Origin of the sequence: Bombella favorum, assembly GCF_014048475.1 — a bacterium.
GTDB classification, from domain to species: domain Bacteria; phylum Pseudomonadota; class Alphaproteobacteria; order Acetobacterales; family Acetobacteraceae; genus Bombella; species Bombella favorum.
In genome coordinates, this window is record NZ_NWUS01000003.1 from 1 (window position 1) to 57174 (window position 57174).

A 57174-nucleotide genomic window follows, 5' to 3' on the forward strand; every position below is an offset into this window, starting at 1 on the left:
ATCAGCCTTCGCTAACGAAAACGCCGCCAACATATCCCTTCCAGTCTTTACTTTATAACCCATATTCTCTTTTCAATGACCACCCCGTCAGCCCCGAAACTTCCGCTCCAGCGCCGCCGGTGAATGGCCTTATACGCACCCACCCACACACGGTCAACACGTTTCCAGAAACTTTCTCAAACTTTCTTCACAAACCATCCAAAAACCACAGAAAACAGCCAGTTACTAAAAACCAAACACACCACACGAATCACATAAAGCGATTCCCAAAAATAAGAATCGGCATGATTCCAGACATAAAAAAAACCGGCCCCCTTCTCAGAGGGCCGGCTCCTTACCGATTCACTCAGTTCTCAACAGTAGACTGCCCATTTATGAGCAGCCCCTGATCGTTAGCAGAGACCGTGATCTCGTCCCCATCATGGATGGTACCCTCCAACAAGAGACCAGCCAGCGGGTTCTGTAGTGCACGCTGAATCACCCTCTTGAGAGGGCGAGCACCATAAACCGGATCATATCCGGCCTCGGCCATCCATTCCCGTGCCTTCTCATCCAGAGACAAGGTGATCTTACGATCCGCCAACAGATGCCGCAGACGACCCAGCTGGATCTCCACAATCTGCCCCATATCTGCCCGCTGGAGACGGGAGAAGAGAATAATCTCATCCAAGCGGTTCAGGAACTCCGGCCGGAAATGCGCCCGGACAATCTCCATCACGTCATCCCGCACGGCCTCGGTTGAGTCGCCATCCTTCTGATGAGCCAAAATCTCAGAACCAAGATTGCTGGTCAGTACAATGATCGTATTGCGGAAATCCACCACACGACCCTGCCCATCGGTCAGGCGGCCATCATCCAGCACCTGAAGCAGAATGTTAAAGACATCCTCATGTGCCTTCTCCACCTCATCAAAGAGGATGACCTGATAAGGGCGACGCCGCACCGCCTCGGTCAGCACACCGCCTTCGTCATAACCGACATACCCCGGAGGCGCACCGATCAGACGAGAAACAGAATGTTTCTCCATGAATTCGCTCATGTCGATCCGCAACAAGGCGCGTTCATCATCAAAGAGGAACTGCGCCAGCGTCTTGGCAAGCTCCGTCTTACCCACACCGGTCGGACCAAGGAACAGGAAAGAACCAATCGGGCGATTGGGGTCCTGCAACCCAGCACGAGCACGGCGCACAGCATTGGAGACAGCCACCAGAGCCGCTTCCTGCCCCACGACACGCTCCCGCAGGACAGACTCCATCCGCATCAGCTTGGAACGTTCACCCTCCAACATCCGGTCCACCGGCACGCCGGTCCAACGGGACACAACGGCGGCGATTCCCTGATCCGTCACCGTATCAGCGAACAGCGTATTGCCGTCAGACTGAGCCTCTTCCTGCTGGGCCTGCTCAATCTGGCGTTCCAGCTCCGGAATACGGCTATACATCAGCTCGGATGCCCGCTGCAGATTCCCCTGGCGCTGTGCCACCTCAACCTCAGACCGAGCCTGGTCCAGCTCCTCCTTGTATTTCTGCACGGCATTCATGCGGTCTTTCTCCGCATGCCACGCCGCACTCATAGCGTCAGACTTCTCCTGAAGATCGGCCAATTCAGCCTCCAGAGCTTCCAGACGCTCACGGGAAGCCGTGTCATCTTCTTTGCGGATGGCCTCACGCTCGATCTTCAGCTGAATGATGCGGCGATCCAGCTCGTCCAGAGCCTCCGGCTTGCTGTCGATCTGCATCCGCAGGCGGCTGGCTGCCTCATCAATCAGGTCGATGGCCTTATCCGGCAGGAAACGGTCCGTAATGTACCGGTTAGACAACGTCGCCGCAGAAACCAGCGCATTATCGGTGATCCGCACCCCATGATGCAGCTCATACTTCTCCTTGATCCCACGCAGGATAGAAATCGTATCCGCAACAGAAGGCTCACCCACAAAGACCGGCTGGAAACGACGGGCCAGAGCGGCATCTTTCTCGATATATTTGCGATACTCATCCAGGGTCGTGGCACCAAGGCAGTGCAGCACGCCACGGGCCAATTCCGGCTTGATGAGGTTAGACGCATCCATCGCCCCACTAGAACGACCTGCCCCAACGAGCGTGTGCATCTCATCAATAAAGAGAATGATCTGCCCTTCGGCACTCTCAATCTCCTTAAGAACGGCCTTCAGACGTTCCTCAAACTCACCCTGATATTTTGCACCGGCGATCAGTGCGCCCATGTCGAGAGAAAGCAGCTTCTTGTTACGCAGAGCCTCCGGCACATCGCCATTGACGATGCGCAGAGCCAGCCCCTCCACAATAGCGGTCTTACCGACACCGGGCTCACCGATCAGAACCGGATTGTTCTTACTGCGGCGTGCCAGAACCTGAATAGCCCGGCGGATTTCTTCATCACGCCCAATGACCGGGTCCAGCTTACCTTCCTGCGCCTGAGCCGTCACGTCACGGGCATATTTCTTCAGCGCATCGAAATTGTTCTCTGCCGAGGCCGAATCTACGGTCCGCCCCTTGCGGACGGTCGCAATCGCCTTCTCAAGAGCCTGAGCAGAAGCCCCACCTTGGCGCAAAGCCTCACCGGCCGGAGTTTTGCTAGCGGCGATTCCTGCCAGCAGACGGTCCTGCGCGACAAAACTGTCACCGGCAGCTTTGGCAGCGGCCTCCGCACCATCCAGCACCCGTACGAAATCCGGCGTTGGCTGCGGCTGGGAAGCCCCGCTCCCCTGCACGGCTGGCAGTTTGGCCAAGGCCGCATCATTAGCTTGCCGGACATTTTTCGGGTCGCCCCCTGCCGCACGGATCAACCCCGTGGCCGCTCCCTGCTCATCATCCAACAGGGCCTTGAGCAGATGCTCCGGCGTCAACTGCTGATGATAGTCACGTAGTGCGATGGTCTGGGCAGCCTGAATAAAGCCCTGACTACGCTCTGTGAATTTCTGAATATCCATGATGTTCGTCTCTCCTTCTCGCCCCAACTCTGGCAGCGATGAATATTCAGCCTGCCCCGATATGGCGACAGACCGTGCCTAAAATTTAGGCACGATCGCGCTGGTTTCAAGAGGGTGTTTCTGAAACATGCGCAAAAACACCAGTCTGCAAGGAGATTTCAGAACCCTTCAGACAAATGAAGTCTGAGACGAAACAAGAAGACAGGCAATAGAAGAGCAGCCCCGCAAAAAGATTATGCCTCCCCTACTGCGGCTGTAAGAGAAGAGGGCTCTAGCCCTACACTCTCCAAAGCACGCTGCCATTTTGTGGAAGGGTCTCCACCGAAGACAATACCCTCATCTGCCGGAACGACATACCACGCATTACCATGCAGTATTTCTTCTTCGAGCTGCCCTGCAGCCCATGAGGCATGACCAAGCAGCAACATGGCCTGCCGTGGCCCCCGCCCTGCGGCCAGCTCCTTGATCATATCAATATTGGCACTAACCTCCGCCACGGGCGGCTCCCCAGGCAGGACAGTCAGGCGGTTACCAACCCGACCACGCCCGAGGCCTCCCTCCTCTGGCGAGTGGAGAACAAACCCCCGGCCCGGCTCCACTGGCCCACCAACACCCACACCAAAAAGACGCTTCGGCGGATTAGGGGATACATCTAGATGACGCAGAAGCTCGCTGACATCTGGGTGCGTCAGCCGACGATTAACAATCACCCCCATCGCTCCATCCTCTGCGGAGTAAGCGCAGAGATAGATAACCGTCTGGGCAAATTCCGTCCCCGTGAGGACGGGGGTTGCAACCAGCAGACGGCCCGTCAATGTCTCGATTGGCTCAAGAATCGGCATGAACACCTCTTACAAACAGGACTCAGGTTCAGCATAACAGAAAGACGGTTCTGTTTTTCATTCCTCATACACGGAGTTGCCACAATGACGCAGCCGCAAACCATCCTTGTTACAGGGGCTACATCCGGCTTTGGTAGAAACATTGCCGTCCGGCTGGTCCGAGAAGGGCACCGTGTCATCGCCACGGGCCGCCGGAGTGAGCGGCTGGCCAGCCTGCATAAGGAGCTTGGCGACAGCCTCCTCCCCCTTACGTTGGACATGAGCGATCGTGCCGCCTTGCGAGCCTTACCCCAAAGCCTACCGACCGACTGGCGTCATATTGATGTGCTCATCAACAATGCTGGGTTAGCATTAGGGGTCACCCCTGCTCAGGATTCCAGTGTGGATGACTGGGAAACTATGATCAACACCAACATTTCCGGCCTTGTGGAAATCACCCATGCCCTACTCCCTGGCATGATCGAACGGAACCGTGGTTATATCCTCTCCATCGGCAGTACGGCAGGGCATTACGCTTATCGGGGCGGGAACGTCTATGGGGCTACAAAAGCCTTTGTCGCCCAATTTATGAAAAATCTTCGGACGGACCTACTCGGCACGCCCCTACGTGTCACGACCATTGAACCCGGCCTCGTAGGCGGCAGTGAATTCAGCAACGTACGGTTACGTGATGATGCCAAGGCACAGGCTGTCTATGAAAACACCACACCGCTCATGCCTGCCGATATTGCAGAAACGGTCTCATGGTTGATCGGCCTACCTGCCCATATGAATGTGAATCATCTGGAGATCATGCCTGTCTGTCAGGCATCAGGCGGGCTGGCTGTTACAAAAAAGGAGGGGTGAGGCCCCTCCTTCTCTGCTTCAACGGCGGCGGGTTGATTTCTCGCCGCTACGAGCCGGACCGGAACGACGCTTAAAGGATGATGGGCCACGCCCACCCTCTCGGCCATCACGACCCTCCCGGCGTCCACCGCCACCGGGGCCACCAAAACGCCCTTTCGGCGCACCGAAGCGTCGTCCGCCCGGCGGGCCACCACGGCCACGACGAGGGCCACCACCACCAGCGGGTGCCTCGGCTGGCTCAATAGTGACTTCATCCTGCTCTGCCCCAGCGCGGCAGGAATTGAAACGAGCCAGCTTTTCGTCAGAAATCTGGAAGAGCGTGTCATCCTGCTGGATGCAGATATTACCAATGTCACGCTTCTGCACACCACCAAGGCGGCAGATGAGCGGAATCAGCCATTTAGGATCAGCCTTCTCGCTACGTCCCACACCAAGACGGAACCACGAGCCGGACATCTCATACCCGCGCCCACCTTCACGAGCGGCACCACGAGCAGGTGGCTCAACAGATACAGGGCGGATATCTTCCACACGAGGCAAATGCGCTTTATGGAACCCGACCAGTGCACGAGCCAGCTGCGTGGCATCAAAACGCTCTATCAGTTTGGTCACAATCTCTTCCGGCACAGCAATGGAGGCTTCACCGGTCAGAATCGGGTCTTCTAAAAGACGCTGTGCATCCTGCTCCGCAATAGCTTCAGCGGTCGGCACTGGCTCCCACTCGGCCTTCACACGGGCCTGTGCCAGAACACGTTCCGCCTTGCGCCGCTGGTTAAACGGCACCATCAGCACACTCACCCCCTTGCGCCCTGCACGACCCGTACGGCCAGAACGATGCAAGAACGTATCGGAAGAAGACGGCACACTAGCATGAACGACCAGGCCAAGAGCCGGAACATCAATACCACGAGCGGCCACATCTGTTGCCACGCAAACACGGGCCGCACCGGAGCGCAGGCTCTCGATAGCACGGGAGCGCTCATTCTGCCCCATCTCGCCAGAAATAGCGACAGAGGCGAAGCCCCGCTCCAGCAAAGCGGCCTGAACCTGATTCACCAACAAGCGGGTGTTGCAGAACACCATCGCCGTCTGGCTCTCATAATAACGCAGCACATTGACGAGGGACCGTTCCACTTCCTGTGGGGCTGTCACCACGCAGCGATGGGTAATATCGGCATGCTGCTTCTGGCCGGAAACCGTATCAATCCGCTTGGCATCTTTCTGATAACGCCGTGCCAGAGACGCAATTTCCCGAGCGATAGTAGCGGAAAACAGCAGGGTGCGGCGTTCCTTCGGGGAGGCGTCCAGCAGCTGTTCCAGCTCCTCACGGAAGCCCATATCCAGCATCTCATCGGCTTCATCCAGCACGACGGCACGCAGGCCCGTTAGGTCCAGCTTACCACGGGAGAGATGGTCACACAGGCGGCCCGGCGTACCCACGACAATATGGGCACCACGCTCCAGAGAGCGGGCCTCACGGCGGGCATCGGTCCCACCAATACAGCTGGCAATACGGGCACCAGTCTCGGCATAGAGCCACGAAAGCTCTGTCTGAACCTGCATGGCAAGTTCACGGGTCGGGGCAATCACCAAGGCCAGCGGAGAGCGGGTAGGGGCCATCTTGTCCCCTTCGCCCAAAAGGTCCGACGCAAAAGCGAGACCAAAAGCAACAGTCTTACCGGAGCCCGTCTGTGCGGAGACGAGCAGATCACGTCCTTCCAGCCCCGGCTCCAACACCGCCTCCTGCACGGGAGTCGGCTGTTCATAGCCACGTGCTGCCAGAGCACGAGTCAGGGCGGGATGGGTATCGGGAAAAGGCATCGTCAACGAACACTCGGTCATACACATGCTGCCACGAACCAGATTGTGGCAGCCAGAAAAGCGGTGAATACCCCTTTATGCCCTCCAAGGCCAGAGACGATCCACCACCAGATTAAAAAGCTGGGTTGTCTTTCAGACTGCCACAGGACGGCGACCAATGACAGCCCGAACCGTATCCTGCCATGCGGTAAGATCCTCCGGCGGGACAACCTCACCAGTATCCAGCTCCGTAAAACCGGCCCGTTGCATGAGCGCACTGGTAAAACGGACCCGGTCTTCCGGCTCTAGAGCCTGCCAGATGGCCACGGCCTTGGCCGGTACGAATCTGTCGGAAAAACTAATGATCAACGGTGCACCAGGCCGCAGAACACGGAACAATTCCTCAATAACCTGCTGCGGCTTTGTCAGATAGGCCAGCCCATCGCACAGAAGAGCCCCATCGAAACTTGCCTCATCAAACGGCAGGAGGGGCGTACTATTGAGGTCCTGCTCCACGGCACGACTCAGAGCCTGATTAGCCTTAAGGGCCGCCTTATTGATATCCAGCCCGATAAATTCCTGAAAGGTAGCATCCTCTGGCAGATGGCTCATCGCCCCGCACATCAGGTCTAACGTACACCCCCCTACAGGTAGAGCAGTACGATAAAGGGCAGTAATGGCCGTACGCCCCCCCATATCCATCAGGGAATCCAGCTCCTGCTGGGCCCAGAAAGCCTCATCCGGCTCTAAAGATGCCTGTGTGAATGCTTTTTCATGTAGGCCCTGCACGCCTTCCCCTTTCCGGCTTATTCCTTACTATCATCCCTTAATATAGGGCAGCGAGAGTCCTGAACAATGCCTGACCTACAGGGAAAAACATCCCGGCGACGGGAAGGCTTCATTTTACCCCGGCAACGCAACATTATAGAAGGAGGCGATTTCATCACGTCTTAGAGGGGCATCATGGGCGTTTCCTTTACAAAAATGCATGGTCTGGGGAATGATTTCATCATTCTGGATGGCAGGACAACACCGCTCTCCCTCTCCTCTACCACGCTGATCAGCCGCCTCTGCGACCGCCGTACAGGCATTGGCTGCGACCAGCTCGTGACACTTTCCACACCAACACGAGATGGTGCTGACGTACTAGTCCGCTTCTTCAACCCAGACGGGTCGGAAGCTGGGGCTTGTGGCAATGCCTCTCGCTGCGTTGCGGCCCTTCTAGGTGGCAGCCCAACCCTCCAGACGCAGAATGGCCTACTCCCTACCTCTCAAGAAAACGGGCTGGTCTCCGTACTTATGGGAAAACCCCATTTGGATTGGCAGGCCATCCCTCTCGCCCATGACTGCGATACAGCCCACCTCCCCCTGCACGATGGAGCCGCCTGCTCCATGGGTAATCCACATCTAACGCTGTTCCGCTCCATCGAGGATGCCGCCTTGCTAGGGCCTGACCTGGAAACCGATCCCCTCTTCCCAGAACGGGCCAATATCGGCTTTGCAGAGATTCTATCCCCCACCCACATCCGCCTGCGGGTCTGGGAACGGGGAGCAGGGCTGACACTCGCCTGCGGGTCCGGTGCCTGTGCGGCGGTCGTCAATGCGGCACGGCGGGGCCTCGTAGAACGCACATGCCGTGTCACAATGGAATGTGGCTCCCTAACCATCACATGGCAGGGTGACGGCTCCGTCTTGATGACTGGCCCGGCCCAAACCGTCTTTACCGGCACGCTGGATGAGAGCTGGCTAGCACAGGGGCAAACTGCCACACCATGAGCGTCACCCTCCTCACCTTCGGCTGCCGCCTGAATGCTCATGAGAGCGATGCGATGGAGCATCTGGCCCGCCAGGGCCAAGCGCAGGACGGAGACACTATCATCGTCAATACCTGCACCGTCACGGCAGAAGCCGAGCGGCAGGCACGTCAGACAATCCGCCGTGCACACAGGGAAAACCCAACAGCCCGCATCATCGTGACGGGCTGCGCCTCCGAACGAGCAGCGGAGGCATGGGCAGCCCTGCCGGGTGTCAGCCGGGTGATCCCCAATACGGAGAAGACACATCCTTCCACATGGGGGCTGCCCGAGGAGGCTGGCCGTACACCACCCCCCTCCCGCTATATTCGGGCTCTGCTTCAGGTTCAGCAGGGTTGTGACAATGACTGCACCTTCTGCGTCATTCCAGCAGGGCGGGGGCAGTCCACCTCCATGTCTCCAGAGGAAATTATTCCAAAAGCCCGCGCCCTAACGGAAGCAGGCCATTGCGAGATCGTACTAACAGGCGTTGATATTGCCTCATGGCAGCAGGAGGGTATGGGACTGGGGCAGCTCTGCCGCCATCTGTTAGATGCAGTGCCAGAGATTGCCCGCCTGCGCCTCTCCTCCATCGACCCCATGATCCTAACACCTCATACAGGTGACAAAGCCCTATGGGACCTGATTGCTAATGAACCCCGCTTCATGCCGCATCTACATCTATCCCTTCAGGCAGGGTCGGACCTGATCCTCAAACGCATGAAACGCCGCCACAGCACGACAGACGTGGCCGGGCTGATTACACAAGTCCGCCACCTGCGACCTGATACCGGCTTCGGTGCCGATGTGATTGCCGGTTTCCCCACCGAGACGGATGCGCTCTTTCAGGAAACGCATGATTTTCTGGCAGAACAGGCCATCCCGTTCCTCCATGTCTTCCCCTACAGCGAACGGCCCAGAACACCAGCGGCCCGGATGCCCGCTATGCCAAAAGCCATAAGGCAGGAGCGTGCTGCCAGATTGCGAGCACTCGGCCAGACCGTGCGGGACCACTTTCTGAGCCGCTTTATCGGGCAGGAAAAGACCGTCCTCATGGAAAGCCCAACGACCGGCCACACCCCGGAGTTTGCTGCCTTTACCCTTCAGCAAGCCCAACCATCCCACCGGGGACGGCTAGAGCGCATCCGCATCACCGGGCTAAAAGACGGCATGCTTATGGCAGAAATCCCCTGAACAGGGCTTGACGGCTCCCCCCTTCTCGCACCAATTCGACAGTCATGGCTGGATTTTTTTCTCGACTCAAACAGGGTCTGTCCCGTTCAAGCGCACGCCTTAATGCGGTGTTTGTCAAACGGCAACTTGATGATGAAACGCTGGAAGAACTCGAAGACGAGCTGATCGCTGCTGATCTCGGCCCCGCTGTGGCCGGACGGATTATCGAACAGTTCCGAGAGAAAAGCTTCGGGGAGAACATCACTCCAGAGGAAATCCGCCAGACACTGGCCGCAGAAATCTCCCGTGTTCTGGAGCCTGTGGCCCAGCCTTTCGAGCTGGATAGCAGCAAAAAACCTCATGTCGTGCTTGTGGTGGGTGTCAATGGTGTGGGCAAGACCACAACCATCGGTAAGATCGCCCATCAATACCACCAGCAGGGCAAGTCCGTCATGATGGTGGCAGGGGATACCTTTCGTGCGGCGGCGGTCGAACAGCTCCAAATATGGGGCGAGCGCACCGGCTCCCCCGTCATTGCGGGCAAGCCGGGCGGAGATGCTGCCGGACTGGCCTATGATGGGCTGAAACGAGCTACAGAAGAAAAAGCCGATCTTCTCCTCGTAGATACGGCAGGCCGCCTGCATAACCGGCAAGCTCTGATGGACGAGCTGGCCAAAATCATCCGTGTGATGCAGAAATTTGACCCTTCGGCCCCGCATAGCGTCTTACTGGTGCTGGATGCCACAACCGGGCAAAATGCCATCGAGCAAGTACGGGTCTTCCGTGACCTCGTGAATGTCAGCGGGCTAGTCGTAACCAAGCTGGATGGCTCTGCCCGTGGCGGAATCGTGGTAGCTCTGGCCGAGCAGTTCAAGCTCCCTGTCCATCTTGTCGGCGTTGGCGAACAGGCCGAAGATTTACGACCTTTCTCTGCCGAAGATTATGCTCGTGGGCTGGTCGGCGATACCAAAGCGGAGTAGCCTCTGCCCGCCCACGGGAATCGAGTGGACACCCGCCTAGAAGGAGGCTTTCTTCATGTTCAGAGTGCTTTTGAGATTTGCTGTCGAGACCGTTATGACAGTCGTCGTCGGAAAGGTTTTGAAGAAACTGCTGGACAGGCTGTTCCCTGACAACAGGGCCTGAACGGCAAGTCAGGCTGTCCTCAATAGGACATCAGACGAAAAAGGGAGTGTCCAGTTTCTGGACACTCCCTTTTTTACATGAGCTGCAAACTGATAACTCTCAGTTCGAGACCCCACTATGTGCGGACATATCAGAAGCCGTGAAGGAATGGTGCCACACACGCCCATGATCATCATAGATTATGAGCAATGTTTTTGCCTGACCATGTGTCCCACTGGAAAATGCGGAATAGTAGGGGATGAAGTTTGTGCCATTGGCACGAGACTTCGAGAAAAGATATTTCCAGACCTCATGGCCACTATCCGTGAAATTGATTGATAACGGATCGCCATACATCGTTCTGACCTGATCCTTGGTCGTAATTCCATCCTGAATCTTCTGGTCAACCGTGGTTGATGTCTCATTCTTGATGGACGTATTCCCCGAAGAGGTGCAGCCAGCCAGTGCGAAAACAGAAGCCACAGCTCCTGCAAACAGTATTTTCCTCACAGAAATGACCCTTTTCCTTTAAAAAATGAACTGAAAGAAAACCATTACTCAAATCGGGAGAATATTTAAATGGTCAACACCAAAAAAAAGCCAGCCTATACGGCTGGCTTTTAAGTAATTATTAATAAATACCTATCAACCCTCGAAAGGATCCGTCACGAGGATAGTATCCTCACGCTCCGGGCTGGTGGACAACAGGGTAACCGGCGTGCCGATCAGCTCCTCAATCCGGCGAACATATTTAATGGCCTGAGCCGGCAGCTCTGCCCAAGAACGGGCACCACCGGTGGTCTCATTCCAACCCGGCATGGTCTCCAGAATCGGCTTCACGCGGGCCTGTGCCCCCGGTGCGGACGGGAAGTTATCAATCCGCTTGCCATCCAGCTCATAACCAACACATATGGACACTTCCTGCATGCCATCTAGAATATCCAGCTTCGTCAGAGCCACACCACTGACACCACCGACCCGCACAGCCCGGCGAACCATGGCAGCATCGAACCAACCGCAGCGACGGGGACGACCCGTGACAGTACCAAACTCACGACCACGCTCGGCCATGCCCTTCCCGACGTCATCAAACAATTCGGAGGGGAACGGACCTTCGCCAACACGAGTCGTATAAGCCTTAGCAATACCCAGAACGAAACCGACCGATTTCGGGCTCATGCCACTACCGGACGCCGCAATAGCCGCTACCGTGTTGGAGCTAGTCACAAACGGATAGGTCCCGTGGTCTACATCCAGCATGACAGCCTGTGCGCCCTCAAACAGGATGCGCTTGCCAGCCCGGTCAGCCTCGGCCAGACGGTCCCATGCACAGCAAGCGTAGGGCAGAAGGCGGGGAGTAATTTCCTTCAGGAAGGCCAGAATCTCTTCCTTGGTGAAGGTCTCTGCCCCCAGACCGGCCAGAAGCGTGTTGTGATGAAGCAGCAGCTCATCAATCTTCCAGTCCAGCGTTTCAGGCTCGGAAAGATCGCAGATGCGGATAGCACGGCGGGCCACCTTATCCTCATAAGCCGGACCAATGCCACGGCCTGTTGTGCCGATCTTATGGTTGCCACGGGCAAGCTCCCGGGCACGGTCCAGCGCGCCATGCACCGGCAGGATAAGCGGGGCTGTCTCGGCGATCCAGAGCGTTTCCGGTGTGACGACAAGCCCCTGCTCGGTCACACGATCAATCTCGCTCATCAGGGCCTTGGGGTCTACGACCACACCATTGCCGATGACACCAATTTTCCCACCGACCAGACCGGAGGGAAGCAGAGAAAGTTTATAGACCTGGTCATTCACGACCAGCGTATGGCCGGCATTATGCCCCCCTTGAAAGCGGACAACGATATCGGCCCGGCTGGCGAGCCAGTCCACAATCTTGCCTTTACCCTCATCGCCCCACTGGGTTCCGATTACGGTAACATTGGCCATAAGAATGTCTTCCCCTAACGTCTCACAATGGCGGGCCCTGCCAGCACCTCAACGTGCCAGCGCAACGGGCTTTCCATCTTTCCAGATATGGCTACACCGTAAATGATGCGCCTCCTGCTCCATTTCGCCTGATACCCCAAGCGATGCGATCGTGGCATAGCCTGCCTCATGCAGGCTGGACAAGTCTTTCTGCACCATCACAGATGGAACGAGGCACCGTTTCCGCCGTTTCGGCTTCGCAGCGACCCGCAGAAACGCCTGCGGATTGAGCGTCAGCCCGCAGGCAGGCTCGTCACCTGCTAAATAGCGGCCACCTCTCCCCAGCTCCTCCCGGGAGTGCATGGCAAAGACTGTCACGCATACGCCTGTATGATACCGCCACCCCCGGAAATCCACCGGGTCCACCGTCAGGCGAGCACCTGGAAGGCGGGCCAAAATAGCGGCTACATCAGCCCTCAAACGGGCCACATGTGGCTTGAGCATGGCAGGAAAATCCAGCTTCTCCAGTTTCTCCAACGCACTGGCAGCCGGGCCAACCGCTTCCATCATACCCAGCAGCAGCTCCGCCCATGCGCCACCATATTCCCGCACGGCGGCGGCATCACGCCGGTCTAGCGCATGAATGATGCTCTCCCGCTCAATACCGGAGAAGCTACCGTCAATCAGGCTCCAAACCATCACCGGCATGGAGAGGTCAAAAGACACATTGGCAATACCCAAGCGGGCAAGAGCCTCAGCCCCCAGAGCAATCACCTCTGCATCTGCCTCGGCCTTATCCGGGCCGATGAGCTCGATACCAGCCTGCGCTATCTGCCTTTGCCCCTCCCGACCGGGCGTACCAATCACTACGCAATCCCCCGCATAGGAGAGACGCAACGGGCGGGGGCAGTCCTGCATCCGCACGGCAGCGATACGGGCAATCTGGGTCGTCATATCCGGCCGCAGAGCCATCATACGGTGAGACGCAGGGTCCAAAAGACGGAAACTCTGTTCTGCCAGAGCCTCACCGGCCCCACTCAGCAGAGAGCCTTCAAACTCCAGCAGAGGAGGACGAACACGCTCATACCCGTGACATGAAAAGACCTCCATCACCTCGGCAAGGCCTCGGGCCTCGGCCTCGGCCTCGGCCGGGAGCAAGTCTACAAACCCCATGGGCAGCAGGGCAGGGCTGGATGTCTCGGGGCCGTTGATCATGGCGTCGCAAACTTTTCTTCAATACGGACGAAGGCCCAATCCAGCCAAGGCAGTAGGGCCTCGATATCTTCGGCCTCCACCGTGGCACCACCCCAAATACGCAAACCTGCCGGAGCATCACGATACCCCGCAAGGTCATATCCAGCCTTTTCTTCCTCCAGCAGGCCCGTCATGGCCTTGATGACCTTGGACCGTGCAGCATCATCCAATGCCTCGAACCACGGTGCTGTAATTTTCAGGCAAATGGATGTGCAGGACCGTGTCTCTTTCGCCGCACTGAGAAAGGCCACCCAGTCACGTTTAGCGACCCAATTTTCTACGATGGATAGATTCCGGCGGGAGCGTGCCTTGAGCGCTTCCAGACCGCCAACAGACTCGGCCCACCGCAGACTATCCAGCGCATCCTCTACACACAGCATAGAGGGTGTGTTGATAGTATCGCCCCGGAAGATGGCTTCGTTCAGGCCCTGCTTGTTCGTCAGCCGGAAAATCTTCGGGAGAGGACGCTGGCTTCCCTCCTCCAAGCGTCTAACCGCTTTCGGGCTGAGGGCCACCATGCCATGCGCTGCCTCCCCACCCAGAGCCTTCTGCCATGACCATGTGACAACATCCAGCCGGTCCCAAGGCAGGTCCATTGCAAAAGCAGCAGATGTGGCATCGCAGATCACGAGACCATCATGCTGCGCTGGCACACTCTCCACAGAGGGGACGCAAACACCCGAGGTTGTGCCATTCCATGTCAGCACCACATCACGGGACCAGTCAATCTGCGCCATATCGGGCAGCTCACCGTAGGGAGCCTCCAGTACCCGCAAATCTTCCAGCTTCAGGATATCTTTCAGGTCCTGCGCCCATGTGCCGGAAAAACTCTCAAAAGAGAGGACATCCATACCCCGTTGGCCTGCCAATGCCCAGAGAATCATCTCCACAGCCCCTGTATCGGAGGCAGGAACGATACCGACTTGCCAATCTTCTGGCACACCTAGCAGAGCAATGGACCGGGTAATGACTTCATTAAGCCGTGCCCGCCCTTCTGCAGCACGATGGGACCGCCCTAGGAAGGCCCCTTTCAGCACCTCCGGTGTCCAGCCCGGGCGTTTGACACAAGGGCCGGATGAAAAATAGGGTCGCTGAGGACGATGCGAAGGCTTGGCTGCGGTCATGATTGGCAGGTCATCCATAATTCAAAAACCGCAGACGCCACATGATCACGACCCGACCATACAAAGGGTAGCCGGTGCATGGAAAACCCACGCAGTGCCTTACGGTAAAACACTTAACTTTTTTCTTAGGTGTCACAGGCATCAGGAGGGGTCAAGCCAGCCATCGGCCGAACCACTACCCCGGATATCCACAATGCCCGCTGAAAAGAAAATGGTGCGAAAGAGGGGACTCGAACCCCTATGCCTTGCGGCGGTCGATTTTGAGCCGACTGCGTCTACCAGTTCCGCCACTCTCGCCCATTGTGTCTGCATCTTAAAATGCAGAATACGCCCTGCTTATAAAATATCTGGAAACAAAGAGCCAGAGAGAGGCCAGAAAAAAATTAGCCTCTCCCGCATATCATTCAATATCCTGCCCGCTCATCAACAGAATATTACGCATGGCCGCACCAGATGCCCCCTTGCCGAGGTTATCCAGACAAGCTGTCAAAAGGGCCTGCCCGCTATGGCCACTGACACGCAGCTCCATATCATCACGGCCAGCCATAGTCTCAGCGACCAGTTTCGGCTCAGACTCCATGACACGAATGGTCTTAGCATCCTTGTAAAAGGCTTTGAGTACCGCCGTAACATCCTCAATCATCGGCACACCGGGCAATGAAACCAGATGCAGCGGAATGGACACAATCATGCCCTGCGGGAAATGACCGACAGACGGCACAAACAGCGGATTGCGTGTTAGACCGCTATATTGCGTCATCTCCGGCAGATGCTTGTGCTGAAGGTTCAGCCCATAGAGGAAAAAGGCAGGGCCTTCTGCTTGTTCCTGCTGCTCGATCATTGTACGGCCACCGCCGCTATAACCAGACACGGCATTGATGGACACATGCGCATCCACCGGCAACAACCCCGCCTGAACTAGAGGACGCAACAAGGCGATCGCACCCGTTGCATAACAGCCGGGATTACTGACGAACCGGGCCTTCCTGATCCGTTCCGGCTGGGTAGCGTCCAATTCTGGCAGGCCATAGACCCAGTCCGGATTAACCCGATGGGCTGTGCTGGCATCAAGAAACCGTGTTCCCGTATCCTGACCAAGAGCTACCGCCTCACGCGCGGCATCATCTGGCAGGCACAGCACGGTGATATCCGCCTGCGCCATAAGATTTCGGCGAACCTGCGGGTCTTTCCGCTGGCTCGGATCGATGCTCAACAAGCGGAGATCATGACGGTCTGCCACAGCCTCGATACGGCGGCGAATCCCCAGCCCCGTTGTTCCTGCTTCACCATCAATGAATATATGCGTTGCCATCGTCCCGGCTTCCCTGTTGCCTGCCCCCTTGAGTGGGGCGGTGCCATTCACCATTGGAACAGCGCCCGTCTCTTTTCATACAAGAGCATGATGTGCCCGTCCCGTTCGAACTGGTCAAGCAGGCTCATGCCGATACTACCCAGCACAATACGAGAGGGGCGATTATCCTGACGGGCCACAGCCACGACACGCTCCACCCCGGCATCTAACACAAAATTGAGGGCCGTCCCGGCGGCCTCACGGGCAATGCCTCGCCCCGCCGCCCACGGAAACAGGGCAAAGCGCAGGCCAATGCCTCGGCCATCAGGGCGATCATGCACGCCGGTCATGCCGACAAAACGCCCTTGCTCGAGAATGGAAAAAATACCGATGCCACGCTCGGCCCAAAAAGCCACATCTTCGGCCATCTCGGCCTCGGCCTTTGCACGGGTGCGCACACCACCCAGCATGACCCCGAACGCTCCAACATCCGCTTTCAGCCTTGCCATATCCTCCATATCCGGCCAGTTGACCGGACGGAGGACAAGGCGGGCTGTCCGCAGCTCATTGCCTAGCACAACATGCCGCCCGAAAGGCGATTAGCGAGCGATGGGACGATAACGGATGCGGCTTGGCTCCGTAGAGTCAGGCCCCAGACGGCGGCGTTTATCTTCCTCATACTGCTGGAAGTTACCCTCGAACCATTCTACATGGCTGTCCCCCTCAAAGGCGAGGATATGCGTGGCCAGACGATCGAGGAACCAACGGTCATGGCTGATGACCACGGCGCAGCCTGCGAAAGATTCCAGAGCATCCTCCAACGCACGAAGCGTATCGACATCCAGATCGTTTGTCGGTTCGTCGAGCAGCAGGACGTTATTGTCTTCCTTAAGCATCTTGGCCAGATGCACGCGGTTACGTTCACCACCGGAGAGAACGCCCAGACGCTTCTGCTGGTCCGGCCCCTTGAAGTTGAAGGCCCCGACATAAGCACGGGACGGCACAGACCGCTTACCCAGATGGATGACGTCCGTTCCACCGGAGATTTCCTCCCAAACGGTCTTGCTATCATCCAGATCGTTACGGGACTGATCAACATAGCCCAGCTTAACCGTATCACCAATCTTCAGAGAGCCGGAATCAGGCTGCTCCTGCCCAGTGATCATTTTGAAGAGCGTGGACTTCCCGGCACCATTCGGCCCGATAACCCCCACGATGCCGCCCGGCGGCAGCTTGAAGTTGAGACCGTCGATCAACTGGCGGTCACCAAAACCCTTGCAGAGATTCTCGGCCTCGATGACTGTCTGGCCCAGACGGGGGCCGGGTGTGATAACGATTTCTGCCGTGCCTCCGGCAGCTTCCTGCCCGGCGGCCAGCATTTCCTCATAGCGCGTGATACGGGCCTTGCTCTTGGCCTGACGAGCCTTGGGAGAGCTGGCAATCCACTGCTGTTCAGCAGCCAGGGCACGCTGGCGGGAGCTTTCTTCTTTCTCCTCCTGTTCCAGACGCTTGCGCTTCTGTTCCAGCCAGGAAGAGTAGTTACCCTCGAACGGATAGCCACGACCACGCTCGATCTCAAGAATCCAGTTCGTGACGTTATCAAGGAAGTAACGGTCATGGGTGATGACCATCACGGTACCCTTGTACTCACGCAGGGTCTTCTCAAGCCATGCCACGCTCTCGGCATCCAGATGGTTGGTCGGCTCATCGAGCAGCAGAATGTCAGGTTTTTCCAGAAGCAGGCGGCACAGGGCCACACGGCGCTTCTCACCACCGGAGAGCTTGTCTACCGGGCTGTCTGCTGGCGGGCAGCGCAGTGCGTCCAGAGCGATTTCCAGATGACGGTCCAGCTCCCAGCCATCTTCCGCATCAATCTTTTCCTGAAGTTCGGCCTGCTCAGCAAGAAGATCGTTCATCTCCTCATCGGACATGGGTTCTGCGAACTTCATGGAGATTTCATTAAAACGCTCTACGGCCTTCTTCAGCGCACCAAAACCTAGGGCAGCGTTTTCACCAACAGTCAGGTTCGGGTCCAGCTGCGGCTCCTGCTCCAGATAACCGATGCGGATGCCTTCGGCAGCCCAAGCCTCACCACCGAATTCCTTCTCGATCCCGGCCATGATCTTCAGCAGGGTGGATTTACCCGCACCGTTCACACCGAGGATACCGATCTTCACCCCCGGCAGGAAGGAGAGCGTGATCCCCTTGAATACCTCACGGCCGCCCGGATAGGACTTTGTGACGTCCTTCATGACATAGACATACTGATAGGCGGCCATGGAACGGTCTCCCTCTAAAACACACGAACGAAAAGGCAGGAAGCAGGGCTATGCCCCCTCTCGCCCGGGGCGTTTCCCAACAAAACAGGCTGCTCCACATTGTGGAGGTGTCACCTGCGCCCGGCAGGACTCGAACCCGCAACCTAGCCGTTATGAGCGGCCAGCTCTAACCAATTGAGCTACAGGCGCACAGACATTCCGCCACATTGCTCATACGCAACTTTTTTTCAAGCCCTCTAGAGCAAAAACTACGGTATCTCGGGCAAATATTATCTCTTTCTTTATGGCACCCCCAGCTAATGGCCCGCCCAGCGGGGCTGGCAGTAAAGCGATACACATATACAAAACAGGGTCTATCCATTATGAATACGCCCATCACATCATCATAGACACGGATGGAACAGACGATGGATGTTACCAAGATTTCTTCCGGCAAGGACGTGCCGAATGACATCAATGTCGTAATTGAGATTCCGCAGGGTTCTCAGGTCAAGTACGAAGTGGACAAAGACAGCGGTGCCGTTTTTGTGGACCGTTTCCTCTTCACACCTATGGCCTATCCGGCTGCTTATGGCTTCATCCCCAACACGCTGGCCGCCGATGGTGACCCGGTGGATGCTCTGGTACTGACACCGGCTGATGTCCTCCCCGGCAGTGTCATCCGTTCCCGCCCGATTGGCGTGCTGAAGATGGAAGATGAGAGCGGACAGGATGAAAAGCTGATCTGCGTACCGCACGACAAGATTCATCCACAGTTCAGCAAGATCGACTCTCTTGATCAGCTGCCGGAAATCACGCTGAAGGCCATTGCTCACTTCTTTGAGCGTTACAAAGACCTCGAACCCAACAAGTGGGTGAAGGTCTCCGGCTGGGGCGACAAGGCCGAGGCTGGCAAGGTTATCGAAGCCGCTATTGCCGCAGCAAAGAAGTAAGTCTTTACGACTGGAAAGCGGGCAGTTCCTTACAGGGGGACTGTCCGCTTTTTTTATGTCCGTTCAACAAAATGGAAAACAGCAGATACAAAAAAACCACTCCGTCTTAACTGACAAAGTGGCTCTTCCGTCAATCTGGAGCGGGCGAAGGGATTCGAACCCTCGACCCCAACCTTGGCAAGGTTGTGCTCTACCCCTGAGCTACGCCCGCATCACATTTTCACCAGCAGCTCTCCAGAGTTTGAAATCTGGAGCGGGCGAAGGGATTCGAACCCTCGACCCCAACCTTGGCAAGGTTGTGCTCTACCCCTGAGCTACGCCCGCATGCTGTCGGTGGGAGGCTTATGCCCCAAAGCGGACCTTGATGCAATCCCCCTTCTGCATTTTATTTTCCTTTTTTGAAGGTTCTACAGCTCTTTCCATCCGCCCCCTTGCTACTGCTGGATAACGAAACAATCTTGACTAAAGAGCGGTAATACAACACCGCACAGCCCTCTCACTCTCCAGCCGCTAGAGGTTCTCCCACCATGACAGACACTCTTTTCTCCCCCGACAGGACATCACCAGCGCAGGAGGTGGATCAGTCCAGCTTCATGAAGCTCGTTGTCGAGGCCAGCAAGACAGTGCCAGTACTGGTAGAGTTCTGGTCTCCCTCTTCAGCTACATGCCAGCAGCTAACCCCCGTTCTGGAAAAAACCGTCCGCGCCACAGAGGGGCGGGTAAAGCTGACACGGCTGGATGTAACGGCCAACCGGACACTGATAGCGCAGCTTCTTCAGATGGGATTACCTCTGCAAGCTACCCCCACGGTGGTCGCCTTCTGGCAAGGGCAGGTGCGTGATCTCTTCCAAGGTGTGCAGCCAGAAAATAAGATCAAAACCTTTATTGAGCAGCTTCTAAAAGACAGTGGGCAGGCCATGCCCGTTGCAGAGCAGATCAAGAATGCCGATTCTGCATTGCAAGCTGGAGAACTGGCCGAGGCGATCAACCTCTATGCTGGGGTGCTGGAGAGCGAGCCGGAAAATGCTGCCGGTTGGGCCGGGCTGATCCGCTGCATGATCGCCATGGATGACATAGAGGGCGCAGAAGAGGCTGCGTCTCAGATTCCGGAAGGCATCAATAACGACCCTCTCATTATCAGTGCCCTAAGCAGCCTGAAGCTCTATCAGGAAGGGCAAGAGCGTGCGGGAAAGATTGATGAGATTCGCCAGAAACTGGATCAATCCCCCCATGATGCAGAGTTGAAAACAGAACTCGCCAAGGCCCTAAACAGCACAGGCCAGCGGGAAGATGCCGCCGAGCTGCTACTGGGCATCATCGCCGGGGATAAGGACGGGACCACCGGACAAGCCGCCAAAACCGAGCTTCTAAAATTCTTTGAAGCTTGGGGCATGACAGACCCCGCCACATTGGCGGCCCGACGCAAACTGTCCTCCTTACTTTTTTCATAACCAATCAGCCGTAAAAAACGACCATATGCAGGGAAATGGTTCATCCATAATGCGGTCCCTGCCCGCCCTACTGTGGAGGACATATCCCATGCCTAATACACACAATGCCACCCGTGGTGCGCCCTCTGACACTAGACGTCGCATTCCGGCCCTAACAGATATGACACTGGCGGACCTTCCGCCCCGTATTGGGCTGCTACCACTGGCAGGGACGATCCTTCTACCACAGGGGCAACTACCCCTGACCATCTTCGAGCCCCGCTATCTAACCCTCCTGGAAGACTGCCTCACCCAGCATCGCCTCATCGGCATCATCCAGCCCTCCGAGGCTGCCAGCTACGGCGACATGAATCCCCCACTGGAATCAGTCGGCACCCTTGGGCGGGTTACCTCCTTCATGGAACAAGAAAGCGGGCAGTTTTTCATCACCCTTACAGGGGTCTGCCGGTTCCGCTTGCTACAAGACCAACTGACAGATCGAGGATGGCGAGAAGGACGCATCAACACGATGCCATTTTCTCACGATCTTCTGGAAAGCCCGTCCCTTAATCTCGACCGCAAGGACTTTGCTACGGTCCTCCAATATTACAACGAACGCCACGCTATTCCTATCAACTGGGATAACCTGAAAAAGCTGGATGATGACACATTGCTTTCAATGCTGACCATGCTCCTGCCATTCCCAGCCGATGTAAAACAGAGACTTCTAGAATGCCCAGACCTTACGGAACGAGCGAGCCTGCTCTTGGATGAACTATCCCGCTAAGCCAGCTGATGAGCCTCATAGAGGGTGAGGGGCCATCACATAGGGCTGGTCCCTCACCCTCGAGCGTTTTATGCTCGCCTCCACCATAGCCGCCCACATGAAAAGGCCATCATGACCAACACAGCCCCTTCCCCCGAACTTCTGGCCCGCCTTGTCTGCCCTATCACAAAAGGGCCTGTCCGCTACGACCCGGACAGCAACAGCATCATCAGCCCTCAAGCCGGACTAGCCTTCCCTGTGCATGATGGTATTCCCGTCATGCTGCCAGAACAGGCCACAACGCTGGAAGGCTGAAAACCTTCTCCCGTCCCGTTGCGCACCTCCTACCAGATAGCTCTCCCCCTTATTTCTGCTGGGCCGGGGGAGCACCGTAGGAGGCTTCGGTGTGTGTCTGTGCTGGGAAATGAGGCAGATCATCCCCACCACCATTGCTTCCCTCCCGCGTATGGACGGTACGACCTGAAATTTCATCCGGTGTTGGCTGAATGGACTGCACCATCGGTACCATTCCTCCTGAATAAGGTGGCATGGGGTGATGCAGCTCCCGGAACGGTTTTTTCGGGTAAGCCTCCCTCATGTCCGCTTTGGGCAAATGATGCACGGGGGCATCCTCGTCCTCTTCCGCTGCACAACCTGCCAGAAGAACACAGCCCAACACACAGGCTGACATGGCCCGGAAGACCGGACGGACGAACAGGACAGGGGGAAAAGACAGCCTCATGACCTTCACCCTATAGCACTTCTGTACGATTGACGAAGACCCGTAGCCGTGAAAAGAACGGGCATGTTCAAAGGCACCCTTTCCTCCCCCATACAGCGGCTTCGTGCGTGGTATGATGGCCTATTTGTCGATCATGCCATCTTCCGGCTGGTCTGGACGAATCTAGCCCCTGTCGTGCCAGAACGTGTCTGGCGCAGCAATCACCCCACACCGGGCCGCCTGCGCCGCTGGCGCCGGACTCTGGGGCTGGTCATGGTCATCAATCTCCGTGGGCACCGGCAATGTGGGGCCGATGCTCTAGGGCGTGAAGCCTGCCAGAAGCTAGGTCTCCCCTATCTCGACATGGCTTTCGAAAGCCGCAATGCCCCCCATAAAGACCGTATTCTCCGCTTTCATCAGCTGTATACCGAGGCCCGCTTTCCCCTGCTGTTACATTGCAAATCCGGGGCGGATAGGGCCGGTCTAGCCAGCGGACTCGTCGTTCTATTTGAAGGCGGCACAGCTGAAGAAGCCCTCAAACACCTACACTGGCGCTTCCTGCACTTCCGCCGGTCTCGCACCGGGATTCTGGACGCTTTTTTCCAGCTTTACCAAAAAACGGCAGAGGGACGTCTCCCCTTCCTCGACTGGGTAAAACAGGAATATGATGAAGAGGCACTCCGCAATACTTACAGAGCCGGACGCTTCAGCTCGTTTCTAAATGATGCAGTCTTACGGCGGGAGTAAACATCTCCCCAACACTCTGGGTCAGGAAGAGCGTTCTGCTACATCCCGAATAAAATTCATCAGCTGCTGACGAATCTTCTCATCACTGATGCTGTAATAGGCACGTGCCAACTCCAGAGTTTCCGGCAGCATCAAGAGTTCGATCCCGCCATCTTTCTTATCTGGCGTTTCGCTAGACGTCTTTTCACTACTGCCCTTACTCTTCTGGAAAGGGGCCTGCTTTTCATGCAGTCTTCCCATCCTGACATCTGAACTGCCAAAGCCTTCCAGCTCATCAAAAAAGAAACCGACAGGTACTTCCAAAATCTGAGCCAACTCGTACAGACGCCCCGCGCCAACACGATTTGCCCCACGCTCATACTTCTGCACTTGCTGGAAAGTGATCCCAAGTGCCTTAGCCAATTTCTCCTGTGAATATTTCCGTAACCCCCGAAGGAGTCGAATCCGTCTGCCTACATGCGCATCGACAAACGACGCCAGCTCTGTCATCAATCCCACACCTTCAAATAGAAACGAGTCGAAAAGTTCTACTATTCATCCATAGTGGTTAACAATAAATTATCTTTTCCATGACATAAGATTGTCCTTATGTATCTGCCCTGGCCCGCCGCCATCTCGTGAGGGCTACCCCCACCAACAAAACGGACATCAGGCACGGTATCCAACGCCCTATCATGGCGAATGGAGTCACTGCCTCCGGCCCGGGCAGCGGGCGAATGAGTACTTGCGCCCTGCCCCATTCTGTCCGCCCCATTTCCCTGCCCCGGGCATCATAAATAGCAGACACACCACGGTTATTAGCAAAGACAACGGGCAACCCTTCTTCCACAGCTCGCAAACGTCCCGTAGCCAAATGCTGCCGTGGCCCAGCACTATTGCCATACCAAGCATCATTAGAGATCGTCAGCAGCCAATCGGGCCGTGCCCCCGGAGCAACAACACTGCCAGAAAAGACGATCTCATAACAAACCATAGGGCCGACACGGCCAATCTGTGGCAAGTTCCACGTCTGAAGACCCGGCCCCGGTACCACCTCGGCTGGAAGCAGATGAAATGGTATGATCCACGGGTCATATTCTCCGAATGGAACCAGACGGCTTTTATCATAAATAGCCTCTATATGGCCGTCCGAGGCGAGTGCCATCAGGCTATTATACCAACGACCTACCCCACCTGCCCGCCTATCCGACCCAAGCAGCACCGGGGCACCAGCCGCTGCATCGGCAATCATCTGACGCGCCCCTTCCTCTTCATCCAGAAGGCCGGGGAAAGCCGATTCCGGCCAGATGACAACAACAGGGCGGCCCGGCAACAGATGTTGCGCCTGCCTCACGCCTTGCGATGTTAGCTCAAGGTAAGACCGAAACTGGGACACGGCACTATCCCGCTCCAGCACTTCATTCTCTGTAACATTTCCTTGAACAATCACAGCAACCGGATTGATATGCCCCGGCAGGACGGCCTTATGCTCGGCACGCCACGCTCCCCATCCGCACCAAAGAGCCGCACAAACGCCAACAGCCAACACAGCCCGACGCCCCTGCCAAAGAGCCAGCGAAGCCAGAACCAGCATCAATGTCAGACCATCCACACCGATCAAGGACGCCGGCTGGATGAGCCAATCCCCCAACCAACCCGGCACCTCCAGCGCACTACCCAGAGGATTCCACGGGAAACCGGAAAAATAAAAAACCCGGGCCATATCAGCCAGAGTCCAGCTTCCAGCGAACATCAACACCCGTGGCCAACCTGCAGGAACAAGACGACACAGCACAGCAGGAACCATTATGAGTGGGGCAATCAACAGGGCAACACCGGGGGAGGCAAAAGGCACCACCCACCAGAATTCATGCACACGGGTTAGGATCGCATTTGTCAGCCAATACAGGCCCGCCGTGTAATACCCCATCCCGAAAAGAAAGCCCCACAAGGCGGCTGAGCGGTGATTAGGGGCTGCGCAAACAGCCTGATAAAAAATACCCAACACCAAAGGCAGGACTGGAACAAGGCAAAGAGGCGGTAGAGCCAGCGCAGCCAGCCCACCTAGCACCAGCATGAAGATGGCACTGCGCCATCCTCCTCGCCGCAGAAGGAAGCACAACGCCTTCATCTCCATGACCAGACCTTCTAATCTAGCGCATCCTTCAGGCGGCGCTCATAGTGACGATAGTATTTATCCGCCAGAAGCTCGCTTTTAACGAGTACGGCCACATCGGTAGTGTTGAACTGCTCATCCACCACAGCGCCATCCCCTACATAACCACCAAGGCGCAGATACCCCTTGATAAGCGGTGGCAATTTGTTGATGCAGGTGCGACGATCCAGCGTGGCGGGATCAACCCGGCACATATCAACATAACGCTCTGGCAATGCACGAACACGCAAAGCAGGCGGTGCCAGATGGTTATGATAGAGCCATGTCAGCTCATCACTCATGGTATCCGGAGATGTGCCATGCAAGCTGGCACAACCAAAGAGCACGTCGATCCTATGTAGGAAGATATAGGACGCAATCCCCCGCCAGAGGAGCTGCATAGCGGCACGACCACGATAATCCCGAGCCACGCAGGAGCGCCCAACTTCAAGAAGACGCCCTGAGAAATCAGTCAGGCAGGAAATGTCATATTCATCTGCCGTATAAAAACGGCCACCTTCGCCAAGCGAATCGGAACGTAATAGACGATACGTCCCCACCACACTGGCACCACCACTGCCAAGAGCGTGGTCTACGACCAGAAGATGATCTGCGATCTCATCGAACTTGTCTGAGTCCAGACGGGTTCGCAACGCCTCCTCGCTAGGATGAGCACCCATCTCATCAAAGAACACACGATAACGCAGAGCCTGCGCCGCACGGATCTCTTCCTCCGTCGTGGCAAGGCGCACGCCCAAACTACCACCACGCAACTCCTGAAAACCGCCTTCACGATTCAGGGCAAGGGTCGCCAAGGTGTCCATTTGCCGCTGCGTTTTCTCGCTGCTGACAAAATGCCCCTTCTCCACCTCTTCTACGTTACAGGAGGCGATGCATGCATCCCCAGTGATATCTGACGGCCTCTTCCCGGTCATACGAAATCAATTACTCCCTATGCCCGGCCTGATGGGTTGGACTGGCTCCCATCATCAGCCTTTCCTGATGTGGTGTCTTTCTTCCTGTCCGATGCCGTGCGGCGCCCAAAAAGCTCTGCACGGTGGGACATGAGGTCAAACCCCAGCTCGGCTGCAATCTTTGCCAGCAGGCCGACCAGCTCATCATTCTCAAATTCAATAACATTACCGCTATCAATATCAATCAAATGATAATGATGTCCATTCTCGCTGGCTTCATAGCGGGCACGGCCCCCGCCAAAATCCCGCCTCTCTAGAATCCCTTTTTCTTCCAGCAGGCGGACCGTCCGGTAAACGGTAGCAACGGAAATGCGGCTATCTAGTTCCGAGGCCCTGCGATACAGCTCCTCCACGTCCGGGTGATCTTCCGCTTCGGAAAGAACACGGGCAATAACCCGCCGCTGCCCGGTCATTTTCAGACCATGCTTAACGCAGAGACGCGCGATAGGAGAATCACCTACCGCCTCCCCAGACGCAGCACCATCGCGCCCCATTTTTTTTGTGCTCATCACCATATTGATGATCTATCCGATTATGATGTGGTTTGTCCAATCCACATCATAATACGAAACGCACCCCCCTATTTACAAATGCAGTCATCCCTGCCCCTAGGGGCAGTATCTGACAATTTTAGGATGGTTCGCTAGTCTCACGGCGGCGGCCCAGCCCGATACGCCGTGCAAGAGAAGACCGATGATTAGCATAATTAGGTGCAACCATTGGATATTCCGGCGGCAGGCCCCAACGCTCACGATATTCCTGCGGGGTCATGTTATAAGCTGTTTTAAGATGACGGCGCAGAAGCTTCAGTTTTTTACCATCTTCCAAGCAGATGATGTAGTCGGGGAAGACCGACTTGCGGGGGGGCACTGCCGGTACCGGCTTCTCTGGCTCAGCCTCAGCGGGTACACCAGCATCAGCAAGAGCCCCATGCACTGAGCGGACCAAATCGGGCAGAGCTTCTGCAGCGACATCGTGACTGCTCACATACGCTGTGACGATCTGTGCTGTCAGCTGGCGCAGAGCCTGTGTTTCTGTCTCAGACGACATAAAAAACCTATCTCCCAAGAAATTTAGTTCGACCTATAACGGATTGTAGAGAAAGACAACAAGAAAAACAGTTTCTGTAATAGTAAACACTTATTGATAAGATAAGAAATTCCCTCACATGAACAGAAATCTTTCCAGCATAATGATACTATATGGAGGAATTGCCTCTATTATCAATGGGTTAAATAACAACATATTCCATTTAAAAATGAATTTCCACCTCATATATCATGCTGTTTTATATGAAATATTCTCTATATAACAATTTTCTACCATACAAGATATCATTACATGACAATTTAAATATAAGATGTTACAGAAACATGAAAATATATGATATTTTATATGATACCACACAGCATTACAGTCTAGCTATGCAGAAAGACCATACACTTACCGAGAAGCCATTCCAGAATTACACAACATATTCCCAACACCACAAGATACGGGAGCGATAACCTCCCTCAGCCGGGAGACCATCGCAGAAGCCGGGCATCCTCACCATCCTCGTAATAACGGCGACGGACTGCTACTTGCTGGAAGCCAAGTTGGCCATATAGACCGAAGGCCGCTTCATTACTGAAGCGCACTTCTAGAAATAAAGTAGCCCTATCCTGCCGGGCTCTCTTTACAACATGGGCCAGAAGACTGCGTGCAACCCCTCGCCGCTGCCAGTCTGGATGAACCCCCAAAGACAATATCTCGCCTTCATCCATGACATAACGGCTGATGATGAACCCTACGGGCACCATGCCTTGCCCGCGTGAACTACCATCCACACAAGCCACCCAAGCTTCCACACCCTGTAGTGCCAGAATTTGTCCGATAGCGGTCTTATCCCAGGGCTCCCGCCCTAAAAAAGCAGCATGATGCAGCACCGACAGAATACGAGCCGCCTCCAGCCCTACGGCGGATAGCTCAATAGCTGGCATTTCCGACCGTATAGGCCTTGCACTCTGCACCATGTGAGCCGTCTTACGCTGACAGTCCATACCGAGCCTCAGCGTGGTGTCGGTCTCAGACCACCTGCCGGAGGTTTTGCCTCTGGTGGGTCCACATAGAGGGGTTCAAGCGCATAAGCCCGAACAGGACCATCCTCACGGCTCTGCCAAGCAGCCCGAAAAATACCCTCAGCCGTTGGGGCGGCATAGGGCAGACGCACCACATCCCGCCCCAGCACATCACACCCTGCCTGCTCACCCAGCTCTGGCAGAGCATCATCGCCATAAACAGCATCGCCCGCTACGGCTGCCCAACTTCCCGGCTGAATTTGCTTCACAGGTAGGGCATAAGCATCATGGCCTGGCGGATCCACAAAGACACGCCCCCGACGGGCAAGGCATAGAATGGTCGCTTCTTCCTGCTGCATGGTGGCCCGCAAGGCATCTCCAAGTCGGACCCCAACACCTCGGCAACCCCATCCCCGGACAAGCCCAGCAGCGAGAGAAAGAGACGCCCGTAACCCCGTGAACGACCCTGGCCCTACCACGGCAGCAACCAGCTCTGGCGGGGCATCCCAACCTGCCCGTGTCAGCATCGCTTGCACGGTAGGCGCAAAACGCTCCGAAGCGCCCCGACCAGAAAGAACCTGCTCATCTACAACGAGACCACGCTCCAGCAGGGCAATCAGATTACTCTGCCCCCGCCCTGCTCCAGCCCCGTTCATGACAAGGCACCGCTCCGGCTTTACAGCCACAGGCAGGCCTCCTCATGCGGTAGGCGAGGCGCACGAGGTGAGGACACGTCCCCCTCCGGATACCCCAACGCCACGAGGAAATTCGCCCGCCAGCCTTGCTTGCGGAGATATTCTTCTTCCACCATCACAGCATCAAAACCAGACATGGGCCGCACAGCCAGCCCCAACGCCCGAGCCGCCATAATGAGATAAGCCCCCTGCAATGTTCCGTTACGGAAGGCTGTCTCGTCACTCAGCCCTACATCAGCGGCAAACCAATCCCGCAGACCGGGCATGGAATTGAGTGTTTCGAACTTTTCGAAAAATAGCGGGTCGTAACAGACAATCACCAGCACTGGCGCAGACATGGCCAGCTCTACATTCCCCAAAGACAAGGCCGGACGGATTTTCTGCCGGGCCCCTTCTGTCTTTAGGAAAGCAAAACGAGCGGGGGAACAGTTGCCCGATGTCGGCCCCATCCTGAGCATGTCATACAGACGGTACAGCACATCCTCACCCACAGGACGGTCGGAAAATCTTTCCGCCGTACGGCAGCGCGTAAAAAGCTCCTCGGCCAAAACAGGGCTAGTGGCGTTTTCCTCCACCTGCGTGTCGACCTGCTGCCCTTCCGGGGCTGGTGATGCTGTCATCGGCTCTTACTCCTCTACAGGTTCAACTGCCGTCACCTCCGGGATGTAGTGACGGAGCATGTTCTCCACACCGTGACGCAATGTCGCTCTGGAAGAAGGACAGCCGGAACAGGCCCCCTGCATGCTAAGGTAGACGACACCTTCCCGATAACCACGGAAAACAATATCCCCACCATCACTAGCCACAGCTGGGCGCACCCGTGTATCCAGCAGTTCCTTCACCCGGGCTACGACTTCGCTATCCTCGGGGAAAATATCAGCCTCTGGTGCGGCGATATTCTCTGCCAGAACAGGCTTTCCACTTTTAAAGAAATCCGTCAGGGCTACCAGTATCTGAGGGCGCAGAGCATCCCAGTCGGCTCCATCATCCTTTGTGACAGAGACGAAATCACTCCCCAGAAAAACGCGTTTTACATCAGCCATGCTGAAAAGGGCATCTGCCAGAGCAGAGCGCCCCGCCACAACACCGGCCTCCGCAAAGTCGACGGGCGGGCGTCCCCCCGTCACATCACGGCCCGGCAAAAATTTCAGTGTTGCCGGATTGGGAGTATCTTCAGTTTCTATCATCATGAGATCACTCTGTGTCATAAACGCCTCTCTTATCAGATACCCAATAAAATGAGCACCCTTTAACGCAACTCACTTACTTTTGGACCTTTATAGTCCTATTTTCAGACGATATGTATATCAGACTAGCAGAACAGGCTATCTCTGCTACGATCAGTCCCCTTTCCCTGTTACCATACCCCACATCCTGAGAAGCTCCATGATGTCCTCTACACCCGCCCCCTCTGTCGTCCGTGCGCCAGCCATTCCGCCGGGTGTTGTTAGTGGAGATACCTACCGGGCCATGCTTCAGGCCTGCCGTAAAGGGGGCTATGCCCTGCCGGCTGTCAATGTCAGCTCCTCCTCCACCGCCAATGCGGCCCTCGCAGCGGCACGAGAGAACAAGGCTGATATTGTCATCCAGATTTCCGCTGGAGGAGCCCGCTTCTATGCAGGGCAGGCCCTGCCTGACGAACAGCAAGCCCGAATTCTAGGGGCCACGGCTCTAGCGCAGCATATCCATCTTCTAGCCCGCCATTATGGGGTGGCGGTTATTCTACATACAGACCATGCCAATCGCCCTTTGCTGGGCTGGATTGACGGACTGGTGGAGGAAAGTCGCCGCCACTATGCACAAACAGGCCGCCCTCTATTTTCCTCCCACATGCTCGACCTATCGACCGAGCCACTCGCCGACAACATTGCCGCAGCTTCTACCCTGATGCGCAAACTATCCCCTCTGGGAATTGGCCTTGAAATCGAACTAGGAATGACAGGCGGGGAAGAAGATGGAATCGGGCAGGAGCTGCATGACGGAAGCCCAAGCTGCAACCCTTCCCTCTACACCAACCCAGAAGATGTCCTGACCGCTTGGAAAACCCTGTCCCCTCTGGGAATGCTCTCTATCGCCGCCTCCTTCGGGAATATTCATGGGGTCTATGCGCCCGGTAATGTCTGCCTCCGCCCGGAAATCCTACGTGCGTCTCAGGCACTCGTGGCAGAACGACTCCATACAGGCCCCAACCCTATCCCGTTGGTTTTTCATGGAGGGTCAGGGTCGGAGGAAACGGCCATCAAACAGGCTATCAACTTTGGTGTCTTCAAGTTCAACATTGATACGGATACGCAGTTTGCCTACGCACAGGGCATTGCCCACTATATCCGGAACCATGAAGAAGCCTTCACCCATCAGGTATCCCCACTTACGGGGCGGCCGCTCAAAAAATCTTACGATATCCGCTGCTGGATGAAGGCCGGAGAGGATCGTTTCACCCAACGCCTGACAGACTGCTTCCACATTCTGGGGGCCCGAGGGCGCAGCATCGCTCGGCCCGCGTGAGGCAGGAGCCAGCCCTGCCCCCTCTCCACTATCGTACGGGTGTTGTATTCTGTTCCGGCGCGTTCTGGCAGGAAACTGTCCCGGCTGACACCTGCCTACAGGCAGGCAACGGGCCATGACGCCCCGGTAGAGGCCAGAAAAGCTCTATCCCTAGAGACACAAGCATAAGCAGAACTGCCAACAGAACCCACGGCAGGAAACGGGGTTTATGCCCCAAAAGAGACGGAATACCTGTCTCCATCTGGAAACGCCGCCCCTCTTCCAACAATGCCGCTGAATCCCGGACAGGACCAGCGGGCCGGTCCTCCTCTTCCAGAAAATGATTGGAGCCAGACACGATTCAGCCTTCCAGAACGGCCTGCAACTCTGTCCATTCCCGCTTTGTCAGGCCGGATGTCTCCTGCGTGACACTCTCTCCAGCAAGGCGGCGGCGAAGCACCTTCAGCATCCCGGCGGAGAAACTGTAAGCACCGAGGCGATATTCCTCAAAAGCCTGTGCTGTATGCGGTACCCATGCCTTGAGAATCTCAAGCATCTTCTGCGCATAAACACGAATTTCATACTGAGCATGTGAGTCCGACCGCAGTGCCAGGAAGTGCATCAAATTGTGCAGATCGATCTTCCAATATAGCTGCGTATAGGCATTGAGTGTCAGATTGATGCGGGCCAATTCACGAGCCACACCCAGACCTTCTGGGTCGAGCATCTGTTCGTAATCGCCATAACATTGCAGAGCATCACGCTGAAGGATAGACAAGACCTCCGCCGCTGTTTCGGGGCTCAATGCCTCACCCCGCCCCTGATTGTTGACTTTGCTCTGTGCGGCAATCTGCGTAACATCCGGCAGATAGAATTCCTTATCCAGAACAGAATAACGGGCGGAATATTCATTCACGCTTGCCATGCGATGGCGAATCCACTGCCGAGCAACAAAAAGTGGCAGTTTCACGTGAAACTTGATCTCGCACATCTCGAATGGTGTGGAATGACGATGCCGCATCAAATAGCGGATCAACCCAGCATCCTCTGATGTCTTCTTGGTACCCTTACCGTACGAGACACGGGCAGCCTGCACAACAGCCGAATCGCCCCCCATATAATCCACAACACGGATGAAACCATGATCCAACAGGGGGAATGGCTCGAAGAGAAGTGCCTCCATAGCCGGAACCGTTGGCCGCACTGTCTGATGAGGAGCGGCACGCACGGCCTCTATCTCGGAACGCTGCTCGTCTGTCAGGGCCATGACTGTCTCTCCCGCTCGTTTGGCTATGCCGGACTATTCCATAAGAAGCGGGCCTGTGTGACTATCCGCTTCCCCTCGCTACTGATGTAGCCATATCGGTGACAGATGTAACCGCCCCAATGACAGAAGGGAAGGCTGTTTCCCTTGCCATATCAAGCAAAGCTGCCTATATCTCTCGGTGCCGGAGGTTTCGACCTTGGCTATGGCGATAAACGGTAGATGAAATAAGTGTTGTGGACCCGGGGGCAGTGCCCGGCGTCTCCACCATCAGCCTTATAGGCTGACGCTATGGGGACGAAACAGGCTCGACACGCATGGTAAAGATCTACTTTTTGCCCGGTATTGTTCCGCCGTCATCGGGCTGACTTTACAAGTGCCAACGATAACTCTGAGGTGCTCGCTGTTGCTGCATAAGCGATAAGCGCGGTTCGGGGGGTGCACCGGGCAACAGAAGCCCCCCCACCTGTTTCTTTTCTGAAACACTTTTCCCTAATAGAATACCAACCCGGAAAATATGCTCTCGGCCCCTTGCGATTTCACGCAGCCTGTCGCACACCTGAAGGGGTTTTCCAGATGTAACAGGTGATGGTGCTGCTCCATGAGTGACGATACCAACGGCTCCGACGGTTTTGATCCTTCCATGCCAACCAGTCTCCTCCCTTACGATCGCTGGATGGAAGAGGCCCAGCGTGCCGTCATGCTTAAGGCACTGGACCATGTCAGCGAACATGGCCTCCCCGGGGATCACCACTTCTACATGACATTTCGCACCAACGTTCCTGGGGTGGATATCCCCTCCCGCCTGAAGGAACGCTACCCGGAAGAAATGACCATCGTTCTGCAACATCAGTTCCAGAATCTCACGATAGACCATACCGCCCGTACCTTCTCCGTCGGGCTGTCTTTTGGGGGGATTCCCAGTACGCTACATATCCCCTTCGGAGCCATCACGGCTTTTGCAGACCCGCATGTCCATCTTGTCATGCATTTTACCACCCGCCCCGATGCAGCGAACAACAGCGCATACGAAGAAGAGAACGATGCCAATGTGGCAGAGGTCCACACACTTCGCCCGCTGACAGATGAGCCCAAAACAGACGCTACAACGCAGGGACCTGAGGGGACGACAAACCACGGCCAGAGCCACGAAGGGGCAGAGGTTGTCAGTCTGGCGGCTTTCCGCAAAAAACCTTCAGACAATGAGCCCTCTGGAGCCCCTGATGATAGGAACAGCTAAGCAGGGACGGGGCGTGTGACCCTCTCGTCGCTTTCTTGGCAGTCCTATGGGGGGCGATGGTTAGGGCTGCTCTTTTTCTCTGCTCTGATTTCAGGCCTCTTCCTAATGCTGCACTTAACGGCAGGCATGATGTTGGGGCCGATGGCAGCGGGCATTATCATGTCTGTCAAAAATCGGGGCGTCACCATAAAGCCCGTTTTCTTCACCCTGGCGCAGGCCATTCTGGCCTGTGTGGTCGTCAATAGCCTGACATTTTCTGTTCTCCATCACATTATGTCTCACTGGATACTGGTTCTTTTCAGTGTCCTGTCCGTCATTTTTGTTAGTTTCACCACAGGGGCCTGCCTTGCCTGGTTTGGGGTCATACCCGGAACGACAGCCCTTTGGGGGACGTCACCGGGGGCAGCCTCCACCATGGTTATGCTTTGCGGGGCCTTTGGAGCCGATACAAGGCTGACAGCTTTCATGCTCTATTTCAGGGTCATCATGGTCGCTGTTGCCACGTCCTTGATCTCCTGGATTGTCATACGCACAAGCCACCCCTCCCATATGCCCATGCCGGTCCGGGGGGACCTTCTACCTACACTGATTCTAATCGCTGTTAGCACGTTGATCGGATTAAAGCTGCGCTCACCTGCTGCTACGCTGTTACTCACCATACTCACTGGTGCCGTTGCCCAATTAAGCGGCCTATTCCAGATCAGCGCACCATTCTGGATCCGCATCCCTGCCTATTTGACCATAGGCTGGTCCATTGGTCTGCGCTTTACAGCACCCATCCTACGTTATGCGCTACGATCCATCCCAGCCGTTGCCCTATCCTCGGCAACACTCATTGCCAGCTGTGCCCTACTGGCCCTCCCCGTAGCCCATTTCGCCCATATTGATCTCCTTAGTGCCTACCTGGCCACAAGCCCAGGCGGGCTGGATACCATCATTGTCATCAGTGCCAATATTCCTATTGCACTGCCCTTTATTATCGCCATGCAAACAGCCCGCATGTTGGCCGTCATCACACTAGGCCCGGCTATAGCCCGTCCTCTTGGCCGCTGGCTGGAACGCCATGTCCGCACACCAGCTTCGACTGAACATACCGAAAAGCTGGCGCAGTCATCTTCAACAGGCGACTAATAAGCCCAACTGGCCCCTTATAAAAAAACCCTCCACAAGGGAGGGCTTTTTCTACATCTCACACCACGTTAGAAGAGATCATTCCTCAATACGCAATGCATCAAACTCGCTAACCACGCCAGGCTGATAGGACTGACGGGCTTTCTCGAGATATTTTTCCCACTGCGGAACATAGTAGCCATAGCCAGCCGGGTTCTGGAAGAACCAATGACGCCATGCATGGAAGACATGGTCATGCTCACGGTAAGCAGGGTCATCTAGCAGATGCCGGGCTGCCGGGGGCTTAGCCGCATGGAAATGCACGATAGTGGCACGGTCATCCACGCCCCAATATGGCTTCCAGTTGAAGCGAGCAGAAAGCGGGCTCCACTGCGCATTATAGAAAATACGCAGCAGTTCCTGATCGTACCCAGCAACATAGTCCAGGTTATCGCAAAGGAAGTCCACCATCGCCGGGAGGTCACGACGCATACGCTCGAGGTTCATCACCATGACGCCCGAGTTCATATCCACGTAATAATCCTGCTTGCCGAACTGCCCACAGGCAGCAAAGATTTCCGGCTTGCAGAACTCGACCTGCGGGTCCTTCAGGAACATCACGTCACAATCGGTATACAGGACGTACTGATCCTCCTGCTCCAGCAGGGGCAGCTCCAACCGCATGAAGGCACCGGCAGCAGTGAAGATATAATTAGGCCATTCCGGCTTGAGACGACGCTGCGCATCCAACAGGCGGTCGTAAAAATGCAGGCGGTGGAAAATAACATTCACCCCCGCAGCACGCATCTCCCGTGTGAAGTCACATTCATTGCCATCAAACACCATGTGCGGAATCAGCGTCGTATTCTCACGAGCCGACTGCACAGCAGCCCGAATACAGTCGATAAAACCATGGTCAGGGTCGTTGGACAGCGTTTGCTCTGTAATCGCAAAAAACCACTTCATTCCTTAAAGCTCCCCAATACCCAGTCTCTTAAAATACTATGATTGTTCATTCCCTACGCCCCGATTCCAGCCAATACTTCATCACCAATTTCTAGAGATCAGCCAGAACTCTTCAGAAGTCAGCGTCACCGTCCCCTGCCCTGCTGTTTCTGCCGCAGCTTTAGCAAGAGCATGAATACGCTCGATTAGAATCGTTTTACGCTGGTGCGCCTCAGACACTTCCTTCTCCCCGGCCAGCGTCTGCAAAGCCAACTCGGCAGCCCGGGCGACCCGGGATGCATCCAGCGCAGCATAAGACATGCTCTCGTACCTCAATTCCCATCATGCAACCAACGACCAGTTACAATAGGCAGCAACACCAAACACCACCTCTACCGCAACATAATCAGTGTCACAGTAAGCCGGTTACCCCTCCTTTTTCAATCCCCTGCCCTGCTATTAACCCTCTTTTATAACGTGATCTTTACTTATAAAAACCAGACATCTCTCTGCCTCCCGCTACTCCCATGATAGAAAAACAAGCTTTGTGCATGTTCCCGTTCAGGAAGCCCTCATGATACGCACTGCCCCGTGTTCCTCTTCCCTGCGTATGGTCCGCCTCTGTTTTGCTATGCTGCTACCTGTCTTACTGGCAGCCTGCGCCACACGCACTGGCAGCAATGGTCCGACTATGCCCGTACTAGAAGAACAGGCAGACTATCAGGCCCATGCCCGGTCCCATTATACGCCGCCCGGCCCTCCCGAAGACCCTTGGGGCCCCTATATTGATGAGGCCTCAAGCCGTTTCGATGTTCCAACGGAATGGATCCGGGCCGTTATCCATCAGGAATCCGGGGGGCATTTGTACGACCGTTACGGTAACTTCATTACCTCTACCCCCGGTGCCATGGGGCTGATGCAGATCATGCCACCCGCTTATGATGATCTACGCACCCAGTATAACCTTGGCCCGGACCCCTACGACCCGCACGACAACATTCTCGCCGGAACGGCCTATATCCGCCAAATGTATGAAATATACGGCTCCCCCGGCTTTCTAGCCGCCTATAATTACGGCCCCGGCAGTCTGGACCATTACCTCCGCCAGAACAGGGCCCTCCCACGGGAGACACGCAATTATGTTGCCGCCATTGCCCCAAAGATCATGGGGATATGGCCACGTCAGCGTTCCCGCAATGACCTCATCGTGGCCCGCCACGACAGGACAGCACGAACCTCCCGCCGTATAGATACGGCCTCCCCGCTGGATGAAGACAGCGACACCGCACCCGAATCGGTCGTCCAGACAGCCGAAACGCAGGATATCCGGGCCGCATGGGCAGCACGGGGCTATTCCGGCCCTCAGTCACGGTCTGCTGCGCCTACCACCCGGCCCCGTACCCAGCCCTCTGCCCCACCACGGCCATCCCCGCCAGAGGAGCAGAGAAACACGCTGCGCATCCAGTCCATCCCTCTGGCTGACGCCCCAGCTAGTCGGAGAGGAGCCACTGATATGCTAGCCGAATCAACTCATGACTGGGCCATCCAGCTAGGCAGTTATGGCGGCGAGAAACAGGCTCTTATGGTCGCTACACAACTGCGCCCCCGCATCACCCCTATTGCAGGTAATGCGTCTGTGCATGTCATGCCCGTCCATACAGCCAGGGGCACACTCTACCGGGCCCGTCTGATCAACCTGACACATAGCCAGGCCACTGGCGCATGCAAACGCCTCCACACTACGATCGACTGCATCACCATCCCCCCCAACGCCCCCTGACACATAGGAGGATAGAGGCAATGCCGCACGCACCACACCATGTTGGTACGGCCAAGCCGCTGCGTTTGGCAGATGACGTCACCAGCACAGCCCTCTATGCCGGGCCCGGCGACTGCTACCGCTATACGCTTAGGCGATCATGGGATGAGGCAAAGCCCTTCATCATGTGGATCATGATGAATCCCTCTGTCGCCACGGAATATGGCGATGATCGTTCTGTAGCCAAATGCCAGCGTTACAGTCGGCAATGGGGCTATGGCGGCTTGTTTATTGGCAATAGCTTTGCCTATCGCTGCACAGACCAAAAACGCCTGCTGGAGGTAACCGACCCTGTAGGCCCAGAGACGGACCATTATCTACTCGAAATGGCCAGACAGGCTGATCTCATCGTGCTGGCTTATGGCACTCCACAAGCAAAAGAGCTGCGCTACCGTGGGCCGGAGATCGCTAAACTGCTGCTCAAAGCTGGCCACAACATCACAGCCCTGCGGCTGAGCCGTAAAGGCCACCGCCCTGAACATCCCCTCTATCTGCCCGCAAATCTAACACCCGTCCCACTGACGAAAGACGATTTCTAACCCCGCCCCCACCACGCAGGCAGGGCTCCTCCCATAAAGGAGCCCTGCCTGTCTGATTTCAGACGCTTTCAGCCGCCCAGTTCTTCTTTTTTGTCTGACGGCCAATACCGGGATTCAGGCAGTTACAGGGGTCGAGGGACCGATAATGGTCAGCCATACTCTGTGGTGCATGGTAGAGGTGGCCCACATTATGCTCGGCCGGGTAGCGGGCACCCCGCTTATCCAATATCGGCCACATAAACCGCTGCTCGACATCCATAGGGTCTACACCGGGCTTAACGACATAATCCTGATGCATGACATGGCACAGAAAATGCCCGTAATAGAGCTTCAATACTAGTTGATCATCCACCTCTGACGGCAGACGCTCCAGCCACTCCCAATCATTCCGGCGCAGCGCAACATCTAATGCCATCATACCGCCAGTATTCTTGCCATGAACGGCAACATACCTGTTGGCAGCCCCTGCCGCTGCGAAACGATGCAGAAAGGCCAATGTGCCTTCCTGTGTCGTACATTCAAAAAATGCCCCTTCGGCCCCCTGATCATCCGCAAAGAAGCCTTTTAACCACGGGCGAACCTGCTGGGCCAGAGTGCCAGAGACACGCAACATGAGGTGATGATCATAGTTCCTATGATAATCCATCATGCGGGCCGGAACCTGCGAGGGCAGGAAGCGACTACCGAACTGCATGAGCAGATCGCTCAGACCATCTGGCAGCCATGAAATACGTCGTGTAAACGAATCTACCCATGCTTTCATACGGAACATGAGCGGCAGATATTTCGTCCCCAGAAAGCGGATCAACGCTACTGTATCCCGGCCATATTTATCGGCAATGGCAAACGCATCACGATGCATATATTCGCCAGCAATCGGCAGTTCTTCAAACGCTGTCAGCAGGTGGCGGCGGACCTTCTCCAACGTATCAGTCCTGTTGCTGCCAATATAGAAGACGGCCGTATCCTGTGCCGCAGGGAAGGTATCCAGCCGCACAGCGAAGACGATCAGCTTGCCCGCATTCCCAGAGGCCTCGAAGAGGCGACCCGGATCGGCATTGTACCGCCCCGGCGAGGCCTCATCGACCTGGCGGATACGGTTAACATAATCATCATCATGGGCCTTCTGCTTGCCCGACCAATCCACATCATCCGGGCTGTAACGGCCGTGCTCCAGCGCATCCAGCACTGATTCAGCGACCTCCTCATTTTGAAAACGGATACCCAGATGATTGACCAGATGCAGCCTACCCTCGCCATCCACCTGCCCATAAAGGGCCATTTCCGTATAGGCTGGGCCACGCTGTACCAACGCACCACCGGAATTGTTACTTACCCCACCAAGGACAGAGGCCCCGATACAGGATGAGCCAATGACAGAATGAGGCTCCCTCCCCAGCGGGGCCAGCACCTGTTCCAACTCGTACAAATCCGCCCCCGGTAGGCAAACGACCTGTCTGCCCTCACCCAGAAGCTGAATCCCTTTCAGCTTGCGTGTGCTGATGAGAATAATCGGCCTGTCATAATCGTTGCCATCGGGTGTGGAACCGCCCGTCAACCCGGTATTGGAAGCCTGCATGAGAATGATACGCCCAGCTTCCACCGCCAGCTTTGCTATGCGCCACAGCTCCACCAAAGAGCTAGGAATGACAACAGCCTCCACCTTGCCATCACCAAAACGGAACCCTTTACGGTACCCGTAAGTCGCACTCTCTGACGTCAGGACATTTCCGGCTCCAACAACAGACTTCAGCTCATCAACAATATCGGCCATTCCATCCTCTTTCCGACCGCTTCTTCCCGATCAGCTCTGCAAAGAAAAGGTCATATCCACAAAATAAGAGGGAATACTACCTCTTCCAATACCCGAAAAACCATAGAGAGACGCTGCACAACAGCCCATTTCCTTGTCAAAGAAATGTGAAAAAGCCTTCCAGAACCAGACCGTTACTTGGTTCTTCCAAAAAGCTTTTCCAGCCCGTCCTTATCCAGCTTCAACCATGTAGGGCGACCATGAGGGCACGTATTAGCCCGGGGGTGCTGCTCCATCCCCCGTAATAGGGCCTCCATTTCCTCCTGCTTGAGGATACGCCCAGCCCGGATGCTACCATGACAGGCCATACGGGCCATGATGGCCTCAAACCGCCCATCTAAACTATCTGTCTGCCGGGCTGGTAAATCAGGCATCTGGACAAGCTCTTCCGCTACATCACGCAGAAGGCCGGCCACATCACTGCCACTCAAAGGCGCAGGCAGGCTACGAACCAGAATACTGCCGGTGCCAAATGGTTCTATCTCCAGACCAAAACGGGCCAGCTCTTCCGCACACTGCGCCAGAGCCTCCGCTGCCCCATGTGATAGGTCCACTACTTCCGGCATCAGTAGGGCCTGCGCCCGCACGGTCCCTTCGGCAAAACGGGCCCGTAGACGCTCATGTGTCAAACGCTCATGCGCTGCATGTTGGTCCGTCAGGATCAGGTCCCCATCTGGGGCGATGGACAAGATATAGGTGGCATGAATCTGACCGATTGGCACACCAAGAGGTTGCGCCGTCTGGTTCTCCTCAACTGGAGAAGGCAGCACCTTCCCACACTCACCCGCTTTACTGTCCCAACCCGCAGCGTCAGCATAGTGGCGTTGCCCTTCCTCCAAACCGGACACGAGCGTCTGCTCCTGCATGGAAGGAAGCGGCCTCCCTGCGGATGAGGACGGGAACCGTCTGACAGATGTCCCAAACCCGAAATCCACCGATGATGTTCGGGTAGCTCCCGTATGATCGTAAGAATAAGAAGAACCCGGCACTCTCTGCCCGATTGCGGAGGCTCGGCGGCCAATAATGCCAAGGTCTGCTTGGATGCCACCGCCCTCACCAGCACTACGAGCCAGCGCACGCCCCACCGCCCCAATGACAAAGGCCCGCACCTCGGCTTCATCAGCAAAACGCAGTTCCGTCTTAGCCGGATGAACATTCACATCTACCCGATCCAACGGAAGCTGAAGATGCAGCAGCAGAACAGGGAAACGCCCCTTCTCGATCACAGGGCGATAGGCCACCCGTATGGCAGTTCTCAAAATAGGGTCCATCACGGGGCGATGATTCACCAGCATGAATTGCCCGTTCCCCGTCCGGCGGGTTTCACCCGGCCCACAGATATAGCCGGACAACCGCATGGCCCCTCGCTGCTCATCCACTGCGAGCAGGCCATCCTCCGGCACGTTAAGAACGCTGGCAACCCGGCGGCGGATATCCTGCGGAGGAAGGCTGAAAATCTCCCGCCCATCCATGATGAAGGTAATGGCACAATCCGGAGCACTCAATGCCACACGCCGCATGACGGCCTCGGCATGATTACCCTCCACCCGTGCCGTTTTCAAAAATTTCCGGCGGGCTGGTGTGGCAAAAAACAGGTCCCGCACTACAACACGAGTACCCACCGCCCCAGCAGACGGTACCGGCCCCTCGACAATACCGCCCTGCACGGAAAGTTCCCACGCTGTGTCGGCTGTCTCTGTCCGTGATGTCAGGAAAAGGCGAGCACTGGCCCCAATGGAGGGCAATGCCTCCCCACGAAATCCCAGCGTCTTGATGGCAGTGAGGTCATCATCTGGTAGTTTGGAGGTGCAATGCCGTTCCACTGCCAAAGGCAGCTCCTCAGCCTCCATGCCCCGGCCATTATCGCTGACCTCAATCAGCTCGCAACCGCCACCTCGCAAAATGACCTCAAGCCGGGTTGCCCCAGCATCCAGAGCATTTTCTACCAGCTCCTTAAGGGCAGCAGCAGGACGCTCCACGACCTCACCAGCCGCAATGAGGTCCACAACATGGTTGGAAAGACGACGGATGACAGGCCGTGCCACGGTTCCTCCTAAGACAAGGTAACGCAGAACCGACCGGAAGACAGGGACGCAAGCCGCCCCTTACTTGCTGCCACCCTTCCGCAAGGTCGGCGTAGCCCCTTCGGTGAAATTCTGCCCAAGAGCTTCATTCTTCTGGATGCGGCGGTTCTCCGCCTCACCATCCACAACGTTACCAGCCCGGCCACCCCGCCAGAAGAGCAGACTATCCACAAAACCGGCATCAGCATCGCCGAGCTCGGCATTGTCCGGGCTGCGGGCTGCGGATGTAGCGCTCTGCACAAGTGCCTTCTGACCGTTACTGTCCGTCCCCTCATTGGGGTGCAGAGCCACATCCGGGTCCAGCGTTTCCAACGCCTGCATACGGGGGCTTTCATCCGGGCGGTTAGCATTAGCAGCACCGGGGAGAGCCAGCTTCTCGGATGGCGGCATGGAAAGAGGCGCACGGGTCGTCACGGTATATTCATCTGGCAGGCTACGCTGAAGACCAAAGCCCCGCGCCACGTCGCTGCCGGAGCACCCAGCCAACGCCAGCCCAAACGTGGCCAGAGCACCTAACCGGACTCCATGACGTATAACTGAAGGAGCAAAAAGCCGCATGACTGGTTCCCGCACTGCACAGACAAAAGAATGCCCAATCCTATAGAGCCTACCGGCAATGAGCAAGCTGCTTGTCGCTTTATCCATGTTGGCTACGCCGCTCTACCAAAAAGGAGTCCAACAGCCACAGCCCAACACCACAAACAATAGCAGAATCTGCAATATTGAAGACGTACCAGGACCAATCCCCGACATGAAAATGCAAGAAGTCCACCACCGCTTTATACTGGAGGCGGTCAATCACATTGCCGATGGCACCCCCAATGATCCCCCCACAGGCCAGACTGACCAGCCGACGGCGGGACCGCAGCAGAACAACCAACAACCCCAGCACCGCCAGCGAGGAAATGATGATGAACAGCCAACGCCCATGCCCACCAAACATGCCAAACGTAACGGCATGATTCCACACCATCGTAAAGTTGAGGAAGGGCATCACGGCCACGCTGCCCCGTGCTGGCAGCTCCAGCCAATAGAGAATCCACGCCTTGCTCGCCTGATCTACTACCAGAACGACCAGAGCCGTTATCAACCCGATCAACCGCCACCGTGGCGAAGATGGTACAGCGGGGAAGGAGGCACCGCCCCCTGTACCTCCGGTCTCAGTCGGCTTCATGCACTTACCGCATCGAAACAGCGCAGGCAGAGATGGCTATGATCCTCATTCTGCCCAACATCCGGCAGGACACGCCAGCAACGAGCACATTTCTGCCCATCCGCACGGCTGACCTTCACCTCATCCTCAGCCTGCCCTTCCTGAACATGAACCTCAGACGCAAGGCTGAGCTCTGCCCAGTCCACACCTTCGGACACCACCTGCTCTTCTGCTGTCAGAGGTAGTTTTACCTGTGCTTCCAGCGAGGAACCGATCATCCCTTCACGACGTGCACCTTCCAGAGCCGTGGTAACACGACGGCGGATCTGGCGCAGGCTCTCCCAGCGTTCAGCCAGTTCAGGGTCGTACCAGCCGTCTTCCGGCACGAAGAAACGCTCCAGATGAACGCTACCTTCCTGACCAAAACGAGCCTGCCATGATTCTTCCGCCGTGAAGACCAGAGCCGGAGCTAACCATGTCGTCAGGGCACGGTGCAGTACATCCAACACTGTCCGGGCCGCACGGCGTGTATGGGAGTCTGTCGGGTCGCAATAGATAACATCCTTGCGGATATCGAAATAGAAAGCCGACAGTTCGTTATTACAGAAATTATGCAGCAGCGGGTAAACGCCATTCCACTGATGGGTCTGCACAGCCTCCTGCACACGCTGATACAGCTCGTACAGGCGGTGAAGAATATACTGCTCCAGCAGCGGCAGAGCCTTACGGGCCTTCAACGTTGCCTTATGGCGCAAAGCACAGGCGGCCTCATCCGGGACCAGCTTGTCCAGCACGACATCCACCGGAGCGGATACATCATCCCAGCCCAGCGGCAGGGCCTCGGCCTCCGTAAAGCCCTCCAACGCCCCCAGCAGCCAGCGCAGCGTATTCCGCACACGGCGATAGAGTTCGCCCTGCTGTTTGAGGATCTCCTTACTGATCCGCAGATCTTCATTCGTATCGGAGTTCAGAACCCACAGGCGCAGCACATCCGCACCCAATGTCTTCGTCACATCATCGGGCACGATGGTGTTGCCGAGAGACTTGGACATCTTGCGCCCCTGCCCATCCAGCACGAAGCCATTGGTCACGACCGCCTTGTAAGACGCCGCACCTTCTGCCCCCACGCTCTCCAACAGGGAAGACTGGAACCACCCACGATGCTGGTCGGACCCTTCCAGATACAAATCAGCCGGGTAGTTCACACCGTCCTGATGCAGGACAAAGCGATGACTGCATCCACTCTCGAACCAGACATCGACAATATCGAAAACCTGCTCATAATCTTCCGGATTGCGGCCTTCACCAAGATAGACGGCAGGGTCCGTGTCATACCAAGCATCCGCCCCACGCTCCCGGAAGCTCTGCACGATGCGGGCCATGACATCCGCATCCCGCAGGACCGTCCCGGTACGTTTCTCCACGAACACAGCAATCGGCACACCCCAAGACCGCTGACGGGAAATGCACCAGTCCGGCCGCTGCTCGATCATGCTCGTCAGGCGGCGGCGGGAGCTAGCCGGTACGAAGCTAATATCGTCAAGGGCTTTCAAAGCACGCTCACGCAGACCGGGGCCGCCCTCATCCCCTTCACGAGGTTCCATAGCTATGAACCACTGCGGCGTAGCCCGGAAAATCACCGGCTTTTTGGAACGCCATGAATGCGGGTAAGAATGAACAATCTCAGCACGGGCCATCAAACCACGGGCCGGGGCTTTCTCCTGCTGGGCCTGTTCCCGTGTCTGCGTCAGCAGGTCACAGACGGGCTGCGTAGCCTTGAAGACATGAATGCCCCCTAGTTCTGGCATCCACTCAACATAGGTTCCGTTATCGCAGACCTCTTCTGTCACTTCCACACCGTGGGCACGACACAGCATAAAGTCGTCATGCCCATGCGCAGGGGCCATATGCACCAACCCGGTACCAGCATCAGTCGTAACGAACTCACCAAGCAGCAGCGGCACGTCATAATCAAACCCACGCCCTCGCAACGGATGGGCGAACACGGCCCCTTCCAATGCGCTGCCGGGGAGAGTGTGCAGAACCTCATGCCCGCTGATGCCAGCCCCAGTCAGGAAGTCCGCCAGACGGTCCTCGGCAATGATGAGCTTGGCACCAACCGGTACAAGGCTATCTTCGTTTACAGCCGTAACACGGATGACATTGTAAGTGATGTCCGCTCCAGCGGCGAGTGCACGGTTGACGGGGATCGTCCACGGGGTCGTGGTCCAGATCACTGCCGATGCACCAGAAAGAAGCTGCCCCTCTGTCGGGTCTTTCACATTCGGGAAGGCCACAAACAGGGTTGTTGATGTGATGTCGTGATATTCGACTTCGGCCTCGGCCAGAGCGGTTTTTTCAACCGGGCTCCACATAACAGGCCGCAGCCCACGATAAAGGCGGCCATTAAGTAGGAATTTGCCGATTTCCTCAGCAATCTGTGCCTCGGAGGAGAAATCCATCGTCACATAACGATTATCCCACTCCGCCTGAATCCCCAGACGCTTGAAGTCCTCCCGCTGGGCCTCTACCCATTTTGCGGCATAGTCCCGACATTCTGCACGGAACTGAAGAACCGGCACGGCGTCCTTGTCCTTGCCCTTCTTGCGGTATTCTTCTTCAACCTTCCATTCGATCGGCAAACCGTGGCAATCCCAGCCCGGCATGTAGCGCACCTGTGCCCCATTCATGCGCTGGGCACGATTGATGACGTCCTTCATCACCTTATTGAGCGCATGGCCGATATGGATATGCCCGTTGGCATAGGGTGGGCCATCATGCAGCGTAAAGATGGAATCCGCTTTGCGCCCAGCGTCTGCTATCTGGCTATCCAGCCCTATCTCCGCCCAATGGGCCAGCATGTCCGGCTCCCGCTTGGGCAAGTTACCCCGCATAGGGAAAGACGTTTTAGGCAGGAAGACCGTCTCCCGGTAACGCTCCTGCTGCTCACGGAAAACGGTATCGGTCTTTTCTACAGGCTCAGACATGGGATAGGTGCGCCAGCTCTCAGTACGGAATAAAAATACCTGTACTTATGGAGAGAGGGCACCGTCCCGGTCAACCCCCTGTCTTGCCAAGCACCTGCTTCGCCTGTGCCGCATCAGCGGCGATCTGGGCCTTCAGCTCATCAAGGGAGGCAAAGCGTTTTTCATCCCGCAGCAGCGCGACCAGCTCTACACCCAGTATCTGACCGTACAAGTCTTCATCCAGGTCGAACAGATGCGCCTCCAGCCGACTTTCCCGCCCATCATTAATGGTTGGGCGGCGGCCAAGATTGGCTACACCGGGAACTAACCTACCATCCGGCATCTGTACCCGCACGGCGTAAACGCCTCTGGCTGGCTCCAGATGCTCACCCAGAGCAATATTTGCCGTAGGGAAGCCCAGAAGCCGCCCCCGCTGATCCCCTTTGACGACCTCTCCCGTAATAGCCCAATTACGCCCCAGAAGCTCCGCCGCTTTTTCTGGATACCCTTCCTGAAGAAGGCGACGTATCCGACTGGAGGAAACGGGCCCAGCGACATCCGCCAGCTGCGGAACAATGCTGACACCAACGCCATGCTCGACCAGAAGCTGCTCCAGAAAAGCAACATCGCCTTCCCGCCGATGCCCGAAAGCGAAGTCCGCCCCACAGGCCACATGCGCCACATGCAGCCCCTCTATCAGCACATCCCGCACGAACGCCTCAGCCCCGAGATGGGAGAAAGCATCATCAAAATCTGCCTGTACGATGCAGCTTACGCCCTGCTCCTTAAGAGCAGCGGCACGCACCTCCGGCCGCATGAGACGGAAAGGCGGGTCCTGTGGCCGGAAGAGGGAACGGGGATGCGGCTCGAAGGTCAACACGCCCAACCGGCAGCCGGGACGGGCCATCTTCAGGCTCTGGAGTAAATGGGCATGGCCACGATGCACACCATCAAAATTTCCCAGAGCGACAGCCGCCCCCCAATAGGAACGGGGCACGGCCCGCCAGTCTGTGCAGAAAGTCATAGCGACATTATCAAATCGTCATGTACAGCAAAGGCCATCCTATGCGGGTCAGTGAGTGTGACGACTCTCATCATCAGCCATGCGAACATCCTGCTGCTGATGCGCTGTCGTACCCGGCTGCTGGCTGGTCTGCTGCGCTTGCGGAGGGGAAAGACGCTCATCTTCCGGCTTTGGAGCGGCACCATCCCGGTCATCTTCAGCCATACCCTTCTTGAAGGATTTGATCCCCTTGGCAAAATCACCCATCAAGCTGCTGATCTTGCCGCCACCACCGAACAGCACCAGCACAATAACGGCAAGAATTATCCAGTGAATCGGACTCATGCTGCCCATAGGACCATACTCCCTGATAAGGTTGAGGCGTTCTTCATGTGGCAGGGGTGTGTAGATTGTGCAACCCCTCAGGCCATGCCCCTTTTCATCTCGGAAGCATCCTAACGCATTGGCAAAATAAAACCATAGGTCAGATACGCACGCCTGCCCATACTTCCGGCAGGAGCCCACCAGACCCGGACAGATGACCAATCCCCCCGTGGAGAGATATCCTCTACTGGCACGCCATGCTCAATCCGCCCACCAACCCAGTTGGCTTGGTCCACTTCAATCTGCCGCCTTGTGCGGATGCGCCGTACGACCGAGACGTGCCCGTCCGGGATACGGGAACTCGACCGGAAAACCAGCACACTCCCCGGCTGCGGCCTATGGCTGCGCTGATAATGGCCTCTTGCCTCCCACCACCAGCTAGCGGCCCGCCCCCGCAGATTAATTCCACTGACCTGTCGTGCATAAGGCGCACACTGCACCGGCCCATGATACGACCCAACCGAGCTGCACGCCCCAAGAGTGAGGCAGAATACGAAGCATACAACCTGCCACCATCTGAAATGGCCTGCCGTTACCTCTTTCGTTACGTGCCTTGCTGCGATCACAACGGCCCTGCTCTTTCTGCCTCATCCATCGTGCCGAGCTATACCATAGCTAAATGCATCAATGGTAAATCCCGGCCAACCCCTCCTACATCACAGAGACCGGAACTCAATAATCAGATCCTCTGCGTCTTCCCGCTCCATCTCAAGGGCTTTCATCGCAATATCCTGCGAGAAACCATTGCGGGCAAAGATGGCCAGTACTTTCATGCGCTCTTTCTCCGGCCTATCGGGCCTATGAAAAGGCCCGATAGCTCTTTTGCGGGCCAGAATAACGGCAGCGGCTAACTCAGCCTGACGGGCCTGCTCCTCCCCAGCTTCCCCCAGACTCTCATCCATGGCCTGCCGGACCGTCTCGCCATCAACCCCCTTCCCCTGAAGATGCGCCTGCACAGCTCGGCGGGACCGCCCGGAACGAGCCAGATTACGGGACCTAGACCGGGAGAAAGCTGCATCATCCACAGCACCGAGACGCTCCATCTCTTCGGCAATCTGCTCGATCAGAGGTTGGCAGGCTTGCTCATGCGTAGCGACCTCCTCGGCAAACATACCTGCCCTGACAGCCCGGACGCCCCAACGGCGAACACGCCGCTGCAACATCTGCCGCAGGCTCTGCCGAGTAGTGGCAAACCGGGCTAGATGAGCCAGAGCTGCCTCTTTCAAACTCTGATAATCCGGTGAGGGTGGGATAGCATCCATGCGATTCAGTCCATAACTTACTCTTGCCCTGCCCGTGCAAAATCTTCATCACTGGTAACAGGTTCCTGTCATCTTACCTGCCAGTGAGTTCCCATGCACGCACAACGCTCCAGCCGGCCCAGAAACGGGCGCATACAGGCCGAAATGTACGCCGTGGCAGATCGTTACCCCGGTCCCGGCGGAGCTGTGGCAGTCCTGCACGAGGGGAAGGTCATCGCCCAACATTGCTGGGGCTATGCCTCTCTGGAACGTCGCCTACCTTTTACATCCTCCAGCCTGTTTCGCATCTGCTCCATTACCAAGCAGTTCACCTGTGCAACCATGCTGGACCGCTACACAGACCCCGAAATCCTCGCTCCTTATATTCGGAAACGCCTACCTCATCTGCGCTCCGACCCGCCGACCGTTACGCAACTGGCACATAACCAATCCGGCCTACGGGATTACTGGGCCGTTGCTATGCTGCACGGGGCTGCTATTGAAGGCACATTCAGCCCAACAGATTCCGAACGTGTCATTGCTGGAACACACTCTCTACAGTTTATCCCCGGCACGTCCTATTCCTACGTTAATCAGAATTTCCGCCTCATTTCCGAAGCGATGGAAGATGAAAGCGGACTGAGCTTTGCAGAACTGCTCCAGCAACATGTTTTCGATAAAACCGACATGAAGCGAGCCATCCTTGCTGCGGAAACCAGTGCCCTACCCGATGGCACAACTGGCTACGAAGGCACGCAAGAAGGAGGCTACTGGCCCGCCCGGAATCACATCTACTGGACAGGCGATGCCGGAATGGCCGCTTCACTAGATGATATGATCTCTTGGGAGCAATTCATCGACCAGCAGCGTGATGATCCCGATGGCCTCTATAACCGCATGAGCCGCCCCGTGCAGTTCGATAACGGACACAAAGCCCCCTACGGCTTTGGGCTACAGCATGGGAAGATCGCTGGACATGAGATTACCGCTCATGGTGGGGCTCTAAGGGGCTGGCGGTCCCATAGGCTACATTGCGCTGCGCTGCGCCTTTCGGTCATCGTCCTCTTCAACCACATGTCGCCAGCCCAACAAGCAGCGGCAAGCCTGTTCCGGGCCTTTCTTGGAGAAGAAGAAAAGCCGGCCAGCAAGCCGCAGCCTACCAACCAACCGCATGCACTAGAAGGCCTCTGGCTGGATGAGGAAACCGGCCTCTCTGCCCGTATCACGGCAGCAGGAGACGACAAGCTCCAACTCCACTACCTCATGCTGCCTGAAACGCTGGACATCATCACCCCCCAGCTTGCCGAGGCCGGAAGTGTCCGTATCCGTCACATTCAGGGTGAACACATGCAGGCCAATGCGCATGGCCCCTCCGGCCCTCACATCATCATGGTGCGACCGGGAGAGAACCGCCACGTTCTGCTCCGCCCCTATCCTGCCACCCCCCAACCCGACCCGGCAGAACTTGTAGGAACCTATGAATGTGATGAGCTAGACAAATCCCGCTTCGTTATCACCAGTCAGGGCGGATTACTGCATGGGGGGTTCTCCGGCTTTCTCGGCACGGGGCGGATGGAACGGCTGACCTCCCTAGGGCCAGACCTGTGGACCTTCCCCTGCCCCCGTGCCCTCGACCACACACCACCCGGTGACTGGACATTGCACTTTGAACGCCGGAACAAGCACATCCATCAGGTGCGCATCAGCTGCTGGCTTGCACGAAACCTCGTCTATCACCGTCTGGCGGACTGATCCCCACCGGGCGAACCACAAGCCATGTCATGAAGGCTCCCTCATTGCTTCCCTATAAAAACAGGGTTTGACGATTTTACTTTCTGCAAGCAGTATAGTCCGGCAGTTTCCCCCTGATCTGAAAGTCCAGACAGGGGTGTTTTCCGTTGAAAGCATGGGGAAACACCATGAAACGGAACGTAAGCTGCATATCGTCAGTTTTTAGACTAGGAACGCGTCCACAATGATCGCCTCCATCATGCCGAACTATAAACGCTTTGACCTCGCCTTTGAGCATGGCGAAGGACTCTGGCTTACCGGCACGGATGGGCGACGTTATCTGGATTTCGGTGCCGGTATTGCTGTTTCTTCCCTTGGGCACAGCCACCCAGCCCTTGTAAAGGCCATTACCGAACAGGCGAAGAAGGTCATCCACGTCTCCAATCTCTATCAGGTACCGCAGGCTAAAGCTCTGGCGGATATTCTGGTCGCTAACAGCTTTGCGGATTCCGTCCTCTTCTGCAATTCAGGTGCGGAAGCCAATGAAGGGCTCATCAAGCTGATCCGGCGGGCACAGTATAAGAACGGCCACCCCGAGCGCACACGGATTATCTGCTTCAACAACGCCTTTCATGGCCGGACACTGGCCACCATCTCCGCCACCGGCAACCCGGCCTATCTGGAAGGCTTCGGCACACCGGTAGACGGGTTCGACCATGTGCCTTTCAATGATATTGATGCCGTCCGGGCCGCTGTGACGGATCAGACAGCCGGTATCCTGCTTGAGCCCGTACAGGGGGAAAGTGGCATCCGGGTCGCAGACCCTGCCTTCCTGCGTGATCTACGTACTCTGTGCGATGAAAAAGGGCTCTATCTAGGCATTGATGAAGTACAAAGCGGCATGGGCCGCACCGGTACACTCTTTGCCTTCGAGCAGGCAGGAATTACGCCGGATGTCGTATCCTCCGCCAAGGGTATTGGGGGCGGCTTCCCGCTTGGGGCCGTACTTGCCCGGGAGACGCTGGCTAAGCACCTCACACCCGGCACACATGGTACTACCTATGGTGGCAATCCACTGGCCTGCTCCGCCGGGCTGGCCGTGCTGAAAGAAATTCTGGCCCCCGGTTTTCTGGACCACGTCCGCAAAACGGGTGAGGCTTTCGGGGCTATGCTCCAGACATGCGTGACGAACTACCCAACCATCTTTGAAGAAGCCCGTGGGATCGGGCTGATGCGGGGGCTACGCTGCCGCATCCCTGTCGGGGAGGTGCTAGAAGCTGTCATGGCCGAGGGCCTGCTGGCCATCGGCGCAGGGGACAATGTGCTGCGTCTGGTTCCCCCCCTCATCGCAACCGAGGCTGACTGTCAGGAAGCCTCCACCCGCATCGGGCGTGCCGCTCACGCCCTTGCCAACAAGTAAGGAGACACCTGCGTGAGCACCACCAAGGCCTCATCGCCCCGTCACTTTCTGGACATCAAGGATCACTCCACAGAGACCTTACGGCATATCCTCACACTCGCCGCACGGGTTAAGATGCTCCAGCAGGGCCGTAAGCACCCGCTCTGCCCTGGTCTGCCGCTGGCAGGCCGTGCATTGGGGCTGATGATGTCCCGCCCCTCCACCCGCACCCGTGTCTCTTTCGAAGTCGGAATGAAACAGCTGGGCGGGACCGTTAATGTCCTGTCCCCTTCCGAAATGCAGCTGGGTCGTGGTGAAACCATTGCCGATACAGCCCGCGTCCTTTCTCGCTTTCTGGATGTTATCACGCTGCGTACCGGTACGGATGCCAACCTACGGGAACTAGCCCGCTGGAGTAGCGTGCCCGTCATCAATGGGCTGACGCCTATCTCCCACCCTGTGCAAATTCTGGCCGATATCCTCACCTTTGAGGAACATCGTGGCCCGATTACCGGCAAAAAGCTCGCATGGATCGGCGATGGTAACAATGTTGCCACCTCCATGATCGAAGCAGCGGCTCGTTTGGGCTTCTCCCTACATCTGGCCACACCGGAAGGGGAGTTCACCCCCTCCGAAACCGCCGTGAACTGGGCTCGGGAGAATGGCGGTGACATCCAGCTGACACACGACCCCAAGGAAGCCGCAGAAGGTGCGGATGCTGTCATCACCGATACATGGGTCAGCATGGGGGACAAGGATGCGGAAAAACGCCTCAAAATTTTCCGCCCCTACCATGTGGATGAAGCCCTCATGGCGCTGGCGTCTCCGCAGGCCCTGTTCATGCACTGCCTGCCTGCCCATATAGGGGAGGAAGTTAGCGAAGCCGTGTTCGAAAGCCCGGCTTCCGTTGTGTTTGATGAAGCAGAAAACCGCCTGCACGCCCAGAAGGGGCTCCTGCTCTGGTGCATGGAAAAGGATGACCTTTCAGCCTATCAGGGTTAACCCTTCCTCCTGATGCCTCCTCCAGCGGGATGAGGCATCAAGGCAGGCCCGACAGAGAGGATGATCACCCCGGTGACAGAGACCACCACCTCCCATCGCCCGCATGATGTACCCGACCTCACGGTCGCCCATGCCATCACACCGTTCCATCTCGGCCATGTGCCAGTACGGGGACGGCTCATCACACTTGGCCCGCTTGCCGGTGCCATTCTCTCCCGCCATGATGAGCTGCCGGAGCCGGTGCGCCTTCTTGGTGGGCAGGCCCTTGCCCTCGTAGCGGCAATGGCAACGGCACTCAAATTCAAGGGCTCCTTCTCCCTTCAGGTCAAGGGAGATGGGCCTGTCTCCCTGTTTCTGGCCGACTGCACGGATACGGGCGAACTGCGTTTTACGGCTCGCATGGCTGAAGACTATACGCTTCCCCTCCCCAATGACGCCTCCGGGCTACTGGGCAAGGGGTATATGGCCTTCACGGTAGATCAAGGGCCGGATACGGACCGCTATCAAGGTATTGTCGGGCTGGAAGGCCCTAATCTGGCCAGCATGGCCGAGCATTACTTCCAAACTAGCGAGCAACACGACTGCGCCATCCACCTCTTTTCCCGCCATACAGAAGCAGGATGGCAGGCTGGTGCTCTGGTACTGGAGCGTCTACCAGACAGCACCCCCATTGCGGGCAATGATGACCATAAACCCTCCGACGCCACCATTCAGGACCTGTGGGAAACAGCCTGCACCTTTGGGCAGACCCTCACAGCGGACGAGCTATTCGACCCAGGCCTTGCACCCACTACGCTCATTAACCGCCTATTCGGCACTTTGGGGGTAGAATTGGCCCCGGCCCGGCCGCTTTCCTTCGGCTGCCGGTGTAGTCGGGCTCGGCTTCAAGGTGTGTTGGAGCGCTTCAATAAGGATGATCTCGACCATATGGCGCAGGATGGTGTGATCTCTATGGAATGTCACTTCTGCAACACCGCCTTCACCTTCAACAGGGACAATCTGCCCGATAGTGCAGAAAAAGGTGACGCTGGCGCATCATGACAGCAGAGTTGCCAGCATCTCTCCGGCGGGATGGAAAGCCACTCCGGCAGCTCTATCCCGGCTGGCATGTCATCGGGCGACACTGGGCGCCTGCGGGGTTGGATGTCCTCATTCTCCGCCATAGACAGACAGAGCAGGATGTCTGCTGGTGGCTTTCCCCGGATGATAACCTCCTTGCCTGCCACGCTCTAGCACTGGATGCCCATTGGGGCGGCCGGGTCATGGAGGCCATCACTCCGGGCCTCCAACAACTCAGCACAACCTTGCTGGGTAAGGTTACCCCTCTACCAGAAGAGGCCCACTTCCCACATGACGCTCTGGCTCCGCTGGCCCGCCTTCCGCATGCGGCCTGCCTCCAGCTGATCGGCCTCTGGTTCCGCACCGTCTGTACGGAACTGCGCCTCCTGCCTCCTTCTGTTCTGCTCGAACAGGATGACACACCGCCTGAAGGCGAGGAGACTGAGGATAATTCACCCCCCTTTTCCCCCAAACTTATTAAGGCTCTGCTAGAGACCCGCCCTGCCGGCCCCCATACGCTGACTTGTTCGCCTTTCAGTGGCCGTATCGTACGGGCCGAACTGACCATGCCGACAGAGAAGGGGGTGGCCTGCCGCTTCAGCGATGAAAGAAACGGACAGACTTTCTATCTCTTCTGGCCTACTCTGACAGAAAAAAGCGAAACTCAGGCAACGCCTGCTCCGCTCTTTTATCATCCGCAAGAGCAACTCCTGATAGGGGATGGAGCATTAACGCCGCTCGTACCCATCTTCCTCCTCGCATGGTTCATCAATCATCCTCATTGCATTGAGGAACTGAAACATGCCCGCCCCTTCCGGCTGGAAGATTATGGCGTAGGGCGGGCCTCCGCCTTGTGGGAAGAAATTACGACAGTTTCTTCCGCCTCCTCCTGTGAAGAACACGAAGAGGCTGGACAAAGCCGGACATCTTTTCCATTTTCTTCTAAACTCTGGGTGCAGTCCTCTATCCTAGAGGCAGGCCGGAAGGCAGGCCTGCCGGACCGGGAGCAGCTCACCCCGCAGAATCACGAAAAGAAACCAGGCGCCGGACATGAAAACCATGACAAACCATAGTGCCAGAAGACCGCATCTGACCAGCCGCATGCGGCTGCGTCCCTCTTTCTCCACTCTGGGGCTATTCTGCGGGCTAGCTCTACTGGCTGGCTGTGCCTCCAGCAATCCCAGCGAGGAAACCTTCCCCACACCGGATTACAGCTATCTGCCCCCTCTTAACCTGAATGTCAGTCAGGTTAATGTTGGCAATCAAGCCCAGCCGGACAGTGATGATATTTCCTCCAAAAGTCCGACAAACCCTGCCGATACACTCACCCTGATGGCTCATCAGCGTCTGCACGCCATGGGGTCATCCGGTACGGCTAGCCTCACTATCACCAAAGCAGAAATGACCAAAGCTCCGCACCATGCGCTCAGCGGAAGCTACACGGTCAAGCTGAACCTTAATGATACAGCCCATAATCATCATGGCTTCATCACGGCCCATGTTCAGCGCACGATTGATGCCCCTAGCGACCTCGGGCTGGAGCATAACCTCCATACACTCAATACCCAGCTGATGGACGACATGAATGTCGAGCTGGAGTATCAGGTGCGTAGTCATCTTGCTTCCTGGTTGACCGATGCAACAGGCACCCCTCTGGATGCCACAACCATTCAGAGCCAAGACCTGGGCAGCACGGACCTCTCTGCCCCCAACGCAACGGCACCTCAGTCCTCGGCCGGTACTGCTGTGAGCGGGGCCACTGCAACAGCTGGACAGGCTGCCAGCCATGCCACCACTTCCGCAAACGCCGCCATCAAAGGCTGGCAACAACCTGCTACGGCGGAAATGGGGCAAGCACCCTCAACAGGTCGACTTCACTCCCCTCCGCCGGGTGTTCTCACACTACCCCAATAAAGGGAACAGAAAGCGGAACGCAGAAAAAAGACATTCAGTAGCGGGGATGACAGCGGCTTAACTTGTTTTCTGCTGTCTTTTTTCCCATTCTGCCCCTCTGCTGGATGTTTCTTTACTTTCTTGAACCGGGCTGCGCTGTGCGATGACATCATCTTCTCCTCTTCCCCCCCGCGGTGTTTTTGCCCCGCTGTCCCGACGTGGCTTCATGGGGGGGGCCGCTTCCCTTTCCAGCGTTCCCCTACTCAGCCATGCGGCCAGAGCGGATGAAAAAAGCACAGGGCAGCAACCCAGCACACCAGATGATAACCCGGCCCATTACAAGCCTATCTTCTTTAATCCAGAAGAATATCTCTTTCTCTGCCATGCCTGCGAGCGCATCCTTCCGCAGGATGAAAACGGGCCGGGAGCACAGGCTCTTGGTGTGCCCCGCTTCATCGACCGGCAGATGACCACACCCTACGGTCATGGCGACCTCTGGTACATGAAGGCCCCTTTCGTAAATGGTCCACCCGAACTGGGCTATCAGCTGCCTTACAGCCCGCAGGACCTGTATCGTGGGGCCATCACACCCATCAACACCTATTGCCTCATGACCTATCACGCCATCTTTGCCGCCCTCTCCCCAGAATGGCAGGATGATGTACTGCATACCCTGGAAGACAATAAGCTCTCTTTCAATGAGATTCCCGGTGCTACCTTCTTCGAGCAGCTACGTACCAACACATTGGAAGGTGCCTTCTCCGACCCTGCTTATGGTGGCAACTACGCTATGGGCGGCTGGAAGATGATGGGCTTTCCCGGTGCCCGAGCGGACTTTATGGACTGGATCAATCAAGAAGGGGCTCCCTATCCTCTGGGGCCGGTTGGTATGCCTCCCAAACCCGACCCTTATAGCCCCTCTTTCCAGAATGATGAGGAGGGCTGACCCCCATGCCGGACCAGACATTTCCTCCCGCAAAACCAGATGTTGTTGTCATCGGTGCTGGCTGGGCAGGCAGCATCATGGCCAAGGAACTGACAGAAGCAGGGCTGAACGTCACCATGTTAGAGCGTGGGCACGATCACAGCACAGCCGTTGAGGGGACCTATCCCGGGTCCATCGATGAGCTACGAGGGGCTGTACGCAAACGTCTCTTTCAAAAACTAGCTCACACCTCCCTGACCATCCGCAACAAACCGA

General features: G+C 56.6%; 56 protein-coding genes, 4 tRNA genes and 1 other RNA gene (1 of these 61 only partly in view). 23 read left to right on the forward strand and 38 right to left on the reverse strand.

From position 1 onward, the window contains the following. Positions 1 to 346: 346 nt before the first annotated feature. Together clpB and CPA57_RS06990 are read right to left on the reverse strand one after the other, a co-directional pair. Entirely contained in the window at positions 347 to 2947 is a 2601-nt protein-coding gene (gene clpB / locus CPA57_RS06985; protein WP_182082124.1) for an ATP-dependent chaperone ClpB, read from the reverse strand. 233 nt (positions 2948 to 3180) lie between these two features. Next, the gene (locus CPA57_RS06990) at positions 3181 to 3789 is read right to left on the reverse strand and encodes a YqgE/AlgH family protein (protein ID WP_182082125.1); all 609 of its coding nucleotides are present in this window, start codon (positions 3787 to 3789) and stop codon (positions 3181 to 3183) included. Between the two features lie 84 nt (positions 3790 to 3873). On the opposite strand from CPA57_RS06990, the gene CPA57_RS06995 reads away from it, so the two are divergent. Then, a complete protein-coding gene (locus CPA57_RS06995; RefSeq protein WP_182082126.1) occupies positions 3874 to 4635 on the forward strand; it encodes an SDR family NAD(P)-dependent oxidoreductase in 762 nt (253 codons plus the stop codon). An 18-nt stretch (positions 4636 to 4653) separates the two neighbouring features. On the opposite strand, the gene CPA57_RS07000 is transcribed toward CPA57_RS06995, so the two are convergent. Together CPA57_RS07000 and CPA57_RS07005 are read right to left on the reverse strand one after the other, a co-directional pair. Beyond that, positions 4654 to 6456 (reverse strand): DEAD/DEAH box helicase, encoded by a 1803-nt coding sequence (locus tag CPA57_RS07000; RefSeq protein WP_182082311.1) that lies wholly within the window; start codon positions 6454 to 6456, stop codon positions 4654 to 4656. A 132-nt stretch (positions 6457 to 6588) separates the two neighbouring features. Next, positions 6589 to 7224 carry a class I SAM-dependent methyltransferase gene (locus CPA57_RS07005; RefSeq protein WP_326831360.1) on the reverse strand — a complete coding sequence of 212 codons (636 nt, stop codon included), beginning with the start codon at positions 7222 to 7224 and terminating at the stop codon, positions 6589 to 6591. A 174-nt stretch (positions 7225 to 7398) separates the two neighbouring features. Between CPA57_RS07005 and dapF the strand changes: the two genes are divergently transcribed. The 3 genes from dapF to ftsY are packed head-to-tail and all read left to right on the forward strand — an operon-like array spanning position 7399 to position 10381. After that, positions 7399 to 8211, forward strand: coding sequence for a diaminopimelate epimerase (dapF, locus tag CPA57_RS07010; RefSeq protein ID WP_182082127.1), 813 nt, complete (start codon positions 7399 to 7401; stop codon positions 8209 to 8211). After that, positions 8208 to 9422, forward strand: a complete 1215-nt coding sequence (locus CPA57_RS07015; protein ID WP_182082128.1) for a MiaB/RimO family radical SAM methylthiotransferase — start codon at positions 8208 to 8210, stop codon at positions 9420 to 9422. The genes dapF and CPA57_RS07015 overlap by 4 nt, the downstream gene beginning before the upstream one ends. Positions 9423 to 9466: 44 nt before the next feature. Further along, a complete protein-coding gene (ftsY, locus tag CPA57_RS07020) occupies positions 9467 to 10381 on the forward strand; it encodes a signal recognition particle-docking protein FtsY (RefSeq protein ID WP_182082129.1) in 915 nt (304 codons plus the stop codon). 262 nt (positions 10382 to 10643) lie between these two features. Here the strand turns inward: ftsY and bamE are convergent, their stop codons facing one another. The 9 genes from bamE to CPA57_RS07065 form a co-directional block, all read right to left on the reverse strand. Beyond that, complete coding sequence (gene bamE, locus CPA57_RS07025; RefSeq protein ID WP_326831362.1) at positions 10644 to 11006, reverse strand: outer membrane protein assembly factor BamE domain-containing protein; 363 nt, start codon at positions 11004 to 11006, stop codon at positions 10644 to 10646. Positions 11007 to 11168: 162 nt separating this feature from the next. Further along, positions 11169 to 12458 (reverse strand): adenylosuccinate synthase, encoded by a 1290-nt coding sequence (locus tag CPA57_RS07030; protein ID WP_182082131.1) that lies wholly within the window; start codon positions 12456 to 12458, stop codon positions 11169 to 11171. A 48-nt stretch (positions 12459 to 12506) separates the two neighbouring features. Next, positions 12507 to 13652: an ATP phosphoribosyltransferase regulatory subunit gene (locus CPA57_RS07035; protein ID WP_182082132.1), complete on the reverse strand. Its 1146-nt coding sequence runs from the start codon at positions 13650 to 13652 to the stop codon at positions 12507 to 12509. Then, a complete protein-coding gene (locus CPA57_RS07040; protein ID WP_182082133.1) occupies positions 13649 to 14815 on the reverse strand; it encodes a phosphoserine transaminase in 1167 nt (388 codons plus the stop codon). Before CPA57_RS07040 ends, CPA57_RS07035 begins: the two co-directional genes overlap by 4 nt. 212 nt (positions 14816 to 15027) lie before the next feature. Further along, positions 15028 to 15112: transfer RNA gene (locus CPA57_RS07045), tRNA-Leu, on the reverse strand. 103 nt (positions 15113 to 15215) lie between these two features. Continuing rightward, positions 15216 to 16127, reverse strand: coding sequence for an N-acetyl-gamma-glutamyl-phosphate reductase (gene argC, locus CPA57_RS07050; protein ID WP_182082313.1), 912 nt, complete (start codon positions 16125 to 16127; stop codon positions 15216 to 15218). 47 nt (positions 16128 to 16174) lie between these two features. Continuing rightward, positions 16175 to 16684: a GNAT family N-acetyltransferase gene (locus CPA57_RS07055; protein WP_182082134.1), complete on the reverse strand. Its 510-nt coding sequence runs from the start codon at positions 16682 to 16684 to the stop codon at positions 16175 to 16177. 21 nt (positions 16685 to 16705) lie between these two features. Continuing rightward, positions 16706 to 18385, reverse strand: coding sequence for an energy-dependent translational throttle protein EttA (ettA, locus tag CPA57_RS07060; RefSeq protein WP_182082135.1), 1680 nt, complete (start codon positions 18383 to 18385; stop codon positions 16706 to 16708). A 115-nt stretch (positions 18386 to 18500) separates the two neighbouring features. Continuing rightward, positions 18501 to 18574, reverse strand: a tRNA-Ile gene (locus tag CPA57_RS07065). A 218-nt stretch (positions 18575 to 18792) separates the two neighbouring features. Between CPA57_RS07065 and ppa the strand changes: the two genes are divergently transcribed. Next, a complete protein-coding gene (ppa, locus tag CPA57_RS07070) occupies positions 18793 to 19317 on the forward strand; it encodes an inorganic diphosphatase (RefSeq protein ID WP_182082314.1) in 525 nt (174 codons plus the stop codon). Positions 19318 to 19453: 136 nt separating this feature from the next. Here the strand turns inward: ppa and CPA57_RS07075 are convergent. Both CPA57_RS07075 and CPA57_RS07080 read right to left on the reverse strand, forming a co-directional pair. Beyond that, a tRNA-Gly gene (locus tag CPA57_RS07075) sits at positions 19454 to 19528 on the reverse strand. A 38-nt stretch (positions 19529 to 19566) separates the two neighbouring features. Then, a tRNA-Gly gene (locus CPA57_RS07080) sits at positions 19567 to 19641 on the reverse strand. A gap of 203 nt (positions 19642 to 19844) precedes the next feature. Between CPA57_RS07080 and CPA57_RS07085 the strand changes: the two genes are divergently transcribed. From CPA57_RS07085 to CPA57_RS07095, 3 genes are all read left to right on the forward strand, one after another. Then, positions 19845 to 20768, forward strand: coding sequence for a tetratricopeptide repeat protein (locus CPA57_RS07085; RefSeq protein WP_182082136.1), 924 nt, complete (start codon positions 19845 to 19847; stop codon positions 20766 to 20768). 88 nt (positions 20769 to 20856) lie between these two features. Next, positions 20857 to 21534, forward strand: a complete 678-nt coding sequence (locus CPA57_RS07090) for an LON peptidase substrate-binding domain-containing protein (RefSeq protein WP_182082137.1) — start codon at positions 20857 to 20859, stop codon at positions 21532 to 21534. 111 nt (positions 21535 to 21645) lie between these two features. After that, positions 21646 to 21828 (forward strand): Trm112 family protein, encoded by a 183-nt coding sequence (locus tag CPA57_RS07095; RefSeq protein WP_182082138.1) that lies wholly within the window; start codon positions 21646 to 21648, stop codon positions 21826 to 21828. 49 nt (positions 21829 to 21877) lie between these two features. On the opposite strand, the gene CPA57_RS07100 is transcribed toward CPA57_RS07095, so the two are convergent. Further along, a complete protein-coding gene (locus tag CPA57_RS07100; protein WP_182082139.1) occupies positions 21878 to 22255 on the reverse strand; it encodes a hypothetical protein in 378 nt (125 codons plus the stop codon). A gap of 63 nt (positions 22256 to 22318) precedes the next feature. Here CPA57_RS07100 and CPA57_RS07105 point away from each other — a divergent pair, with 63 nt between their 5' ends. Continuing rightward, positions 22319 to 22981 (forward strand): fused DSP-PTPase phosphatase/NAD kinase-like protein, encoded by a 663-nt coding sequence (locus tag CPA57_RS07105; RefSeq protein ID WP_182082140.1) that lies wholly within the window; start codon positions 22319 to 22321, stop codon positions 22979 to 22981. Between the two features lie 21 nt (positions 22982 to 23002). Here CPA57_RS07105 and CPA57_RS07110 read toward each other — a convergent pair whose 3' ends face one another. From CPA57_RS07110 to CPA57_RS07150, 9 genes are all read right to left on the reverse strand, one after another. Further along, positions 23003 to 23383: a helix-turn-helix domain-containing protein gene (locus tag CPA57_RS07110; protein ID WP_229709329.1), complete on the reverse strand. Its 381-nt coding sequence runs from the start codon at positions 23381 to 23383 to the stop codon at positions 23003 to 23005. 184 nt (positions 23384 to 23567) lie between these two features. Continuing rightward, on the reverse strand, positions 23568 to 25091 hold the full coding sequence (gene lnt, locus CPA57_RS07115) for an apolipoprotein N-acyltransferase (protein WP_182082315.1): 1524 nt from the start codon (positions 25089 to 25091) through the stop codon (positions 23568 to 23570). Between the two features lie 17 nt (positions 25092 to 25108). Next, on the reverse strand, positions 25109 to 25939 hold the full coding sequence (locus CPA57_RS07120; RefSeq protein WP_077396960.1) for a GNAT family N-acetyltransferase: 831 nt from the start codon (positions 25937 to 25939) through the stop codon (positions 25109 to 25111). Between the two features lie 128 nt (positions 25940 to 26067). Further along, positions 26068 to 26604 carry a Fur family transcriptional regulator gene (locus CPA57_RS07125; protein ID WP_182082142.1) on the reverse strand — a complete coding sequence of 179 codons (537 nt, stop codon included), beginning with the start codon at positions 26602 to 26604 and terminating at the stop codon, positions 26068 to 26070. A gap of 115 nt (positions 26605 to 26719) precedes the next feature. Beyond that, entirely contained in the window at positions 26720 to 27139 is a 420-nt protein-coding gene (locus CPA57_RS07130; RefSeq protein ID WP_182082143.1) for a MucR family transcriptional regulator, read from the reverse strand. Positions 27140 to 27603: 464 nt separating this feature from the next. Further along, positions 27604 to 28131 carry a ribosomal protein S18-alanine N-acetyltransferase gene (gene rimI / locus CPA57_RS07135; protein WP_182082144.1) on the reverse strand — a complete coding sequence of 176 codons (528 nt, stop codon included), beginning with the start codon at positions 28129 to 28131 and terminating at the stop codon, positions 27604 to 27606. Positions 28132 to 28139: 8 nt separating this feature from the next. After that, entirely contained in the window at positions 28140 to 28835 is a 696-nt protein-coding gene (tsaB, locus tag CPA57_RS07140; RefSeq protein ID WP_326831363.1) for a tRNA (adenosine(37)-N6)-threonylcarbamoyltransferase complex dimerization subunit type 1 TsaB, read from the reverse strand. Then, complete coding sequence (locus tag CPA57_RS07145) at positions 28826 to 29464, reverse strand: malonic semialdehyde reductase (RefSeq protein WP_182082145.1); 639 nt, start codon at positions 29462 to 29464, stop codon at positions 28826 to 28828. The genes tsaB and CPA57_RS07145 overlap by 10 nt, the downstream gene beginning before the upstream one ends. A 6-nt stretch (positions 29465 to 29470) precedes the next feature. Further along, a complete protein-coding gene (locus CPA57_RS07150) occupies positions 29471 to 30034 on the reverse strand; it encodes a NifU family protein (RefSeq protein WP_182082317.1) in 564 nt (187 codons plus the stop codon). Between the two features lie 199 nt (positions 30035 to 30233). Between CPA57_RS07150 and fbaA the strand changes: the two genes are divergently transcribed. Then, the gene (fbaA, locus tag CPA57_RS07155; protein ID WP_182082318.1) at positions 30234 to 31349 is read left to right on the forward strand and encodes a class II fructose-bisphosphate aldolase; all 1116 of its coding nucleotides are present in this window, start codon (positions 30234 to 30236) and stop codon (positions 31347 to 31349) included. A gap of 28 nt (positions 31350 to 31377) precedes the next feature. On the opposite strand, the gene CPA57_RS07160 is transcribed toward fbaA, so the two are convergent. Both CPA57_RS07160 and thyX read right to left on the reverse strand, forming a co-directional pair. Continuing rightward, entirely contained in the window at positions 31378 to 31686 is a 309-nt protein-coding gene (locus CPA57_RS07160; RefSeq protein ID WP_182082146.1) for a hypothetical protein, read from the reverse strand. A 3-nt stretch (positions 31687 to 31689) separates the two neighbouring features. Beyond that, positions 31690 to 32595: an FAD-dependent thymidylate synthase gene (gene thyX, locus CPA57_RS07165; RefSeq protein WP_182082147.1), complete on the reverse strand. Its 906-nt coding sequence runs from the start codon at positions 32593 to 32595 to the stop codon at positions 31690 to 31692. Positions 32596 to 32735: 140 nt separating this feature from the next. Here thyX and ssrA point away from each other — a divergent pair. The 3 genes from ssrA to CPA57_RS07180 all read left to right on the forward strand — a co-directional run bounded on the left by ssrA (position 32736) and on the right by CPA57_RS07180 (position 34963). After that, positions 32736 to 33057: a transfer-messenger RNA gene (gene ssrA / locus CPA57_RS07170) on the forward strand. Positions 33058 to 33193: 136 nt separating this feature from the next. Then, on the forward strand, positions 33194 to 33832 hold the full coding sequence (locus CPA57_RS07175; RefSeq protein WP_182082148.1) for an SspB family protein: 639 nt from the start codon (positions 33194 to 33196) through the stop codon (positions 33830 to 33832). A 15-nt stretch (positions 33833 to 33847) separates the two neighbouring features. After that, complete coding sequence (locus CPA57_RS07180) at positions 33848 to 34963, forward strand: AbrB family transcriptional regulator (RefSeq protein ID WP_182082149.1); 1116 nt, start codon at positions 33848 to 33850, stop codon at positions 34961 to 34963. A 78-nt stretch (positions 34964 to 35041) separates the two neighbouring features. Here the strand turns inward: CPA57_RS07180 and CPA57_RS07185 are convergent, their stop codons facing one another. Together CPA57_RS07185 and CPA57_RS07190 are read right to left on the reverse strand one after the other, a co-directional pair. Continuing rightward, positions 35042 to 35908: a glycosyltransferase family protein gene (locus CPA57_RS07185; protein ID WP_182082150.1), complete on the reverse strand. Its 867-nt coding sequence runs from the start codon at positions 35906 to 35908 to the stop codon at positions 35042 to 35044. A gap of 81 nt (positions 35909 to 35989) precedes the next feature. Further along, on the reverse strand, positions 35990 to 36208 hold the full coding sequence (locus tag CPA57_RS07190) for a hypothetical protein (protein ID WP_077396708.1): 219 nt from the start codon (positions 36206 to 36208) through the stop codon (positions 35990 to 35992). 289 nt (positions 36209 to 36497) lie between these two features. On the opposite strand from CPA57_RS07190, the gene CPA57_RS07195 reads away from it, so the two are divergent. Both CPA57_RS07195 and CPA57_RS07200 read left to right on the forward strand, forming a co-directional pair. Beyond that, positions 36498 to 37667 carry a transglycosylase SLT domain-containing protein gene (locus CPA57_RS07195; protein WP_407647573.1) on the forward strand — a complete coding sequence of 390 codons (1170 nt, stop codon included), beginning with the start codon at positions 36498 to 36500 and terminating at the stop codon, positions 37665 to 37667. 20 nt (positions 37668 to 37687) lie between these two features. Then, positions 37688 to 38245, forward strand: coding sequence for a DUF1643 domain-containing protein (locus tag CPA57_RS07200; RefSeq protein WP_182082151.1), 558 nt, complete (start codon positions 37688 to 37690; stop codon positions 38243 to 38245). 58 nt (positions 38246 to 38303) lie between these two features. Here the strand turns inward: CPA57_RS07200 and dld are convergent, their stop codons facing one another. The 9 genes from dld to CPA57_RS07245 form a co-directional block, all read right to left on the reverse strand. Then, a complete protein-coding gene (gene dld / locus CPA57_RS07205; protein ID WP_182082152.1) occupies positions 38304 to 40019 on the reverse strand; it encodes a D-lactate dehydrogenase in 1716 nt (571 codons plus the stop codon). Between the two features lie 173 nt (positions 40020 to 40192). Continuing rightward, the gene (mutL, locus tag CPA57_RS07210) at positions 40193 to 42103 is read right to left on the reverse strand and encodes a DNA mismatch repair endonuclease MutL (protein WP_326831365.1); all 1911 of its coding nucleotides are present in this window, start codon (positions 42101 to 42103) and stop codon (positions 40193 to 40195) included. Between the two features lie 60 nt (positions 42104 to 42163). After that, a complete protein-coding gene (locus tag CPA57_RS07215; protein ID WP_182082321.1) occupies positions 42164 to 42700 on the reverse strand; it encodes a DUF3035 domain-containing protein in 537 nt (178 codons plus the stop codon). Between the two features lie 79 nt (positions 42701 to 42779). Further along, a complete protein-coding gene (gene lspA, locus CPA57_RS07220) occupies positions 42780 to 43316 on the reverse strand; it encodes a signal peptidase II (protein WP_182082153.1) in 537 nt (178 codons plus the stop codon). After that, positions 43313 to 46282 carry an isoleucine--tRNA ligase gene (gene ileS / locus CPA57_RS07225; RefSeq protein WP_182082154.1) on the reverse strand — a complete coding sequence of 990 codons (2970 nt, stop codon included), beginning with the start codon at positions 46280 to 46282 and terminating at the stop codon, positions 43313 to 43315. Before ileS ends, lspA begins: the two co-directional genes overlap by 4 nt. A gap of 70 nt (positions 46283 to 46352) precedes the next feature. Next, positions 46353 to 47285: a bifunctional riboflavin kinase/FAD synthetase gene (locus CPA57_RS07230; protein ID WP_182082155.1), complete on the reverse strand. Its 933-nt coding sequence runs from the start codon at positions 47283 to 47285 to the stop codon at positions 46353 to 46355. A 48-nt stretch (positions 47286 to 47333) separates the two neighbouring features. Beyond that, positions 47334 to 47618, reverse strand: a complete 285-nt coding sequence (locus CPA57_RS07235) for a twin-arginine translocase TatA/TatE family subunit (protein ID WP_182082156.1) — start codon at positions 47616 to 47618, stop codon at positions 47334 to 47336. 101 nt (positions 47619 to 47719) lie between these two features. Then, the gene (locus tag CPA57_RS07240) at positions 47720 to 48214 is read right to left on the reverse strand and encodes a CHAP domain-containing protein (protein ID WP_326831366.1); all 495 of its coding nucleotides are present in this window, start codon (positions 48212 to 48214) and stop codon (positions 47720 to 47722) included. A gap of 90 nt (positions 48215 to 48304) precedes the next feature. Beyond that, positions 48305 to 48910 (reverse strand): regulatory protein RecX, encoded by a 606-nt coding sequence (locus CPA57_RS07245; RefSeq protein ID WP_182082157.1) that lies wholly within the window; start codon positions 48908 to 48910, stop codon positions 48305 to 48307. A gap of 93 nt (positions 48911 to 49003) precedes the next feature. On the opposite strand from CPA57_RS07245, the gene CPA57_RS07250 reads away from it, so the two are divergent. The 8 genes from CPA57_RS07250 to CPA57_RS07285 form a co-directional block, all read left to right on the forward strand. Then, the gene (locus CPA57_RS07250; RefSeq protein ID WP_182082158.1) at positions 49004 to 50641 is read left to right on the forward strand and encodes a D-aminopeptidase; all 1638 of its coding nucleotides are present in this window, start codon (positions 49004 to 49006) and stop codon (positions 50639 to 50641) included. Positions 50642 to 50864: 223 nt separating this feature from the next. Next, positions 50865 to 52040, forward strand: a complete 1176-nt coding sequence (locus tag CPA57_RS07255; RefSeq protein ID WP_182082159.1) for an aspartate aminotransferase family protein — start codon at positions 50865 to 50867, stop codon at positions 52038 to 52040. Positions 52041 to 52052: 12 nt separating this feature from the next. Next, positions 52053 to 53021 carry an ornithine carbamoyltransferase gene (gene argF / locus CPA57_RS07260; RefSeq protein WP_182082160.1) on the forward strand — a complete coding sequence of 323 codons (969 nt, stop codon included), beginning with the start codon at positions 52053 to 52055 and terminating at the stop codon, positions 53019 to 53021. Between the two features lie 60 nt (positions 53022 to 53081). Further along, positions 53082 to 54062, forward strand: coding sequence for an Hsp33 family molecular chaperone HslO (gene hslO, locus CPA57_RS07265; RefSeq protein ID WP_182082161.1), 981 nt, complete (start codon positions 53082 to 53084; stop codon positions 54060 to 54062). Further along, entirely contained in the window at positions 54059 to 55153 is a 1095-nt protein-coding gene (locus tag CPA57_RS07270; RefSeq protein ID WP_182082162.1) for a hypothetical protein, read from the forward strand. The genes hslO and CPA57_RS07270 overlap by 4 nt, the downstream gene beginning before the upstream one ends. Further along, positions 55140 to 55994, forward strand: a complete 855-nt coding sequence (locus CPA57_RS07275; protein ID WP_182082163.1) for a hypothetical protein — start codon at positions 55140 to 55142, stop codon at positions 55992 to 55994. The genes CPA57_RS07270 and CPA57_RS07275 overlap by 14 nt, the downstream gene beginning before the upstream one ends. 142 nt (positions 55995 to 56136) lie before the next feature. Then, the gene (locus CPA57_RS07280) at positions 56137 to 56919 is read left to right on the forward strand and encodes a gluconate 2-dehydrogenase subunit 3 family protein (RefSeq protein WP_182082164.1); all 783 of its coding nucleotides are present in this window, start codon (positions 56137 to 56139) and stop codon (positions 56917 to 56919) included. A 5-nt stretch (positions 56920 to 56924) separates the two neighbouring features. Continuing rightward, positions 56925 to 57174, forward strand: the beginning of a protein-coding gene (locus CPA57_RS07285) for a GMC family oxidoreductase (protein ID WP_182082165.1). Its footprint extends 1544 nt past the window's final position; the window shows 250 of its 1794 coding nt (coding positions 1–250); it begins with the start codon at positions 56925 to 56927; its stop codon lies off the right edge, out of view.

Bases quoted from the DNA above. Each gene is read 5' to 3' on its own strand.
- dapF (WP_182082127.1), top strand. From the start codon at position 7,399: ATGGGCGTTTCCTTTACAAAAATGCATGGTCTGGGGAATGATTTCATC.
- CPA57_RS07255 (WP_182082159.1), top strand. From the start codon at position 50,865: ATGATCGCCTCCATCATGCCGAACTATAAACGCTTTGACCTCGCCTTT.
- argC (WP_182082313.1), bottom strand. From the start codon at position 16,127: ATGGCAACGCATATATTCATTGATGGTGAAGCAGGAACAACGGGGCTG.
- dld (WP_182082152.1), bottom strand. From the start codon at position 40,019: ATGGCCGATATTGTTGATGAGCTGAAGTCTGTTGTTGGAGCCGGAAAT.
- rimI (WP_182082144.1), bottom strand. From the start codon at position 28,131: ATGGACTGTCAGCGTAAGACGGCTCACATGGTGCAGAGTGCAAGGCCT.
- CPA57_RS07200 (WP_182082151.1), top strand. From the start codon at position 37,688: ATGCCGCACGCACCACACCATGTTGGTACGGCCAAGCCGCTGCGTTTG.
- CPA57_RS07185 (WP_182082150.1), bottom strand. From the start codon at position 35,908: ATGAAGTGGTTTTTTGCGATTACAGAGCAAACGCTGTCCAACGACCCT.
- CPA57_RS07215 (WP_182082321.1), bottom strand. From the start codon at position 42,700: ATGCGGCTTTTTGCTCCTTCAGTTATACGTCATGGAGTCCGGTTAGGT.
- CPA57_RS07090 (WP_182082137.1), top strand. From the start codon at position 20,857: ATGCCTAATACACACAATGCCACCCGTGGTGCGCCCTCTGACACTAGA.
- CPA57_RS07100 (WP_182082139.1), bottom strand. From the start codon at position 22,255: ATGAGGCTGTCTTTTCCCCCTGTCCTGTTCGTCCGTCCGGTCTTCCGG.
- CPA57_RS07280 (WP_182082164.1), top strand. From the start codon at position 56,137: ATGACATCATCTTCTCCTCTTCCCCCCCGCGGTGTTTTTGCCCCGCTG.
- CPA57_RS07120 (WP_077396960.1), bottom strand. From the start codon at position 25,939: ATGGACACCTTGGCGACCCTTGCCCTGAATCGTGAAGGCGGTTTTCAG.
- CPA57_RS07085 (WP_182082136.1), top strand. From the start codon at position 19,845: ATGACAGACACTCTTTTCTCCCCCGACAGGACATCACCAGCGCAGGAG.
- ettA (WP_182082135.1), bottom strand. From the start codon at position 18,385: ATGGCCGCCTATCAGTATGTCTATGTCATGAAGGACGTCACAAAGTCC.
- ileS (WP_182082154.1), bottom strand. From the start codon at position 46,282: ATGTCTGAGCCTGTAGAAAAGACCGATACCGTTTTCCGTGAGCAGCAG.
- CPA57_RS07250 (WP_182082158.1), top strand. From the start codon at position 49,004: ATGCACGCACAACGCTCCAGCCGGCCCAGAAACGGGCGCATACAGGCC.
- CPA57_RS07235 (WP_182082156.1), bottom strand. From the start codon at position 47,618: ATGGGCAGCATGAGTCCGATTCACTGGATAATTCTTGCCGTTATTGTG.
- CPA57_RS07030 (WP_182082131.1), bottom strand. From the start codon at position 12,458: ATGGCCAATGTTACCGTAATCGGAACCCAGTGGGGCGATGAGGGTAAA.
- ftsY (WP_182082129.1), top strand. From the start codon at position 9,467: ATGGCTGGATTTTTTTCTCGACTCAAACAGGGTCTGTCCCGTTCAAGC.
- CPA57_RS07190 (WP_077396708.1), bottom strand. From the start codon at position 36,208: ATGTCTTATGCTGCGCTGGATGCATCCCGGGTCGCCCGGGCTGCCGAG.
- lspA (WP_182082153.1), bottom strand. From the start codon at position 43,316: ATGAAGCCGACTGAGACCGGAGGTACAGGGGGCGGTGCCTCCTTCCCC.
- lnt (WP_182082315.1), bottom strand. From the start codon at position 25,091: ATGAAGGCGTTGTGCTTCCTTCTGCGGCGAGGAGGATGGCGCAGTGCC.
- CPA57_RS07130 (WP_182082143.1), bottom strand. From the start codon at position 27,139: ATGTCGTCTGAGACAGAAACACAGGCTCTGCGCCAGCTGACAGCACAG.
- CPA57_RS07275 (WP_182082163.1), top strand. From the start codon at position 55,140: ATGACAAACCATAGTGCCAGAAGACCGCATCTGACCAGCCGCATGCGG.
- CPA57_RS07230 (WP_182082155.1), bottom strand. From the start codon at position 47,285: ATGACTTTCTGCACAGACTGGCGGGCCGTGCCCCGTTCCTATTGGGGG.
- CPA57_RS07245 (WP_182082157.1), bottom strand. From the start codon at position 48,910: ATGGATGCTATCCCACCCTCACCGGATTATCAGAGTTTGAAAGAGGCA.
- CPA57_RS07195 (WP_407647573.1), top strand. From the start codon at position 36,498: ATGGTCCGCCTCTGTTTTGCTATGCTGCTACCTGTCTTACTGGCAGCC.
- clpB (WP_182082124.1), bottom strand. From the start codon at position 2,947: ATGGATATTCAGAAATTCACAGAGCGTAGTCAGGGCTTTATTCAGGCT.
- CPA57_RS06990 (WP_182082125.1), bottom strand. From the start codon at position 3,789: ATGCCGATTCTTGAGCCAATCGAGACATTGACGGGCCGTCTGCTGGTT.
- CPA57_RS07175 (WP_182082148.1), top strand. From the start codon at position 33,194: ATGAGTGACGATACCAACGGCTCCGACGGTTTTGATCCTTCCATGCCA.
- thyX (WP_182082147.1), bottom strand. From the start codon at position 32,595: ATGGCCCTGACAGACGAGCAGCGTTCCGAGATAGAGGCCGTGCGTGCC.
- fbaA (WP_182082318.1), top strand. From the start codon at position 30,234: ATGTCCTCTACACCCGCCCCCTCTGTCGTCCGTGCGCCAGCCATTCCG.
- CPA57_RS07105 (WP_182082140.1), top strand. From the start codon at position 22,319: ATGTTCAAAGGCACCCTTTCCTCCCCCATACAGCGGCTTCGTGCGTGG.
- CPA57_RS07145 (WP_182082145.1), bottom strand. From the start codon at position 29,464: ATGACAGCATCACCAGCCCCGGAAGGGCAGCAGGTCGACACGCAGGTG.
- CPA57_RS07270 (WP_182082162.1), top strand. From the start codon at position 54,059: ATGACAGCAGAGTTGCCAGCATCTCTCCGGCGGGATGGAAAGCCACTC.
- CPA57_RS07035 (WP_182082132.1), bottom strand. From the start codon at position 13,652: ATGATCAACGGCCCCGAGACATCCAGCCCTGCCCTGCTGCCCATGGGG.
- hslO (WP_182082161.1), top strand. From the start codon at position 53,082: ATGATCACCCCGGTGACAGAGACCACCACCTCCCATCGCCCGCATGAT.
- CPA57_RS07150 (WP_182082317.1), bottom strand. From the start codon at position 30,034: ATGATGATAGAAACTGAAGATACTCCCAATCCGGCAACACTGAAATTT.
- CPA57_RS07015 (WP_182082128.1), top strand. From the start codon at position 8,208: ATGAGCGTCACCCTCCTCACCTTCGGCTGCCGCCTGAATGCTCATGAG.
- CPA57_RS07095 (WP_182082138.1), top strand. From the start codon at position 21,646: ATGACCAACACAGCCCCTTCCCCCGAACTTCTGGCCCGCCTTGTCTGC.
- CPA57_RS06995 (WP_182082126.1), top strand. From the start codon at position 3,874: ATGACGCAGCCGCAAACCATCCTTGTTACAGGGGCTACATCCGGCTTT.
- CPA57_RS07000 (WP_182082311.1), bottom strand. From the start codon at position 6,456: ATGCCTTTTCCCGATACCCATCCCGCCCTGACTCGTGCTCTGGCAGCA.
- ppa (WP_182082314.1), top strand. From the start codon at position 18,793: ATGGATGTTACCAAGATTTCTTCCGGCAAGGACGTGCCGAATGACATC.
- CPA57_RS07040 (WP_182082133.1), bottom strand. From the start codon at position 14,815: ATGACCGCAGCCAAGCCTTCGCATCGTCCTCAGCGACCCTATTTTTCA.
- CPA57_RS07125 (WP_182082142.1), bottom strand. From the start codon at position 26,604: ATGGTGATGAGCACAAAAAAAATGGGGCGCGATGGTGCTGCGTCTGGG.